Origin of the sequence: Stenotrophomonas sp. S39, assembly GCF_016624665.1 — a bacterium.
Taxonomy (GTDB): Bacteria; Pseudomonadota; Gammaproteobacteria; order Xanthomonadales; family Xanthomonadaceae; genus Stenotrophomonas.
The window spans coordinates 57672-112075 of the sequence record NZ_JACVTT010000002.1; the positions used below are offsets into that span (position 1 = coordinate 57672).

General features: G+C 51.5%; 73 protein-coding genes (2 of these 73 cut by a window edge). 7 read left to right on the forward strand and 66 right to left on the reverse strand.

What is annotated here, in order from left to right:
- The 8 genes from IAE41_RS01670 to IAE41_RS01705 all read right to left on the reverse strand — a co-directional run.
- Window positions 1-405: the 5' portion of a hypothetical protein gene (locus tag IAE41_RS01670; RefSeq protein ID WP_200731803.1), read on the reverse strand. Its footprint begins 21 nt before the window's first position; only the first 405 of its 426 coding nucleotides appear in the window; it begins with the start codon at window positions 403-405; its stop codon lies beyond the left edge, outside the window.
- A gap of 69 nt (window positions 406-474) precedes the next feature.
- Window positions 475-867, reverse strand: coding sequence for a hypothetical protein (locus tag IAE41_RS01675; protein ID WP_200731804.1), 393 nt, complete (start codon window positions 865-867; stop codon window positions 475-477).
- 24 nt (window positions 868-891) lie between these two features.
- Window positions 892-3909, reverse strand: coding sequence for a hypothetical protein (locus tag IAE41_RS01680; RefSeq protein ID WP_200731805.1), 3018 nt, complete (start codon window positions 3907-3909; stop codon window positions 892-894).
- Between the two features lie 10 nt (window positions 3910-3919).
- Window positions 3920-4255 carry a hypothetical protein gene (locus tag IAE41_RS01685; protein ID WP_200731806.1) on the reverse strand — a complete coding sequence of 112 codons (336 nt, stop codon included), beginning with the start codon at window positions 4253-4255 and terminating at the stop codon, window positions 3920-3922.
- A gap of 68 nt (window positions 4256-4323) precedes the next feature.
- Window positions 4324-5649 carry a hypothetical protein gene (locus tag IAE41_RS01690; protein WP_200731807.1) on the reverse strand — a complete coding sequence of 442 codons (1326 nt, stop codon included), beginning with the start codon at window positions 5647-5649 and terminating at the stop codon, window positions 4324-4326.
- 73 nt (window positions 5650-5722) lie between these two features.
- Window positions 5723-6367 (reverse strand): glycine zipper 2TM domain-containing protein, encoded by a 645-nt coding sequence (locus IAE41_RS01695; RefSeq protein ID WP_200731808.1) that lies wholly within the window; start codon window positions 6365-6367, stop codon window positions 5723-5725.
- Between the two features lie 101 nt (window positions 6368-6468).
- Entirely contained in the window at window positions 6469-6915 is a 447-nt protein-coding gene (locus IAE41_RS01700) for a hypothetical protein (protein WP_200731809.1), read from the reverse strand.
- Between the two features lie 829 nt (window positions 6916-7744).
- Window positions 7745-8332, reverse strand: a complete 588-nt coding sequence (locus tag IAE41_RS01705; RefSeq protein WP_200731810.1) for an ankyrin repeat domain-containing protein — start codon at window positions 8330-8332, stop codon at window positions 7745-7747.
- Window positions 8333-8453: 121 nt separating this feature from the next.
- On the opposite strand from IAE41_RS01705, the gene IAE41_RS01710 reads away from it, so the two are divergent.
- Window positions 8454-9473 carry an HNH endonuclease gene (locus tag IAE41_RS01710; RefSeq protein ID WP_200731811.1) on the forward strand — a complete coding sequence of 340 codons (1020 nt, stop codon included), beginning with the start codon at window positions 8454-8456 and terminating at the stop codon, window positions 9471-9473.
- A gap of 175 nt (window positions 9474-9648) precedes the next feature.
- Here the strand turns inward: IAE41_RS01710 and IAE41_RS01715 are convergent, their stop codons facing one another.
- The 15 genes from IAE41_RS01715 to IAE41_RS01785 all read right to left on the reverse strand — a co-directional run bounded on the left by IAE41_RS01715 (window position 9649) and on the right by IAE41_RS01785 (window position 17846).
- Window positions 9649-9828, reverse strand: coding sequence for a hypothetical protein (locus tag IAE41_RS01715; RefSeq protein WP_088430328.1), 180 nt, complete (start codon window positions 9826-9828; stop codon window positions 9649-9651).
- Window positions 9829-9858: 30 nt separating this feature from the next.
- Window positions 9859-10302, reverse strand: coding sequence for a hypothetical protein (locus IAE41_RS01720; RefSeq protein ID WP_200731812.1), 444 nt, complete (start codon window positions 10300-10302; stop codon window positions 9859-9861).
- Between the two features lie 133 nt (window positions 10303-10435).
- Window positions 10436-10612, reverse strand: coding sequence for a hypothetical protein (locus tag IAE41_RS01725; RefSeq protein ID WP_200731813.1), 177 nt, complete (start codon window positions 10610-10612; stop codon window positions 10436-10438).
- A gap of 298 nt (window positions 10613-10910) precedes the next feature.
- Window positions 10911-11111: a hypothetical protein gene (locus IAE41_RS01730; RefSeq protein ID WP_200731814.1), complete on the reverse strand. Its 201-nt coding sequence runs from the start codon at window positions 11109-11111 to the stop codon at window positions 10911-10913.
- Window positions 11108-11386: a hypothetical protein gene (locus IAE41_RS01735; RefSeq protein WP_200731815.1), complete on the reverse strand. Its 279-nt coding sequence runs from the start codon at window positions 11384-11386 to the stop codon at window positions 11108-11110. The genes IAE41_RS01730 and IAE41_RS01735 overlap by 4 nt, the downstream gene beginning before the upstream one ends.
- Window positions 11387-11630: 244 nt before the next feature.
- Window positions 11631-12035 (reverse strand): ankyrin repeat domain-containing protein, encoded by a 405-nt coding sequence (locus tag IAE41_RS01740; RefSeq protein ID WP_200731816.1) that lies wholly within the window; start codon window positions 12033-12035, stop codon window positions 11631-11633.
- Between the two features lie 11 nt (window positions 12036-12046).
- Window positions 12047-12376, reverse strand: a complete 330-nt coding sequence (locus IAE41_RS01745) for a hypothetical protein (protein WP_200731817.1) — start codon at window positions 12374-12376, stop codon at window positions 12047-12049.
- 152 nt (window positions 12377-12528) lie between these two features.
- Entirely contained in the window at window positions 12529-13188 is a 660-nt protein-coding gene (locus tag IAE41_RS01750; RefSeq protein WP_200731818.1) for a hypothetical protein, read from the reverse strand.
- Complete coding sequence (locus tag IAE41_RS01755; protein ID WP_200731819.1) at window positions 13175-13573, reverse strand: hypothetical protein; 399 nt, start codon at window positions 13571-13573, stop codon at window positions 13175-13177. The genes IAE41_RS01750 and IAE41_RS01755 overlap by 14 nt, the downstream gene beginning before the upstream one ends.
- Window positions 13574-13642: 69 nt before the next feature.
- Complete coding sequence (locus tag IAE41_RS01760; protein ID WP_200731820.1) at window positions 13643-15055, reverse strand: ankyrin repeat domain-containing protein; 1413 nt, start codon at window positions 15053-15055, stop codon at window positions 13643-13645.
- Window positions 15056-15188: 133 nt separating this feature from the next.
- Complete coding sequence (locus IAE41_RS01765) at window positions 15189-16022, reverse strand: RNA ligase family protein (RefSeq protein ID WP_200731821.1); 834 nt, start codon at window positions 16020-16022, stop codon at window positions 15189-15191.
- A gap of 108 nt (window positions 16023-16130) precedes the next feature.
- The gene (locus IAE41_RS01770) at window positions 16131-16388 is read right to left on the reverse strand and encodes a hypothetical protein (RefSeq protein ID WP_200731822.1); all 258 of its coding nucleotides are present in this window, start codon (window positions 16386-16388) and stop codon (window positions 16131-16133) included.
- A 10-nt stretch (window positions 16389-16398) separates the two neighbouring features.
- A complete protein-coding gene (locus tag IAE41_RS01775) occupies window positions 16399-16629 on the reverse strand; it encodes a hypothetical protein (protein ID WP_200731823.1) in 231 nt (76 codons plus the stop codon).
- Window positions 16630-16735: 106 nt separating this feature from the next.
- A complete protein-coding gene (locus IAE41_RS01780; RefSeq protein WP_200731824.1) occupies window positions 16736-17176 on the reverse strand; it encodes a hypothetical protein in 441 nt (146 codons plus the stop codon).
- A 118-nt stretch (window positions 17177-17294) separates the two neighbouring features.
- Entirely contained in the window at window positions 17295-17846 is a 552-nt protein-coding gene (locus IAE41_RS01785; RefSeq protein WP_200731825.1) for an ankyrin repeat domain-containing protein, read from the reverse strand.
- Between the two features lie 75 nt (window positions 17847-17921).
- Here IAE41_RS01785 and IAE41_RS22620 point away from each other — a divergent pair, with 75 nt between their 5' ends.
- Window positions 17922-18050 (forward strand): hypothetical protein, encoded by a 129-nt coding sequence (locus IAE41_RS22620; RefSeq protein ID WP_267911367.1) that lies wholly within the window; start codon window positions 17922-17924, stop codon window positions 18048-18050.
- Window positions 18051-18275: 225 nt separating this feature from the next.
- Here IAE41_RS22620 and IAE41_RS01790 read toward each other — a convergent pair whose 3' ends face one another.
- The 10 genes from IAE41_RS01790 to IAE41_RS01835 all read right to left on the reverse strand — a co-directional run bounded on the left by IAE41_RS01790 (window position 18276) and on the right by IAE41_RS01835 (window position 28516).
- Window positions 18276-18815, reverse strand: coding sequence for a hypothetical protein (locus IAE41_RS01790; protein ID WP_200731826.1), 540 nt, complete (start codon window positions 18813-18815; stop codon window positions 18276-18278).
- A gap of 93 nt (window positions 18816-18908) precedes the next feature.
- Window positions 18909-20378: a hypothetical protein gene (locus IAE41_RS01795; RefSeq protein ID WP_200731827.1), complete on the reverse strand. Its 1470-nt coding sequence runs from the start codon at window positions 20376-20378 to the stop codon at window positions 18909-18911.
- A gap of 163 nt (window positions 20379-20541) precedes the next feature.
- Entirely contained in the window at window positions 20542-21192 is a 651-nt protein-coding gene (locus tag IAE41_RS01800; RefSeq protein ID WP_200731828.1) for an ankyrin repeat domain-containing protein, read from the reverse strand.
- A gap of 74 nt (window positions 21193-21266) precedes the next feature.
- Complete coding sequence (locus IAE41_RS01805; protein WP_200731829.1) at window positions 21267-22955, reverse strand: hypothetical protein; 1689 nt, start codon at window positions 22953-22955, stop codon at window positions 21267-21269.
- Between the two features lie 118 nt (window positions 22956-23073).
- On the reverse strand, window positions 23074-23526 hold the full coding sequence (locus IAE41_RS01810; RefSeq protein WP_200731830.1) for a hypothetical protein: 453 nt from the start codon (window positions 23524-23526) through the stop codon (window positions 23074-23076).
- Between the two features lie 167 nt (window positions 23527-23693).
- Window positions 23694-25067, reverse strand: coding sequence for an ankyrin repeat domain-containing protein (locus IAE41_RS01815; RefSeq protein ID WP_200731831.1), 1374 nt, complete (start codon window positions 25065-25067; stop codon window positions 23694-23696).
- Between the two features lie 196 nt (window positions 25068-25263).
- Window positions 25264-25713 (reverse strand): hypothetical protein, encoded by a 450-nt coding sequence (locus IAE41_RS01820; protein ID WP_200731832.1) that lies wholly within the window; start codon window positions 25711-25713, stop codon window positions 25264-25266.
- Between the two features lie 161 nt (window positions 25714-25874).
- Window positions 25875-26393: a hypothetical protein gene (locus IAE41_RS01825; RefSeq protein ID WP_200731833.1), complete on the reverse strand. Its 519-nt coding sequence runs from the start codon at window positions 26391-26393 to the stop codon at window positions 25875-25877.
- A 516-nt stretch (window positions 26394-26909) separates the two neighbouring features.
- A complete protein-coding gene (locus IAE41_RS01830; RefSeq protein ID WP_200731834.1) occupies window positions 26910-27713 on the reverse strand; it encodes a hypothetical protein in 804 nt (267 codons plus the stop codon).
- Complete coding sequence (locus tag IAE41_RS01835; protein ID WP_234458230.1) at window positions 27710-28516, reverse strand: hypothetical protein; 807 nt, start codon at window positions 28514-28516, stop codon at window positions 27710-27712. The genes IAE41_RS01830 and IAE41_RS01835 overlap by 4 nt, the downstream gene beginning before the upstream one ends.
- Window positions 28517-28685: 169 nt before the next feature.
- Between IAE41_RS01835 and IAE41_RS01840 the strand changes: the two genes are divergently transcribed.
- Window positions 28686-29090, forward strand: a complete 405-nt coding sequence (locus IAE41_RS01840) for a hypothetical protein (protein WP_200731835.1) — start codon at window positions 28686-28688, stop codon at window positions 29088-29090.
- Between the two features lie 170 nt (window positions 29091-29260).
- Entirely contained in the window at window positions 29261-29569 is a 309-nt protein-coding gene (locus tag IAE41_RS01845) for a hypothetical protein (RefSeq protein ID WP_200731836.1), read from the forward strand.
- A gap of 62 nt (window positions 29570-29631) precedes the next feature.
- Here IAE41_RS01845 and IAE41_RS01850 read toward each other — a convergent pair whose 3' ends face one another.
- The 10 genes from IAE41_RS01850 to IAE41_RS01895 all read right to left on the reverse strand — a co-directional run bounded on the left by IAE41_RS01850 (window position 29632) and on the right by IAE41_RS01895 (window position 38091).
- Window positions 29632-30165 carry a hypothetical protein gene (locus IAE41_RS01850; protein WP_200731837.1) on the reverse strand — a complete coding sequence of 178 codons (534 nt, stop codon included), beginning with the start codon at window positions 30163-30165 and terminating at the stop codon, window positions 29632-29634.
- A gap of 22 nt (window positions 30166-30187) precedes the next feature.
- Window positions 30188-31282 carry a hypothetical protein gene (locus tag IAE41_RS01855; RefSeq protein ID WP_200731838.1) on the reverse strand — a complete coding sequence of 365 codons (1095 nt, stop codon included), beginning with the start codon at window positions 31280-31282 and terminating at the stop codon, window positions 30188-30190.
- 102 nt (window positions 31283-31384) lie between these two features.
- Window positions 31385-32191: a hypothetical protein gene (locus IAE41_RS01860; RefSeq protein ID WP_200731839.1), complete on the reverse strand. Its 807-nt coding sequence runs from the start codon at window positions 32189-32191 to the stop codon at window positions 31385-31387.
- A gap of 70 nt (window positions 32192-32261) precedes the next feature.
- The gene (locus IAE41_RS01865; protein ID WP_200731840.1) at window positions 32262-33524 is read right to left on the reverse strand and encodes a Y-family DNA polymerase; all 1263 of its coding nucleotides are present in this window, start codon (window positions 33522-33524) and stop codon (window positions 32262-32264) included.
- Window positions 33524-34366, reverse strand: coding sequence for a hypothetical protein (locus tag IAE41_RS01870; protein WP_200731841.1), 843 nt, complete (start codon window positions 34364-34366; stop codon window positions 33524-33526). Before IAE41_RS01870 ends, IAE41_RS01865 begins: the two co-directional genes overlap by 1 nt.
- A 32-nt stretch (window positions 34367-34398) precedes the next feature.
- A complete protein-coding gene (locus tag IAE41_RS01875; protein ID WP_200731842.1) occupies window positions 34399-34761 on the reverse strand; it encodes a hypothetical protein in 363 nt (120 codons plus the stop codon).
- 22 nt (window positions 34762-34783) lie between these two features.
- Window positions 34784-35224: a translesion error-prone DNA polymerase V autoproteolytic subunit gene (umuD, locus tag IAE41_RS01880; RefSeq protein ID WP_200731843.1), complete on the reverse strand. Its 441-nt coding sequence runs from the start codon at window positions 35222-35224 to the stop codon at window positions 34784-34786.
- Between the two features lie 82 nt (window positions 35225-35306).
- Window positions 35307-36101 carry a hypothetical protein gene (locus tag IAE41_RS01885; RefSeq protein ID WP_200731844.1) on the reverse strand — a complete coding sequence of 265 codons (795 nt, stop codon included), beginning with the start codon at window positions 36099-36101 and terminating at the stop codon, window positions 35307-35309.
- Between the two features lie 91 nt (window positions 36102-36192).
- Window positions 36193-37548: a hypothetical protein gene (locus IAE41_RS01890; protein ID WP_200731845.1), complete on the reverse strand. Its 1356-nt coding sequence runs from the start codon at window positions 37546-37548 to the stop codon at window positions 36193-36195.
- Between the two features lie 24 nt (window positions 37549-37572).
- Window positions 37573-38091: a hypothetical protein gene (locus tag IAE41_RS01895; RefSeq protein WP_200731846.1), complete on the reverse strand. Its 519-nt coding sequence runs from the start codon at window positions 38089-38091 to the stop codon at window positions 37573-37575.
- Between the two features lie 111 nt (window positions 38092-38202).
- Here IAE41_RS01895 and IAE41_RS01900 point away from each other — a divergent pair, with 111 nt between their 5' ends.
- Both IAE41_RS01900 and IAE41_RS01905 read left to right on the forward strand, forming a co-directional pair.
- Window positions 38203-38691 (forward strand): hypothetical protein, encoded by a 489-nt coding sequence (locus tag IAE41_RS01900; RefSeq protein ID WP_200731847.1) that lies wholly within the window; start codon window positions 38203-38205, stop codon window positions 38689-38691.
- A gap of 62 nt (window positions 38692-38753) precedes the next feature.
- The gene (locus tag IAE41_RS01905) at window positions 38754-39239 is read left to right on the forward strand and encodes a hypothetical protein (RefSeq protein ID WP_200731848.1); all 486 of its coding nucleotides are present in this window, start codon (window positions 38754-38756) and stop codon (window positions 39237-39239) included.
- Between the two features lie 138 nt (window positions 39240-39377).
- On the opposite strand, the gene IAE41_RS01910 is transcribed toward IAE41_RS01905, so the two are convergent.
- Window positions 39378-40037 (reverse strand): hypothetical protein, encoded by a 660-nt coding sequence (locus IAE41_RS01910; RefSeq protein ID WP_200731849.1) that lies wholly within the window; start codon window positions 40035-40037, stop codon window positions 39378-39380.
- Between the two features lie 99 nt (window positions 40038-40136).
- Window positions 40137-40805, reverse strand: coding sequence for a hypothetical protein (locus IAE41_RS01915; RefSeq protein WP_200731850.1), 669 nt, complete (start codon window positions 40803-40805; stop codon window positions 40137-40139).
- Window positions 40806-41093: 288 nt separating this feature from the next.
- Between IAE41_RS01915 and IAE41_RS01920 the strand changes: the two genes are divergently transcribed.
- Entirely contained in the window at window positions 41094-41717 is a 624-nt protein-coding gene (locus IAE41_RS01920) for a hypothetical protein (protein ID WP_200731851.1), read from the forward strand.
- A gap of 30 nt (window positions 41718-41747) precedes the next feature.
- On the opposite strand, the gene IAE41_RS01925 is transcribed toward IAE41_RS01920, so the two are convergent.
- The 21 genes from IAE41_RS01925 to IAE41_RS02025 form a co-directional block, all read right to left on the reverse strand.
- On the reverse strand, window positions 41748-42536 hold the full coding sequence (locus tag IAE41_RS01925) for a DUF4942 domain-containing protein (protein ID WP_200731852.1): 789 nt from the start codon (window positions 42534-42536) through the stop codon (window positions 41748-41750).
- A gap of 72 nt (window positions 42537-42608) precedes the next feature.
- Window positions 42609-42995, reverse strand: a complete 387-nt coding sequence (locus tag IAE41_RS01930; protein WP_200731853.1) for a DUF4431 domain-containing protein — start codon at window positions 42993-42995, stop codon at window positions 42609-42611.
- Window positions 42996-43039: 44 nt separating this feature from the next.
- Window positions 43040-43354, reverse strand: coding sequence for a hypothetical protein (locus IAE41_RS01935; RefSeq protein ID WP_200731854.1), 315 nt, complete (start codon window positions 43352-43354; stop codon window positions 43040-43042).
- The gene (locus IAE41_RS01940; RefSeq protein ID WP_200731855.1) at window positions 43351-43938 is read right to left on the reverse strand and encodes a hypothetical protein; all 588 of its coding nucleotides are present in this window, start codon (window positions 43936-43938) and stop codon (window positions 43351-43353) included. Before IAE41_RS01940 ends, IAE41_RS01935 begins: the two co-directional genes overlap by 4 nt.
- Window positions 43939-43941: 3 nt before the next feature.
- Window positions 43942-44472: a hypothetical protein gene (locus IAE41_RS01945; RefSeq protein ID WP_200731856.1), complete on the reverse strand. Its 531-nt coding sequence runs from the start codon at window positions 44470-44472 to the stop codon at window positions 43942-43944.
- Window positions 44473-44599: 127 nt separating this feature from the next.
- Window positions 44600-45112, reverse strand: coding sequence for a hypothetical protein (locus tag IAE41_RS01950; protein ID WP_200731857.1), 513 nt, complete (start codon window positions 45110-45112; stop codon window positions 44600-44602).
- A 41-nt stretch (window positions 45113-45153) separates the two neighbouring features.
- Complete coding sequence (locus tag IAE41_RS01955; RefSeq protein ID WP_200731858.1) at window positions 45154-45645, reverse strand: hypothetical protein; 492 nt, start codon at window positions 45643-45645, stop codon at window positions 45154-45156.
- A gap of 77 nt (window positions 45646-45722) precedes the next feature.
- Window positions 45723-46100: a hypothetical protein gene (locus IAE41_RS01960; protein ID WP_200731859.1), complete on the reverse strand. Its 378-nt coding sequence runs from the start codon at window positions 46098-46100 to the stop codon at window positions 45723-45725.
- A complete protein-coding gene (locus IAE41_RS01965) occupies window positions 46097-48274 on the reverse strand; it encodes a fimbria/pilus outer membrane usher protein (protein WP_200731860.1) in 2178 nt (725 codons plus the stop codon). Before IAE41_RS01965 ends, IAE41_RS01960 begins: the two co-directional genes overlap by 4 nt.
- A complete protein-coding gene (locus IAE41_RS01970) occupies window positions 48271-48894 on the reverse strand; it encodes a fimbria/pilus periplasmic chaperone (protein WP_200731861.1) in 624 nt (207 codons plus the stop codon). The genes IAE41_RS01965 and IAE41_RS01970 overlap by 4 nt, the downstream gene beginning before the upstream one ends.
- A gap of 273 nt (window positions 48895-49167) precedes the next feature.
- The gene (locus tag IAE41_RS01975; protein ID WP_200731862.1) at window positions 49168-49527 is read right to left on the reverse strand and encodes a hypothetical protein; all 360 of its coding nucleotides are present in this window, start codon (window positions 49525-49527) and stop codon (window positions 49168-49170) included.
- Window positions 49528-49549: 22 nt separating this feature from the next.
- Window positions 49550-50437 carry an ankyrin repeat domain-containing protein gene (locus IAE41_RS01980; protein ID WP_200731863.1) on the reverse strand — a complete coding sequence of 296 codons (888 nt, stop codon included), beginning with the start codon at window positions 50435-50437 and terminating at the stop codon, window positions 49550-49552.
- An 8-nt stretch (window positions 50438-50445) separates the two neighbouring features.
- Window positions 50446-50679: a hypothetical protein gene (locus tag IAE41_RS01985; RefSeq protein ID WP_200731864.1), complete on the reverse strand. Its 234-nt coding sequence runs from the start codon at window positions 50677-50679 to the stop codon at window positions 50446-50448.
- 207 nt (window positions 50680-50886) lie between these two features.
- Window positions 50887-51288 carry a hypothetical protein gene (locus tag IAE41_RS01990; RefSeq protein WP_200731865.1) on the reverse strand — a complete coding sequence of 134 codons (402 nt, stop codon included), beginning with the start codon at window positions 51286-51288 and terminating at the stop codon, window positions 50887-50889.
- Window positions 51289-51540: 252 nt separating this feature from the next.
- On the reverse strand, window positions 51541-52044 hold the full coding sequence (locus IAE41_RS01995; RefSeq protein WP_200731866.1) for a hypothetical protein: 504 nt from the start codon (window positions 52042-52044) through the stop codon (window positions 51541-51543).
- A gap of 8 nt (window positions 52045-52052) precedes the next feature.
- Window positions 52053-52412 carry a hypothetical protein gene (locus IAE41_RS02000; protein WP_200731867.1) on the reverse strand — a complete coding sequence of 120 codons (360 nt, stop codon included), beginning with the start codon at window positions 52410-52412 and terminating at the stop codon, window positions 52053-52055.
- A gap of 27 nt (window positions 52413-52439) precedes the next feature.
- Window positions 52440-52586, reverse strand: a complete 147-nt coding sequence (locus IAE41_RS02005) for a hypothetical protein (protein ID WP_200731868.1) — start codon at window positions 52584-52586, stop codon at window positions 52440-52442.
- A 117-nt stretch (window positions 52587-52703) separates the two neighbouring features.
- Window positions 52704-53099 carry a hypothetical protein gene (locus tag IAE41_RS02010; RefSeq protein WP_200731869.1) on the reverse strand — a complete coding sequence of 132 codons (396 nt, stop codon included), beginning with the start codon at window positions 53097-53099 and terminating at the stop codon, window positions 52704-52706.
- Window positions 53100-53249: 150 nt separating this feature from the next.
- The gene (locus tag IAE41_RS02015; RefSeq protein ID WP_200731870.1) at window positions 53250-53795 is read right to left on the reverse strand and encodes a hypothetical protein; all 546 of its coding nucleotides are present in this window, start codon (window positions 53793-53795) and stop codon (window positions 53250-53252) included.
- Between the two features lie 20 nt (window positions 53796-53815).
- Window positions 53816-54199 (reverse strand): ankyrin repeat domain-containing protein, encoded by a 384-nt coding sequence (locus tag IAE41_RS02020; RefSeq protein ID WP_200731871.1) that lies wholly within the window; start codon window positions 54197-54199, stop codon window positions 53816-53818.
- Window positions 54200-54258: 59 nt separating this feature from the next.
- Window positions 54259-54404, reverse strand: partial view of a hypothetical protein gene (locus tag IAE41_RS02025; RefSeq protein ID WP_200731872.1) — the end only. The gene runs 481 nt beyond the window's last position; only the last 146 of its 627 coding nucleotides appear in the window; the start codon falls outside the window, past its right edge; the stop codon is at window positions 54259-54261.

A 54404-nucleotide genomic window follows, 5' to 3' on the forward strand; every position in this document is an offset into this window, starting at 1 on the left:
CCGTTGTGTTTGCTCTTGAACCTGCACTTGCTCTTGAACCTGCACCTGTCCTTCTGGCTTCTGATTTTGCTTAGCAAGCAACGCATCAACTTCTTTCTCCTTGGGCCAACGATTGTTTTCAATCACAAAGCGGTGTTGAACTTCGGCAAGCATCTTTTCTTCGTCGCTTGGTTTTGCCAGTGTTTCTGCCGCCCACGCCATCCCACCTACGCGTTGTCCGGATTGGGACTGGCTTCCCTCTCCTTGTTCGTCTTGCTTCGCGCGTCGTTCGGCAATGCGTTGGGAAAATGAAAACGAATGACTGTCCTGTTGGAGATCGTACGCATCCGATTGCGCTTGCGCGTGCATCAATTGTTCTGAGGGCAACTCTCCGAGCTTTTGACGTTGGCCGGTTGCGTCCAGCATCTCTTCAAACTTTGCGGTCCTCCGTGCGGTCAGTTCACCCAAAACCTCGGGCGAGGACTTTTGTTCCCATTAGGCCATCGCTTCACGGCTCTCACTGATCTTGTTTTCGTAAACATTGAACTGCTCTTGCCATTGGTCTTTTCCGTACATTATAGGCTTAGGGTTGTTCTCCAAAAAATCGGTACGAGCTTGCAAGATCCGTTGGTAACCCTCTTCCAAGCGCAACACATGGGTAGGATCATTCCGACGTTCAATCTCACTGTCGTACTGCCCAATACGTCGCTCTAGGTTGTCCACCTTCTGGTCTTGCTCCACCCAGGCTTTCGCCTGAGTGTCGCCCTGTTCTGCAGCTTGCTGCTTTCCCTCACGGTACGTGTCATCGGGGGCTGCAAAGATGCTGTTCAGATCGGTGCTGAACATCGAGTCGTTGTATGTTTTTTGGTCTTGAATATCTTTGTTCATGATTAGTCTCCTTTATTGGTTGTATTAAGCAGCTTCGGTTTCAAACAATTCTTGCTCAAGTTGGTCTTCTTTGAACTTGCGCATGTATTCATCAACCTTGCCAGGTGTGACGGGGATGGTTTTGGCAAAATCAACACGGCGGATGTTTCCTCGGTTAAGGTAAACCAAGGCACGCGCACCACCACTTGTGTTCAGCTCACGCCCCAATTCAACCAACGTGACAATGGGACCATCCTGCATTTCGCCTGAGCCGTGAACCATCATGGCCGAACGAATTGACGACGAACTTTCTTGAACATTTGTGCCGCGCAAAGCGCTCCATTTTTGATCCCAGCGATGTCCAATGTCGTTGCGGAACATGTCTTGCGACACCACTTTCGCAAAGCCCCAACGCTTTAGCTTCCGCATAAATGCGCGTTGTGGGTGATCGTCAACATTGAGAGTCGAACGCTTGTAGGTAGACGTACTCGCCTTGAAGTCCAAGCCGCGTCCAGATGGGCTGTATTGAATCAATGTCCCATGTCCAACCTTGCGCATCACAAACTCATATGTTGCTTCTGATGCTTGGGAACATGTGATCGATTGGAATTGATCCAAGAACCCTTCCATACCTGCCTCAGTCTCAAAGCACGTCATCAAGCCCTCGACGTTTTGTGTCAGATACACAGCACCCATACCAAACGATCGAGCGATCGGAAGCAACTTGATTTCTTGCTGGCTAACCAACAATTGGCATTCATCGATGATTTGGATGAAGACTGTTTCTTCGGGCATTTCCTTGCGCCAATCGGTCACCTTCACCCGCTGCTTGAGTTTGGCGTACACACGTTGCTTCAACAGAATTTGGATTGCGGTGCCGGCCTCTTCGTGCAGCGACTCAGGCAGATCGATACCGATGCGCGCACCACGCATGACTGCGGTGATGTCCACACCCGTGGTCAAGGCGGTCCATGGGGTTCCGTTCTCATCCACAAGCCCAGTTGATTGGATCAGTGGGTCAATGCGTTGGTTGACGTTTATGCGGTACGACTGACGTTGCTCAAAGGGCATGCCCACCCAAGTTTTGGCCACATAGGTCACGGCTTTTTGAAGCGACGACCCATGGCGTGTAAGTTCCGGGTGGATGGCAATTGGCGATCGATCCACACCTGCCACGTTCACGCCCAAGAAGTTGAACCATTTTTGCAATTCCGGACCCATCGTGCCCTGGGCGCTGGCTTGGGTAACAATAATGTCGTCAAGCAAAGTCAGAACTGCGACAGCATCATCGAAGCACCAGCGCCATTGTCGAGGACGCTGCACTTCTGTTTTATAGAACGCAAGACGGTCGCGCGTTTTCTGCAATTCTTTAACAGCAGTCAAGTGCTTTTCGGAACCTTTGGTTGCCGGATTGCTGTTCAAGTGTTTGACGTTGAATTCCAAGTTCGGGATCATCATGTCGATCTTAGTTAATTCTTGGACAGCTTTTTTGTAAACACTTTCCTCGTGCTGGCACAGCGCTTCAAAGATGATGCACGCATTGAGAACGTGGTTATCCGCACCATGCGACCATATTTTGTTCTTATCGTCAGAACTGGCGACCATGGAGTTGATGGCCTTCGCAAGTTCTTTAGCGTTTAAACCTTCGATCAAACCCACTGCCATCCCCGGTTTAATATTCCACTCAAGAACGTTTTCCAATTCACCGGGCAATGTCCCCTTACCGCACAGGACAAACAACCCAACACGATAGCCGTTCATGCTGCACAGAGCGATCTGCAACGCCACCAAACGTGCGAAGTTTGTTGTTTTACCAATACCAGTACGTCCCAAGCACAACATGTGAGTGCACAGGTCGTTGATCGAAACAACCATTTTCTTACCGGGATCGGGGCTGAAGTCGTAGCGCTTGGACGCCAAGTAGCCACTGGAAATGGCAATCACGATTGTTGGTGACTTGTCCTTCTCAACGTTGACCGCTTGCATGTGACGGTCTTCTCTCGTGGTTTTGAAAGAGTGGTCTTGCATCACCCCACCAACCACTTTGTTCTGTTGATCCAGCGCCCAACCCCGAGCGTGGAAGTTCAATTCCGTGTAGCGCATGGCGTAGGCAGAAGCAAACAACAAGATCACCCAAGGCGCCATGACAGGCGGCAAGCACATGACGATACCAAAGCCTGTGCAAAGCTTTGCCCATCCCCAAACCCATGCTTTACCCCCTTGGATCGCTCCACCCAATGTCGAGTCATCGCCCCAATTGAAAAAAGTGCCCACAATAAACACGGCCCAAGCGGTCGAAAGGAACAAACCGGTTGCGGCTACAATATTCAGAATGAAACCCAGCGGACTTGCAGAGAAATTGGTCAGCGCTCTCATCACATTTAGAGAGTCTCCATCCGACACTGGATCCAATGCCGCAACACTGGTGCCCGTCTTGACCACAAAGAGTGCGTACAGCGAGAACAGAACGGGAGCGAGGAAACCAATGAAGCCCATCTTGATGGCTTCATTCACGTCCTCCCCTTGATACAACGCGATGATGTGAGGGACAACGAGCGCCGCTGGTATGACAGCCAACAATGCCCAAAAGCTTGGCAAGGCTGCAAGCACAATGGTGAGGGCGGCCAACACGGGGATCATGCCGTACACAATTGATGTTGCTGTTGAGTCCGCGCCTTGCGTGAGGTCGTTGGGCGTAACAAAGTTTTCCCAGGGCAACCCGTCCGCTGTGACTTTGTAGCTGGAATGCTCGTCGTCCAGGTCTTCGGCAATCATGGGCGAGTAGATGCGAAATGGCTCCAAATCAACGCCTTCGGGAACATGCAACGTTCCATCGGTCCGACGCTGCGCGCCCATCTTTAATACTTTCTCAACGTCGCTGCTGCGAACGTTCGGAAGCTCACCATTGAGTACATAGCGATCACCACGTCCAATTAAGCGCAAGAAACGCTTGTTGGCGTTGCGCACTGTTTTTTGTTCGCTCGTAAGGACCGCCCCTTTGTTTTGGATTTTACCGAGCAATTTGTCGATAAAATCCGGAATTGTGAAAATATTTAACCCCATACCACCTCCTTTAGATTTTAATGATTAACCAAAAAATGAATCCCAAAATTGAAATTACGGCCAGCGAAGTCATGAATACCCCGCGCGACACGCGCGGCGCCTCTTCATCGCGCACCTGAGCCAGCAACAAACTCTGATCCCGCCAATTGCTTTCCGACTCCGAAATGTCGGACGTGCTTCCGCGATCACCTGTGTTGTAGTAATACTCACGCTGCAAGTGGGGGTTCATCTTTGAAAACTTATCCAGCGGGGTCCGGATCAGCGTGCGGCCGTAAAAGTCATACAGCCGACTCCCCCAGGAAAGCCCAAACTTTGTTTTGTATTGATCGTAAATTTTATGAAGCATTTTTACTCCTTATATATATGAGTGATTGTTACTCAAACACGGAAGCCAATATTGTCAAGAGTCAACAATTACAATTTCTTGGCCCATGCATCCAGATCCGAATTGGCCTTGTCCTGCCAGTCGTCTTTTTTATCCTTTACTTTTGCATCATCATTTTTTGCCTTACGCTTCTCCACCGGCTTCGGTGCAGTAGCAGTTGGCTTCGGTTCCACCGACTCTTTGGACGGCTGCTTCACGCTGACAGTTTTCTGCTCGGGCTCAGTTTTTGGTTGAGTTGCAGGCTCAGGCGCCGATTTGAGTTGGGCAAGAGGTGAATTTCTTGCAACGGGTTTGAGTTCGTCTTGATATCCTGCATCCAATGGCATTTGTTCTTTCGCATGCTTTTGACCTTCAGCTTCCGCTTGTGCCGCTTTTTCTTTTTCCAACGCTTGGGCTCGCTCCGCGTCAACAACTGCCTTCTCGCGGAAAATAACTGAGACACCATCAACCTCATCGAAGTCTATGCTTTGAGGAATACTGTTCATTGGGCTTCCGTAGTTCACAGTTGCATTAACATACCCATTACCAGCATCAATCAATATTCGAGGATTGGTTTGCCCCGGTTTGTATTGGCTTGATGGTTCAATCGTGAATTCTTCACGGACGTTGCCTACCAAGTTGGTAAACACCACGTCACCGCTATTTGAAATCACAATCGACTTCTCACCGTCGATCCAGCTCTTCCCGAAGATCGCGGTAACACGCGAGTCCAACACCGCACCACGGGGTGTTACGAATTCCTGAATCACTGGCAGGTCTTTTTTGACGGGCGCAACTGTTGCCGATGGAGCTTCATTGGATCCATCGAAGTGGAAATACGCGGCCAACGATCCGGCTGCAACGATGCAAGCAACGACTGCAATCACGACCAGTTTTCGTTTTGGGCGTGATGAAACTTGCGCACGATCAGCTGACTCGATGTCCTGGGCGTGAGACGTTGCGGCGACGTGTGTGGGAGACACTTTTGGTTTTGCTTCGTCCACATGTACCGGACCTTGCTCCACCTCTTGAACCACATGCTCTGGTTCAACCGGCTGCTGTTCTGAAACTGCGGCCACAGACGTTGCGTCGCTGACCAATGGCTGAGCCTGGACATCCACAACGGCCTCCACGGGCGCGGGCGATCGATCTTCTTTCTTTTTGGTCGCGGCGGACACACCGCTTTTCAGTCCAGACCAAATTCCGGCGCCCACTTTTTTTGCACCGTCCTTCATCTTGTGTGCTGTCTCGATGGTCTTATCCACGGCCCGGTCCAATTCTTGGCTGGACTTGTCGTTTAATAAATCATCCTCGTCGTCCGCCATTTGCATCTGCAATGCGCGCGGATCAATTTTAGGTTTGTGTTCTTCTGTCATATTTTCTCCTTGCATTCTCATGATGGTCTTGAAGAAGAGGGCGCCGCATTGACGCCCTCTCCTCCTGCTTCGGTTACCGCTGAGCAATCTCAGGCAGTGGGGTGATGACGAACCTGTTGTCGCCCTGGCCGCAACTCACTTTCACTGCGTGTTGGACTCCGGCTCCGTTGAATGCGCCGCGCTTGCCCAGTTCGGCCAAGGGAAGTTCACAACCGGCCTTGCCAGAAAACTCAAACGTCAATTGGTTTTTGGATTGGGAACTGATAGCGGCCACCTTGTCGAACACCGTGGCGGTCTTATCTGAAACCGGTGACATATCTTTGGGGTCGTACGCAATCACCATTGCGCCCAGTTCTTTGGTGGGCTTGCCCTTGTCGTCCACACCGTCGCGCTCATCGACGGTTGCTTTCAAGCCGACTTGTTGGGCGTAGGCACTCGCCTCTTGGAACTCTTTGAGTTGTTTTGCTTTGCTCCACTTCTTCCCAAAGAAGTTGCCACCCGCGCATCCCAGCGCTCCACCACCAATTGCACCTGCGGCCTTGTCGTCTTTCAATACCTTCGCGCCAACCACACCGCCCAAAATTCCGCCAACCACGCAACCGATCTTTCCGGCCTTTTGTGTTCGCGCTTGATCTTCGGCCGGAGCCTGGGCGTGTGCGCCGATCGATCCGGTCACCAATGCAACCATTACTGCTGTCGTTAAAATCATTTGTTTCATTTTTATCTCCTTGTTTTTTTGTTGATGAATAATTTGCACCTGGGGAAGTTGTTGGGATCTTGTGCAATGTTCCCCGTGACATTGCATCCAAGATTTTTTTCTTACGAGTTGTCCGTCGGGAACGACACACCACCGGAATTTATCGGGGCAGTCTGCTGCCGATTTCCCTGGCCATTATTTATTTGCAAACCACCACCCTCAATGAGTCGGCTCGCCAACGTGTTCAATCCGCTAATGTGTTGCTTGCAAATTTCGATATGCCGTTCGGACATTGCGTCATTGATGCTCCGCACGGCTTCGACAAACGTTTTTTGATCCGCCATCAGGTTCAATCTGAGATTTGCCACCTCCTTACGCAGATCCTCTTGGGTGCGGAGCAAATCGGATTTTGCTTCTTCGATTGCGGCCACTGTTTCGACGCGACCGAGCTTGACTTCTATTGCATTGCGCACCCAGTCGGTAAATGTCATACCATTTTGAGCCATTTGCTGTTCAACCCGCTGCAATTGCCGCTCTGAAATTTTGATGTGCTTGTTAATTGTTTTCATTTTCCCTCCCTTTTGTTACCATTACTCAAACAAAAATTTGGATATTGTCAAGCTCACACCCAAAAGCGTTGGCATTATTGAGTTTTTGGCATTTAATTTGCACCGCAAAAATACACGAGCGTGTATATCCCGAAAGCCTTGGCGTTAAAGGCTTTGCTATTGTTTTTGATGCTTTTTAGATACACAGCGTTAGAACACCATAGGTGCGACATGTGCATACGTTCTGTACAGTCCCAAACAGACGGCTGTAGACTTTCGGCCACCGCGAGCTTTTGATTTTTCTTTTTGCTTTTCGGTTTTTTTGCTCTGGCTTTTTGCTTCTGCCTTGCTCCGGCTGTCCCGCTGTTGCTCTTTGCGGGCGCTCGGGCTTTTTGTTCTTCGCTTTTCCCACTGGCGCGCTCGTTCGCCAGTCAGTGCCCCGCCCTGGCCGTCTCATGCTGTTCCTCTGTATGTTTTCAGCGCGGCCCCAACGCTTGTGCCTGCAGCTCGTATCGCCCGCTGTGCGCCTGTCTGTGTGTCATCCGTCTGTACCCGTTGGCTGGGCACTCGCCTGCGGCTCTTGGTTCGCCGTCTGGTGGCTTGCACGACACCTGGGCACCTTCAACTCGGACGGCCGGCACGAGTCGTCTGGTCCGATCAGAGGGGCCGTGCGTGCAGCAGTCTGGTTCTGCCGTTTGGTCCCGGCACCCCAATCACTCGTCAGGTTGGGTCACGTCACTTGCCGTCTGCTTCCTAGACGCAACCTGTTTTCCATTTCCAAGTTGATCGTTAAAGAACCGCACCAGATTGTCTATCGCAGAAAAAACCCGCCGAAGCGGGTTCTAAATGTTTACATTTTGCGGCGGATCCTAACCGGCTCCGTGTCCTGGCAAGCCTTTACTTCGCTCATGATTTTAATGTTTGTTTGCACAGCAAGAGCATCATTGAGACTTTTTTTAATTTCAGGGCTTTCGGTCATATCAGCAGGGACTTCGCCATAAATGTTTTTTGCGGTCGCTTCTGCCCCAGCAGCCAAGATTATTTCAGCAACCTGCGGAACATTGTACGCTGCGGCAATGTGCAATGCATTGTGCCCCTCCATGTCCTGGGCGTTTACATCCGCCTCCATTTCAACAAGTGCATTGACGCAGCCAAAGGAATTGTTGTAGATCGCAAAGTGCAGGGGCCGGCCACCATTCTGCTCATTCCGCGCATTGATGTCTGCACCCGCATTAACAAGCTCCCTTATGACAAGTTCTTGTCCGCGAAAAGCCGCTATATGCATCAATGAATTGCCCTTCTCATTGAGAGCATTCAAGTCTTCAATTTTTCCAAGTGCACCCAGAAATTCTTGAAGCTCCTGCGCCGCACCTTCGCTCTTCTCCAGCTTAGCAGCAGCCTTCTTAAACGCCATGTAATTCTCGCTGTCAAAGTTCATATATCTCCTTCATTTGTAAATCGGTTCACTCACATCATCATGTTTTCTCTTTTTGTCAAGATCAAATTGACAAAACCCGCATCTGTGATTGGATGAAGTCAATCAACATAAGGGAGACCCAATGACCAATCCAAAAGATGAAATGATTTCGATCATGCTGTCGTTCAACAAGCGCCAGCGCACGAACATACCCAAATATCAGAAGCCAACCATTTTTGATAAGTTCGGCGGAGTGTGCGCGTACTGTAGCGATGCACTCAACGGCTCGAAGAAGAACGCATGGGGCGTGACCCATGCCATACCGTTGCACCTGGGTGGGGAGTCCTCAGCCGACAACCGGATCCCCTCGTGCATTCCGTGCATCCAAAAATATGGAACGTCCGACTGTCTGTCGGCGCTGACCGACAACCAAATGGTGCTGACCCCAACGTGGCATGCGAAATTGACGGCCATGCGCGATGCAGCGCTGCTGCGATCGAAGAACCACCTCACCCCGCTGTCCCCCAAATCGGACATCGAGCTTGTGCGCAGGAACGTACAAGGGCGGTGGATCCACGAACGCTCAACGGTGTTTGCCACCGTACTGCCAACACACGTTGTCTTCGGGCTGACCGATCGCAGTGGATCCAAGAAGCGCGTTGCTGAGATGGCTTCGCTGTTGGTGTTCGGCTTCAAAGCCCAGCGACTTGGCAACGATGGCGCCTATGAAGTCCCGGCGACGAAAGCCGGCTTGAACCTGTTCGTCGTGCCGCGCGATCGACTGCTTTCAGCAACGATGGCGCTGACAGAAGAGAACTGCTGGCTCCGCGAGGTGCGCGTATCGATCACCCCTGAGCATTCAAACAGTGAGTGGCGTTCCTACTGGTTCCGCTCCTACGCGGCACTGAAAGACAATCTCAAACGCCGCGTGTACGGTGAAGCACAGGCGCCCTGGCACATCAAGAACACACTGTCGATGAGCGCGGGCGCGGTACGCGCGCGGCGCCACTACAACTCAAAGAAAGCCAAGACCCTGGAACGGATGGAACAACACGCCCAGGTGATGGACTTGCGCGTGGCGGCGGGCCAACCACTGGAAGATTGGGACGAACGGGTCAAACGGGTGGAACGACAACTGCAGCTGCAACTCAAGTTGTCGTAGTCCAAAAGAAAAAGGACCGAATGATCGGTCCTTTTTTATGGGCTGTGCATGTGTGCGCCTCAGAAGTTGAAACCGGCAGCGAAAGAGAGGACGGCGATGGACACCATCAGTGCTGCGTGCATTTGGAAACGGGTTTGACGTTCAAAGCATTTCAAGCGTTGGCGTGCGGATGTCTTCATTTCATTTGCTCCTGTATGGAAACGGGGGCTTCGTAGATCATGGGGTCATTCTCTTCGACACAGAAGACGTAAAACACACCATAGACGTTGAATGCGATGGCTGCGAACAACGCAGCACGCAATGTGTAGTACGTCATTGCACTGCGACCGTATTTTTTTTCATAGCGTAATTTCATAGTTGAACTCCTTAGCGTTTGGATTGGGTATCAGCCGATTGTGGCTGTGTGCTTTTCATAGGTGGTCATGTCCACCGATTTGATATACATCTGCACGAATGGAGGCAAGCAACCACGGAACATTTGAAAAATCGTTGTGCCCGTGGAGTCATCATGGTGCCCGGTGCGGCGGTTGATGCTGCGGTTCATCATGGTGGTTAAAGAGGCATAGCCATCGCACACCAATACTTCAATGATTGCGTTGTACACGGCAGCGAGCTTGGTGTCGTTGTTCAGTGTGGCTTTGCGGTACAAGCAGCAAGCCAGGTGGATGGGTGTGGCGTCACAAGTGGTAGCGCGGCTGTTTGTCAGTGCGGTCAGTTGTGCAGCGTCAACGCGGCCATCCTTCTCGCGGAAGTTGGTTATAACGATCGAACGTACTTTTTTTAAGTTTGCTTTTTCAATGGCGTTGAAGAGTTTGGTTGATGTGTTCATGCAATGCTCCGAAAGGTGGTGGGATGGATAATTAGCGGCGCTTGGATTTATCTTTCATTTTTTTGAGAAAGCGCAACTCACGTTTGACTTTGGTGGTGATGCGGATGTCGTTTTTTTTCATGCTCCGCTCCTGTTAGTTGATCTTTCCGGCTGTTGGGAAAGCAGCATCGGCGCGGTCGTACATGCTTGTGGAGCTTGCCGCTGAGTTGAATACTCCGCTGACGACGGTGACAAGCAACCACCCAGCCAGGACAACAACAAATGCAGCAGCGGCGATCTTCAAAGTTGTTTGGTTAAAGATGTTTTCCATAAATCCCCCTAATGTTAAATGTAAAGTTAGATTGTTTCGCAAACACGATTGATGAAATTGCAAATTGAAACGTGAAAAATGGCGGCGGCTACTAAAGTTGCGATAATCATTTTGCTTCCCCTTATTTGCTGTCTGTACATTCAATGTAAAAGAAATTACTTAGGTGTCAATACCTTTTATTGAGACATTATTAAAAAACTGTGAGATAACCGACAGTTTTGAATATTAGTTAAAATATCTCAATCCATAAAAAAGGGGCCGACGTATCGACCCCTTAGATTCAATTGATAATTTTTCATCACACGATCTTTGTCGGCGCTGGACTTTCAAAATCCATAAACAGAACGGGCACGCAAACAAGAAATGACGTGAAAATCGGATAGAACATATCCAATGAAACGCCCAGTCCTGGGAACGCTGCGGCGACAGAGAACAATGCCACTCCCATCAAGAGTGCAACAACGATGACGGCGATGAGGTATGCAAAGAGTTTGTTCATTGGGCCACCCACCCGCTTTCTTTGTTCATCCGTTGCACGTTACTCAGAAGCTCGACAAGTTCGCCCTCGGCAATCTCCGACGCGTCCATCCAATTGAATGTGTAGTAAAACGACGCGGACAAATCGCCTTCCCATCCACGAAACAACTCATCATCAGAGCGTGATTTGGCGCGCACGATCGCCTCGCGAACGATGCCCTCACGGCTCCACAGTTGAGCAACCTCGTTCAACTCTACAAAACCGTTCTCGATAACTTTGTTAATGATGTCCTGCATAACTACCCCCGCGCTTTGTTTATCTTGATTTCACTTAAACACAAGGTCCAACATTGTCAATACCTTTTATTGAGAAGCGACATTTTTAAAGTCAACGGCGCCTTGGGAGCGGGATAAAATCCCAATAAAAAAGCCCGCTTTCGCGGGCTTCACGCATTTGACTTTGATCCTTACAGATCGCCGTACATCGGACTCCTTAAATAACACAAGAATTTCCGCCTTGAATCTGGCACTTGTCTATTTTTCATAACTTGCGCATTTTACCCCTAGCGCCGCTCCAAACAATCGCCTTACTAATACGTGCACGCTGCGCTTCCACTCGGATGTATTCGACAAGATCCAGCCGCGCAGTGAAGGCCGCCAGATCATACGCGTCCATTCCGTAGTGGGTTCGCCGCTCAGGATCGGCGCCCAACGACAGCACAGTACGGATGGCATGTCGTTCGGCCTCAAACAGTTCGGGCACGGACTTTTTCAACATCGTGGTACGCCACAGTATCGTGTGCAGAGGGGTTTCACCTCGCAGGTTTTTGATGTTGATATCTGCGCCTGCGTCCACCAGCCGCTGCAGCTCATCGTAGTCGCCAGCAATCACCGCAATGTGCACAGGTGTGTGCCCGAACGGATCGGGGGAGTTGTCCTCCCCCATGTCGCACTCCATTACCATTTGACGGCATCCGCAGACCAGTGAGGAGCGCTCAGTTCATACAACTGCCAAATGTTTAGATAGGCGTCATCATCAGAGCAGTCCAACACCTTTTCATCAGCGTCCAATAAACGCTCTTCCAGTTCTTCCCACGCTTCGATCGCAGCTTCCACTGAACAGTCGGCGGCCAGCAACTTAAACGGATCATCCGACCAGCGTCCATCCACCCAGGGCGCGGCATTGAAGATGTGGAAACCTGCATACGTTTTGGACCAGATGAAGCGCACCGCGCCATCTTTTTCGTCGCAAACGGTGTGGGCGGGTGTGATGTAAAATTCGCGCATATTCGTTCTCCTGTGTTGGGTTGTGTGTTCACCAAAACACAGGAGCCAATATTGTCAATACCTTTTATTGAGTGAAATACGATAATTTCGCCCTGTCGATCGCCAAATAAAAATGAGCCGGTCTATGCCGGCTCACTTTCTTCCTACAACGGTCATTTACACGGCGACAAAGCCACGTTCAAAACCTCAAACCCCGCATCCTTTGCAATCTCTTTGAGGACCAGCACCAGGTCATCTTTGCGTTGCTCGTCTTGTTTACGGCTTATCAGCAGCTCCAAGTCGTTGATGGACAGGTCGTTGATATTGACAAGTTCCGTGCAGGGCAATGAATTGCACACCCCAAGGGTTTCTATAATGGTCTGCAACGCACTGGGCTTCACACCTGGACGTTCGTAGCCCTCGTGGTAATAGTCCGCCTCACCTGCTTCCGCTGCTTCAAAGAGAACGTCATTTGGTATGCGGATTGTTGCGCGTTCTGGATGGATAAACGATCGTTTTTTGATCCAAGTCGAGGGTCCAATTTTCCACCGCGATCGGACTTCCAAATTTGTTTCCATGCTGGTAATCACCGCCCACACCCCCTCCTTCTCATTGGCCCCTAAGCACAGCAGTGGGTGGGTGACACGTAAGGTGGTATCGATGTTGTTGCGGTGTAAAACATCAACGCATGCGTAAACAATTATTCCGGGGCGTAATTCGTTAGTTTTCAGCATAGGCAATTCCTCAATGAATGGAACACCCATCCAATCAGAAATTGAAAGCGAGTCAAGAAAAAGGCGCGATTTTTCGGGTCTGTTTTCAACACTGAACACTGTTGTGCAATTCGTCAAACTTCTTAACGCATCTCTTGACGACCAGTCGCAGCAAAAGACCCACCAACAAAACACCGTTCAGGCCGGTGCGCCACACACCACCGATATCCCACGCGGCGAACATCGCCAAACCAAACACAGCCAAGCCCTGTACTAAGGTAGCCAAGCCTTCCACTTTCTTTTGATCGGGCTGTGCATCATCACCAAGACAATACCTTCGATAAACAACTAACGTTTGAGCCAGTGCTAGAAAGGCAATGGCGATATCAATTCCGGTCGTGAATGCAAGAAGATTGTGGACCACGAAGACGTAACTTGCGATTTCAACGAAAAACCCCAGAACCAGTGCAAAGAAATACACACGCGCATAAAATATTTTTGACATTGACACCCCCAATTGATTGAATAATCTCAATCAAACACGGATGCCAATATTGTCAAGTGACATGCTCACTTACATTCTTCTACGCGCAACCGGCTGTTTTCTTACGGAACCAACAGCCTTGGCGATGGCGGCCTTATCCCACCGTGCCTCATGCTCCAACAGCAGTTGTTTTGCCTTCGTGCACACAGCGATGTCAGACGGCCTCAATCCCTCGTTGTTGCGGATCCGGGGATCAGCTTTGCGTTGCAACAGCCAGTTCATTCGCTTCGTGTAATCAGTGTTCGCCAAATAATGCAGTGCTGTCTCGCAATTCTCGTCCTGCGCGTTGACATCCACTCCCAGGTCAATGATCCGATGAATAAGGCGGCAACCTACGGATTGGTCGATCAACCAATGCAACAATGTTCTTGAGGAGGCAATTTTATCCATTGGGTTGTAACCACTGTCCAACAAGACCTTGACGGTGTGTGCAGAGACGTAACAGAAAGCATATGCCTCGTCGAGAATTCCAGCCCCTTTGTTATCTTTTGCATTAACGTCCGCACCAGCTTGGACAAACGTTCTGACTCGGGAAGCGTTTAACATGCGGTCATTAAAATTGAATAACGGTGTTTTCCCGTTACGATCGCGCGCATTGGGATTTGCGCCCTTACTCAGAAGCAACAGTGCCACATTGTTGTCAACAGTGTGCAGCGGGGTGCATCGCTCTCGTGTTCGGGCAGAAATGTTAGCGCCGGCATCAATAAGCACCTGGGCGACATCTGCATTGGTCGCTGTGTGCAGCGGCGTCCAGCTTTTTTTATAGGCCGTTGCGGCATTGGGATCCGCCCCACACTCAACCAACGCCTGTGCCGCTTCCCCGCTTACAACTGTATGCAACGGGGTAAGCCCCTGTTCGTCCTGGGCGTTAGGATCCACTCCCAACGACACAAGGTAGTGCACGACATCGGCATGCACACTGTTATGCAAGGATCTTGCCCCGCATCCACACTCAATCAAACCGCGTGCGTGATCGGCACTGTTGGCGTGGAACAACAAAGATGGGTTTTGAGTGGCCGTGGACACACCAAGGTACTCGGTGCTGACAACTTGGTGTACGGCCAATGAATTGCCGCACATTTTCAGCCAATCCTTATCAGTATCGATACTATCTTTTTTAAATAAATCCTCAAACAGCGAATGCGGAACATACTTGTGATACCGCCGCGTTCGCTCTTCGTGATCCAACATCGTTGTCAATGGGGCAAGAAAAGCGGCTGCGGCATCGCTTAGCACCGTATAGAACGCTGGCACGCGGAAATTTGGATCGGCACCCGCTACGATCGCCGCTTCCACAAGATTGACGCTGCGCGCGTGGGACAGAACGAATTGCCGCGAAATGGTGTCACTCAAGGTGACCTCATTAACGGCCACCAGTGGTAAGTTTGTGAGTATTTCATTTACATCTGAATTTGCTTCAACCATTTTTTCCAACTTATCCATAAACTCTTTTTCATATGTCACCATTCAAAGCCCCCCCCCATGCAAATTGAGATAATTCAATCAATCATGGAAGCCAACATTGTCAAGCTCAAACAAAAGCCCGCCGAAGCGGGCTTGTATCATCTTGCGCATCTCAACGTCCCAAACCCACTGCCGCAATCACCCGCGATATCAGCTGCTTTTCTTTGCCGTCGAAGTCAACAACAATGCCGTCCGCCTTCATTTCGTGCTCGATATCACTTTTAACCAGGTCAATGTAGTCATTGAACCGCTGGCGCTCAAACGCACCCTCTTTTGAAAGAACAGCGCGTACACGGTTTTCGGTCACGTACAGCGGATATTGATGCTCCAATCCCGACCCGACAACCTTCTCAACAAACAAGTCATTTTTGAACTTATAGACCTCGCCGGATGCGTCGCAGCGAAGTATATAGCCCTCGCACGTGCATGAGCCATCCACCAAAGTGGGAAATTTGTTCCCGTGCTGGATAACATCCGCGAAGGTGCCAGACGCAACTATGGGAGCCTTCTTTAGTCCGACTGCATCAAGGACATGTTGATATGGAAGACGCCGGCCATCAACAACGATATCGAACAGGTAGAAGTCCAATGCGCCGTAATCGGCGTTCTGCTGCACCTTAAGTCCTCCCGCTTCACCAGCAAGCTCGCCGAAGAAGCGGACGGTTTGCCCTTCGTTGATCACGCCAGCAACTGCCAACGAACGGTGGTTGTCGCGTACAACGTCGGCATAGCGCTCAAAAACCTCCCTGTGATTGAAGAACACTTCATCTGTGAGGATCCGGTTGCGGGAAGCCGATTGAACCTTGTCGCCATTGGTGATGAATTGATAGTTTGCGCCGTGAATCTTTTCAACAGCGCGCCAATTCTCCACACTTCGCAAACAGCGCATTTTTATCTTTTCTGAGAATGTATCTATTGTTGGATAACGCTCAAATGTCAACGCCATTGAAACCCCCTTTTTATTTAACCGATAATTTCAGCTAAACAGGGGATCCGACATTGTCAAGCTCAAAAAAAACCCGCCGAAGCGGGTTTGATCTTCATAACTTATATCTCAATTCCTTTCCCGCGCCAGCGCCCAATTTTTGTGAATATCCTCAGAAGTGAGTTTGATCCGATCCAACGCGTCAAGTGACTTCTGTGAAAAGCCGTGTTCTTGGATTTTTTGCTTAAAACTATTATTCCATTGACAATCGACATTGATACTTTGGACATCCTGGAAGACTTTGGGATCTGGCGTTAAAGGGGCACCCAATAAAGCGCCTACATCGTCACCGCGTGCTGGCTCTTTGGTGAGCAACAACTTTGTCATTGCCAGCACGTCAATAGTAGGTTCTCAAGCGCTGCTCTGCTTGGTACTTAGCGATGTTGCGTAGCATGTTGCGCATAAGGAAGAAGAATGGAATGCCAGCACCGATGAGGAAGCCCGGAATACCCGCAGCCGGACCAAGATCCATGCTCCCCCACAACACACCACCAACAAAGAACCCGACAACAGCAGACCAAAAGGTGATCCAAACAGTCCCAATCAAAGCGTTAATTACAATTTTCATATGCGCACCTCCGTTGATTGACATCTTACACAAACAGAAGATCGGTTTTTGTCAACCCCACTGCATCTCTAGCTAGCTCCAAATGTTTGCGGGAGTCAAGCTCGCGTTACATCTTCCGCATGGGTTTTACTGAGCCGTTAAGCTGATCAGCAATAGCGCAATGAATTCTCTGGTGCTGTTTGTGATGTAAGAAGTCAGCGAGGTGCTGAGTCAACTCGTCTTCTGAGGGGCTGTCAGGTTCCATCCAATGAGGTTTAGGAAGATCCTTAAATCGCACATGGATGTTGTAAGCGCACATGATTTTGGCGGCAGCGCGTGGCGTGACCATGAGCCCTTCGTGCAATCGCATCGCCAGGTCTTCGATGGCCGAACGCCAGAACGTTAAATCCTCCGGCAAGTCCACAGCATTGAAGTCCAATGCATCGCACAGCAATGGCCCTAATATGATGGGCTCTGGGTGATCAAACATTCGACTCATACCCTGTGTAGAGCGCCAATCGCTTTGCCAATCGGTGGCCGGCGCGCTATCGTAAAACGAAACAGGCATATCAACACCTCGTGTGATTAAGATTTCTTACTCAATCACGGCCAGACTTTTGTCAAGCTCTTATCTTTATATTGCGCAAAACAATTAAGCCCGCGAAAGCGGGCTTAATCATTGGCGGTTACATTCGCCGACGTGTTCGTATTGGAGTGTCCTCCGCTGCCACCGCCTGGGCCAATCGATCGCGTTGCTGTTGTTCCTGGGCGTGTTCAAGGTATGCGCTGATTGACGCGTACATGCTCGACTCTGAGGGGGTCATATCGTCAGCGTTTCGTGCGCTTGCGTCCGCCCCCGCCTCAACAAGCAAGACAACCGTCCTTAGATCTCCCCACATGGCCGCTGCGTGCAATGGATTGTTGCCAATGCAGTCGCGCAATGTCAGATCCGCGCCTGCCGCTACCAGAACTTCAACCGTTTCGTGCGCGCCCACACTCAACGCCAAGTGCAACGGTGTCGCGTAGGACCAATCGGATCGCTTGTTGATATCGATGCCCGCGTTTATGCACCGCTGGACGGCCTTAAATTGGTTGTGCTGGGCAAGAACATGCAGAAGATGGTTACCCTCCCCGTCCACCGCTGAGGCGAGCCCTGTGGCGATGTAGTGGTAGCAAATGCGGTCCCACTCCTGCTCAATTTCGTCCTTGCCGATCACACCAGTGAAAATGTGATTCACCAATATATCCACAAGCGTAATTGTTGTTGGTCTGGTCATATGCCCTCCAAAATGCGGATATGCATTCACTCAATCATGGAAGTCAACATTGTCAAGCTTAAAGAAAAACCCGCCGAAGCGGGTTTGTTATTTGAATTCCTTGCATTAAACGCTGGCAATAAAACATCCCAGCGCAAGGCCAAAACTGAAAGCAGTCACAACTGACAAACAGACTGCCCTAATCCACATTGTGCGTTCGACCTTCAACCTCGATTTTGACGCTCCGATGTAGCCATTGATCGAACATTGAAGATCATCAAAACAGTGTTGCAAAGCTGCAAAATAAAGTCTATCCATAAAGCCCCCTTTTATTGTTTTTGTGAATCCAGGGAACCACATATATCAATATTGTCAAGCTCAAAGAAAAGCCCGCTTATGCGGGCTTTTGTCTTACATCTTCCGCTTCACTGTTGAAGTCATTTCCGACTGTACATCAGATACAGCGGCCATCAGATTTTTCTGCTGCCGTCGCCGCAGATCCTCAATCAAGTGATCACGCTGCTCCTCATATGTGGGCCATCTGTTGCTCGCAACCCAGTCGGGAATGTCACCTGATCCATCACCAAAAAACCGAGCTTGATTGTGCATCTGTAGGAGCGTTGCAGTGTCGTGCGGATTGATCTGAGCTCCTCTCTCAAGCTTCGTAAGCAAATCATATCGGTGTAGAGAGAACACTGAGCGTGCGATGGAAGGGTGTGCGGTTAAGCATTCTAAGCCCAGCGCACTCTCATCCAACCTACTGCAAGCCAGATCCAAAAACACATCGACATCAAAACCTTTTGTAATCTTGTGATTGTTGTCCGTTACTTCTACAGTTCCATTGTGAAAATGTATAGCCTCTTCTACCCATCGACTCAGCCAGGTGTAAAATACTGCGCTTGCAACACAGCCGACACCCATTGCCAACCACCCTATATAACTTGCATCCATACTGACCCCCTAATTATTTAACCGATAGTTTTAGCTAAACAGGGGCTTCAACATTGTCAAGCTCAAAAAAACCCGCCGAAGCGGGCTTTAGTCTTACATCTTTCGTCTCATTGTTGGTGGCGTGTACACCTCACCAACTTCTGCCAGGATCACATCCCGCTGTTGACGGTTCAATGCTTGTTGGACCTTTTCTTTCTCATCTCCAACGGCATACGTTTCGGGGGACATATACTTTCGCTGTGCTTCGTCACTCATTACAGCGCCACGATCAATCAACTGAGCGACTTCGTGAGCATCAGGGAACCTTCCAATTTTTAAGTAGGAGGCCAAGTCTGCGGTCGGATCTTCGGAATTTTGTACCAGGTGCGCGATCGCGCGTTCGCATCTTTGCCAGTCTTCAAAGTCACCTGAGCAAGGAACATGAGCCTCACGCACACAATCAAAATGCTTCACAACCAAATCCATGGGGCGTTCGCCTTCTGCGCCACTCTCAACTCCAAACCGCTGCAAGACATCAAAGATCTCAAACTTTCCGTTTAAAAGCGAACTTAGCATCAGACTTTGCCCGTCTTCGTTCACCACGCCAGGATCGTGGCCCATCAACAGCATCTCAGTGACAGCCTGTGGGTTTGCCATTCCATGCATATGGTGGGCTTCAAAGATTTCGGGATGATCCGTCACAAGTTTCAATTCAAGCGGCAGGACCAGTCTCAGATTATTAGACGCCTCAGAGTGTCGGTGTAAGTCTTCCCTTAGTTGTTCTGGTGAAATCTGTACTTCACTCCTGAAAACCTGCGCTATATCGCGCAATTCATTGACAGGCCTGTCCTTTATTCCATAAAGAACGTCTCCCAAAAGGTGCTGCGTGGGAATCCCACCATACTCTAATGCACGGCTGATTTTATCGACCGATTGGCACAGCTCTGTGACGGTCAATACGTCAATGTTTTCTGGGTTGTCGATATTTTCCACGCGGCACAACACATTGGGATCACCGCCCTTGTCTAAAATTTGGACAAATCCCAAATACACATTCACCTTTTCATCAAACGCCGCCAACCCGCATATAGAGCCAACGTACCTCAAGTTCTTTTCGGGATACTCCCAGGTAATTTCTTCGTTCGGATCATGGCGTCCGAAATAGTCGCTAATGCTTGATGAATTGTCACTTGTGATCAGATCGTAGATCTCAGCGTCACTGTATTTGCGATTGATCCATTGATCGCGCTCTGCAACGGCGCGAGTGATCACCTCTACTTTATCCGCTGAGGCTTCCTCAAATGGATTGTAAGAGACTTGAGTGTGATCATCCATATCTGGACCATAATATTCAAGCAGCTGAGGCTCCAGGTCGTCCAGCTTCGCTCCACAATCAATGAGCGCTTGAACATGGCTGGCACTGGTCTTATCTGAAAATAACGCGTAAGCAAGGGGGCTACCGAGAAAGCTAAGTCCGCCGTCCAGGTTTACACTCATCTCTTTATTGACATTGTGAAAGATATTGTCTTCCTTGAAATAGTCTTTCAGATCATCGGCTGTTGAAGAGTTGATAAATTCAACCATTTCCTTGTCGTTATATATGGGTCTTACGGGCATGACACCCCCTACTTGATTGAGATGCATTCAATCAAGCAGAAAGACACGATTTGTCAATACGAAAACAATTAAACTTCAGACCACAATAAAAAGCCCGCCGAGGCGGGCCTTAAATGTACGCGCCGAACCATCACATGCGACGGGCAATGGTTTGTCTGCCGGGCCCACTCTCTTCAATGGCTTGCTGAATAACGTCGCGCTGCTCAGACGCACGCTGATCTGTTTCCAGATAGATATTCATTGTTCCAACAGCCTGGTTGTAATCAAGACCGCTGAATATCCGTTGTTCTACGCGTAATGCGTTCATATCATCCACAGACAGACCCATGTCATTTTTTATTGTTGGGTCCGCACCATTGCTGACAAGAAGATTCTGACAGTTACCGCAATCGGTTAGATGCAAGGGTGTTGATCCTCCTTCCCCGCACCGATTGATATCTGCCCCTGCGTCTATCAACAAACGAACGGTATCCAGATCATTCAACTGTGCCGCGAAGTGCAAAGCAGTGTCGCCGTATTCATCGCTCATATTTATGTTCGCACCAGCTGCGATGAGTTCACTTACAACAGATGAACAATAATTGGCGACTGCCTGGATCAGCATAGGGCAACCCGTATTCTTCATCACCCTGTTGACATCAAGTCCGTCCTTAATATAGCCATGGATATCCTCCGCCTTGTCGAGCTTCAAGGCCATTTCCAGCTCAAATTCAAAAATATCGAAGCCATCATTAGCATTTACTTCGCCGCTATTCATCGAACACCCCCAATTGATTGACATACATTCAATCAAACACAACCGTCAAGTTTGTCAAGAACCAAACAAAAGCCCCCAAATTGGGGGCTTTTGGTCTCTCACATCCGGCGCACTTGCGATCGTCGCACATTCAATGCATCCCCGTCCTCACTGAGTATTGCTCGTTTTAATGTGTAGTTCTCCAAGAGAGACTTGGATTCAATATGATCCTCACGATTGATACCGAACGGTACTTCCATGTTGGCAGGAGTCTGGCCTTTACTGTTGCGCACCAATGGATCTGCACCCGCCTCCAACAAGTTGTGGATCAATTCAGGATTGGAGCCTTTCTGCATTAGCCGGTGTAGTGCAGTGTTGCCGGAATATTGATCAGCGGCGTTTAAATCGACACCCAGTTCTTTCATCAACTGAACCCCAGCCTGGCTCGCGTTGCGTTCAACAAACGCAGCGTTACAACGATCCGCGAACCGCTCTCCTTTCTTATTTACGATATCCGTGGACGCGCCTGCATCCACCAAAAACTTTGCATCCTCGATGTTCTGAATGTGGTGGAGTGCGGTATCGCCCCTTTCCCCCTGTGCATTCACATCAAGTCCGGAGAGTACAAGTTGCTCCATCAATTGCGAGCCTTCACGATGGGCATGTATTGATGCGAAATGGTGAGGCTGGATCATTTCAGCGTATTTTTCGACCAGCAAGTGTATATCAGCGCTTGATTTCATCAACCACTCAATATGATCTTCCTTCGCCGGCGCTCCATTTTTTACAAGCAACGCCACCCGCTCCAGACTATTTGCCAAATCGACCAAATCAACAAGACTGCGACTATCTAAATCACCATCTCCATCGCTGTACGAATGAACTTTGACTTTAGAGTTAACATTCGCGCCCATTTCAATCATGTCGTTCATCACATCCAGAACGTGCCTATTGCTTTCTTCGCCCATGATTTTGGCTGCAACAAAAGCCAACGGCGTTAATTCTTTGTTATCAGTCAAACTGAGAACTTTGATTGGCGCGTTGATATCGTGCATTTCAAAGAACTTCTTAACAGCGTCACGATCCAAGACAGCGCTTGTATTACTTGTTTTGAGAACAGTGTGTACGTCCGGTTCTTGAATATTTTGAATCTTGGGTGTGGCCTCCATCAATCGCTCGCGCAACTCCTGTGCTTGAGTCGTCAGCGACGCGGCAAGACCCATTTGCAATTGATCCACAAGGCTCTTCCACGCCTCAGCCTTACTGATATGGCCTGGCACATCATCTATCGTCCAGGATTTGTTGGCGCTGTCCCATTTTGCAGTTGGGAATGTGCCTTTAAGCGCGTCTTTCAGATCGAACGGCGCCGCAATGGCAACCTTTCCATTGCGTTGAACAATGCCCACTTCCATCGTGTTTGGAGGCTGGATGGTCTCAAGGCTCAGCGTACCGCCCATTTGATTGAACGCTTCAACCTGAGCCCGCGCTTCATCATAGAACTGCTGAGCGGCTTCATAAGGCAATTGGTATTTCGCCACCTCTGCTATACGTGCTTTAGCTCGTTCCAGTTCAGGTCCTTCTAGTGCAGGTTCACTCCCAGCATCGATCAAATTCATTTTTTCAGCGACTTGGCCGCTGGCCCACTCCTCAAGCTTATTGAGATTTCGCTTGTTGTCGCCAACCAACCAACCTTTTTCTCGGGAGCTCCATTTTGCCGTCTTAAACTCGGAACGGAAATCGTCTTTAATCCCGTACGGAACCTTTACCACGAGACTGCCACCACTTGATTGCCATGAAACTTGATTCATACATACCCCCTATTTGATTGATATTCATTCAATCAAACAGAAGGCCGGATTTTGTCAACCCACCTTACCCCCCTTACATAACAATAAAGCCGGCTTTCGCCGGCTTTCAAATCATATGTTACCTATTGTGCGGACCTTGTATGTTCCGAAATTTAACAGGCCTCTTCCACCATGCCCAAATGTTAAACGCAATTGATACGATAGCCGGGAAACCAATTAAAGCAATAACAAGTAAGTTGGTTATTGATGAAGCCTGGAAGCAATAGATCCACGCCGACAGCGACAACGCGGCAACAACACAAATAGACCTAGCACAGCCTTCAATTCTTTCAGACAACACCTGATCAAATCCACAAATCATCAACGCCGTTTTGGCGACTCCACCAACATACATGCTCAACACGGCAACAAACAACATCCAGTTGATTGAGGTTCCATTCCATGCTGATACAGCAACTAAGCAAATTGATGCGACCTGGGCCACCAAACAGGAAAGTACGGCAACAATGAAAATAGTAACCTCAAACACTGTGTCGGCGCTTGAAGGAAATGACTGCTCGTTTGGATCCATACATGCTCCCGTGTTTTGATTCATCTTGATTTAAATCAAGCACGGATGCCAATATTGTCAATACTTTGTCTTGATGATGGTGCAGATGAGTGGGTACAATATTCTCCACTCCTCTCTAACACAACAAAGCCGGCTTTCGCCGGCTTCGCTGTTTTGTCATGCATCCACTACATTCGGCGCTTCACACGAGTGGTTGCTTCCTCCAACCCCACCGCGTCGGCCAACACTGACCGCTGGTGTCTCGCCAAGATCCGTGGTGCCCGTTCGATAAGATCCGTCCAAACGAACTGGCGATTAACCGAGGGCCTTTTCATGTACTCATCAGGAGTACATCCGTAGTGGCTGGGGCATTTAACAGATGGGTCTGCCCCGTACAGAATGAGCATTTCTTGCATTTGGCGTGACTTAGCAAGATACAACAAACCGCTATCAATCTCACAATTTGATTGAGACATTCGCTCAAGCAACGGCTTAACGTACGCGCATTTGTTCCAGCGAACAGCAAGCTGGAGAATTCCGTCATTAGAAGCGGTGTATTGGTTGTTGTGGCGGGATAACCTTACAATATCTTTAAAAACTGCCAGATCATCGCACCAGTAGGCAACCATGAGAGGATGCTGATCCAGCAAATCGCCATCATTATCACGGAAGTCAAAAACATACCTGTGCTCTTTGATTAAATATTGAGCAACCGTCGACTTGCCGCTAGCGATCAACATTGACAAGATGGGGTAGCCATTATTCATTCGCAAGTTAACGTTCGCGCCGTTGTGCACAAGCAGTTGCGCCGTCGCTGGCGACTTGGCATGAAAGAGTGGACACATAATCGTGTCGTGTACGTAGTTGGGATCCGCCCCAGCCGCCAGCAACGCTTTTGTAACACCAATACTTTCTTTCTCAACAGCTTTGCACAGCGGCGAGAATCCATATCCGTCCACCACACCGGAATCTGCCCCGGCCGCAAGCAGCAACTCCACCAGGTCAACTCTCCCACTTTCGATGGCGGAATGAAGCGGAGTTATATTAAGCAATTCGAACTCGCTTAACCCGCCCACTATACATTTCAAACCAAGGCTTGGATCCGCTTTGTTTTCAATCAGAACTTGCGCGTACTCATACGATCCATCTTTAATGCACTCGTGCAACAAAGTCGCATTGGCGTCCCAATATTCACGATGCTCGCTGACCATGCCTCTATATTCATTCAAATCACCTGTGCACTCCACCATGCCCTTAAAAATTGCCATGTTTCGTTCCAGATACGCTTCGCGTGCATACTTCAATTTAATTGAGTTGGCCTCGCTCTCATGACGGCATTGTCGAGCAGCTTTGAGCGCAATTAGGTACTCTCCAACGGCCCAGGAGTACCAATCATTTTCAGACTCGGCGACCTCCACTTGATCAATCACTTCGTCGCCTTTTGCGTCCGCAACGTGATCGAGAGCCAGTTGCTTCTCCTTGAACGCTTCGTACACCAGTCGGCCGAATAGCCCGAGACAAAAACCAAACGCCAAGCTCATTATGAATGTATATAAATCCATGAAACCCCCTTTTTATTGAACTGATATTTCAGCTAAACAGGGGTTCTAATATTGTCAAGCCAATTGCAACAACAACCGCGAGATGCGCCAATAAGAAAACCGGCTTTCGCCGGCCTTCTTTTCAGCATGTCACGATGTCAAGCTCACAAAAAAGCCCGCTTGCGCGGGCTCATTTGTATTGCCGGATAACGACTTTTTACAGATCGCCGTACGTAGGCTTATTGTCCTTAAGCAACTTCACACCAGCATCGCTGCCTTCAAACTGCTTAAGGATGTCCGGCTTCGGACCTTTGCCACCGTAGTAGAACGGGGTCTTCTTGCCATCGTGGAGGAAACGGTTGTTGACCCTATCCTCCTTCGGCGTACGCGGCTTGCGTTCCTTCTTCGGCGTGTCCGAAACTGATTCGTCGCTCTCCGTCTCTTTGAAGAATTCACTCACCCGCGCTTTCTGCGACTTGGTGAGGTACTTGGAATTCTTGGAAAGCATGTTGAACACATCAGTCAGCACATCACGGGCGGAAGCACGGCGAGCTTCTTCAATGCGCTGACGATCCGGGGCCTGCTTTTCTGCCAGGGCTGCAATTTCCTTGTCCAGCTTCTTTTCAAGCTCATCGGCTTCCTTCCAAGTGAAGGTCTTCTCGTTCATTTGTCTATTCGTCCGCAGGCCGTCATTGGCAGATGGATCATATCCCATCAAATTTCAATTGCCAAGCTGCCAGCACTTTCATCAAAGCAGAGCCCAAAGAAGCAAAAGAACATCAAAAAAGCCCCCTGCTGGTGGCTTCATACACACAACACCCAACAGCTTTACGGCTTAAGACCGGGTGGACGGCGGCGGCGGGTGGACGAAGGTTTGGACCAGCTATTAACAACATCATCTACCAGTTGGTAAGCTTTATTTTGCCGACCCTCATCTTCTTCAATTTGTTGCTTTTCATTCTGTCGAAGTGTATTGAAGTCAGCCTCAAACTCTTCAGCTTGAGACGGGGCTGCCCATTTGCTCTTTAAGAATGACACTGTGTTGCGAATACTGGAACGGTCCAAAATGACATCCGCCGCCAAATCCCGCAATACTTCATTTTTGTATTCTGCGCGGCTTAGCTTGCTTTTAAGCTCTTCAACCTCCCGCGCCTTTTCCTGCCCGTATTGGATCGCCTCCAACTCGCTGCGCATCCGATGGCGCTCACGCTTTTCTTCTAGCTGATCCTGCTCGATCTGCCTTGACTCAGCTTGCCCTTCGGCAAATTGAATATTTTTTTTCAGCAAATTGGTCGTGTTCAGATCAGTGTCGCGGCTGACCTGCCCTGCAATGTCAATCAGATTCATAAGACCTCCCTGGCATGGATACAGAAATCCAACAAAACATGGATCCGATGATTGTCAAGCTCAATGCAGTCCATGAGAACATCCTTATGGACCCTCAAACACCTCCTGGCGGGCCAGTGGGGCGCAACAAGCAGGCCGTACCGCCATCAAGCACCCATTGCCCCACGGAGTCAAGCTGCATCGGCAGTGGTTCAACCTACCCCATGGCAACGGCGGATTGCTGCACTGAATTCCGTGAAGCCCCAAGGCAATTGTTAATTATAAGTCGGCTGGTAAAATATGCCCCGCACTCAACAACCTTATCAGGAAATTGCATGCACCCATAAATTACAAGGATAAAACATTATGGATTTTTACAGCACAATCTTCGGACTTGCAACACTTTTAGCCTTCACATCCGACAGCAAACTTATAATAATTGAACGAATACTTGAGAAGGTGCGTCAAATCATCAAGCGCAAGTGACAATTGGACATTGCGTAATGTTTTTCTAGTCGAAGCTACGATCCAATATGTTCACGTCTGGTCAAGCCAACCTGGGCGGCGGAAGAAGCGGCCTCGCTCCACGAGCTTATCGAGCCGTGTAATCCTGTCGTGACCGTTGTGCCGGGGGGCGCGGCGTTTGAACTCCGCCAACGCTTCCCGTGCAGCTTCCAAGTCGTCCTGCCCTAAGTGCCACTCGACAATGAACGTAATGAAGGACGTGTTGATGGGCTGGTACGCGTCCATATCCCGCAGCACCTCACCAAAACGTCCGGTCTCGGTCCGGTAGGGGTTGAGGGCGTACTGCATCTTCTGGGCCGTGAGCGCAGCCTGGAAGATCTCTGAAGCTGGCTTCTTGCTGCGCACGATTGGGTAATACGGACGGATGGCGTCTTTTTTGTCGTTCTCTTCCTTGAGAGCCGCGTAGTCCATACCCCGGTGGAAGCTTGTTTGGTTGAGCAGCCGTTTGTTGTAGGTCTCCAACATCTGTTCAAAAATGCTTTGGGCGTTGGCCTCCGACATGCCGACGGCCAACACCACCACGCGGTACTCACCGCCCAGCCGCTCACGCACAAACCATTCCCAGGCAACGCCACCGTTCTTCTGCCAGGCGAACGCCCCACGCCCGTAGCCGGCGTAGAACGGCACGCCCTCCGCGTCCACATGCAGCCATGCGTAGTCCTTGTTGAACTGCGGGCCGGCCATCCACTGCGTTTGCGTCACGCACGCGTCTTGGGAGTAGGACGCAAGCAATGGGACATCCACGCTGATCTTGCTCACGCCGGACATCTTGGCCTGTGCAACCAATTCTTCCACGTCCACGAGCTTGAATGTCACTGATCGTTCCCCATTTCGTACACCTTGAGGATGGTGCCGGTCTTGACATCAACCACGGCAATTTTGATCAAGCGCCCTTCAATGAAGTGCTGCTCGTTCTCGTAATGCGTCGGAAGATCAAAGGTCGGGTATTCCAGCTCGGTGTCCTGCGAAATGAGGGGCGGAACAACTTCATACTGGTAGATCTCCGTAAGGCGGCCTTTATGCGCGCGCGCATCGGCAGGATCCATAGGAAGAATGACCACAATCGACTCTTTGTCCACTGTCAAGCCAGGAACGTCAGACGCGGCATCGGTGAGCGCGTTGCGTGGCAGTGCAACTTGGTAGGTTGTTCGCTCAACCTTTGGGACGCGCGCGGTCACACCATAGGCGTTGGTTCCCATATACGAGCTTTCGCGTCGCCTTGTCTCTTTGCCGTAGATCGGTGCGTAGTAGCCACTGACACGATGCATCTTGGTGTACAGAGCCGTTCCTTCGTACTGGCGTTTTTCAGCGTTGTACTTCCACCTGTCAACCAATGGGTTGATCACCATGCTTCCCGCGCACAGATGTCCCGTGGCAATTGCCGCTGGGAGTGCAGCGACAGCGCTTTTGACACGTGTGGCGTGGTCCGCAGCAGTCTCAAACTCGTCTTTGGCCGGTATCGACTTCAAGGCGTTGTAGACCGCCACCATGTCGTGACCTGCAAAGTTGGTTGGGAGGGTTGCGCCCTCTTCCAGTGTGCACGGAGTGGTGAGCGGCAACGGCGCTGCCGACAGACTGCCACACCCCACAAGCGCGGCGATCGCGAAGATCCTTTTCATGTTGTCCCCTGTATGTACTGCTTGACCGTGAAACGTGGATGATAAACCGACCCTGGCCAGATCTTGCACCAATCGCCCGGTCGTGTCCCCGCCCCCTTTGCCGGATACACCCCAGCCGGCCAGGGAAGTATCCATTAGGGTGTCAAAGGAACGACAGGCTGCGTGTAGCATGGCTTCTGAGCCTCCATTACACACCGACATGAGCCTGATATCGACCGTTTTTATGCTGGCCGTTGCTGGAACCAACCCGCCGCCTGTCACCGTTGAGGCGAAGGCTCTGGTCGTGGCCTACGGACGCGACGCTGACGCTGCCGACAAGCGCTACAAGGGCGTAGGGCTTCGGGTCACTGGGGTGGTTGCCGAGGAACCCGCTTTGTACCGCCGCTCCCCGTTTGTGGCCCTTGAAGGCACGGACCTCACGAACAGGCCCGTGGCTGTGCTGGACCCGGCACGAAAGGATCAGCTTTCCGGTTTGCGCAGTGGGCAGTTGGTGACCCTCGATTGCCTGGGCAACGGGCACGTCTCCGGTACGCCGATGCTGAAAAATTGCACATTGGTTCAGCAACGCCCTTAACCCCGCCGCTTGGGTTCACAGCGCGCACTCACCACCAAACTTAGTAGTTGTTCGCCATGCGCGCGTGGCACAAGTCTCCGGGCCGTTCATCTAACGGCACGCCGAGGCTTGTCATCCGCAAATTTTTTTGCCTATATCTTTCCCCGCCGCTCCGGCAAGAGACTACTGATATGGCCAGAAAGTTCCACGATATCGACGTACGCATGATGCATTCCACAAATCGCATCGTCGAGAACGTCAATGAGGGCGCCAGCCCTGACGCAATTGCGCTGCTGCTTGACGATGAAGAGCTTGATGGGACCTTTGTCAGAAAGCTCGTCAAGTATCACGCAGCCAACAAGAGCAAGTCCGCTTACACCAAGCGGAACTACAAGAACACGAGTCGCATCACCAAGGAAGTTCGGGCGGAGAAGAAAGCCGAACTGGCTGAGGAACTGCCCCCGGTTGACCTGGACACCTTCAACGTTACCTTTAAATAATGAGGTGCAAAAGAATGTGTCACCCACGCCCGCTTATAGCGGGCTTTTTTATGTCTTCTTAATTACTTTGCACTCAGTTTAGCAAATGCAATCAACGCCGTTTCGGTGCCCCGCAATCGGCTGCGGTACTGGCTTCGCACCTGGGCAATTTGCTGCGGCGTGATGTTGGCAGTTGTCTTCTCTATCTTGACATTGATCAGCGCCATTTTTCGCTCAAACTCATCCGCCCCAATGCGGCCATTGATGACTTCAAGATACACCTTGGATCGCTCTTCAAATATTGCACGCAATGCCTCACTGCGCGTTGCCAGCCCTGCCAGCATGACGTTGGACGTGCCAGCAACCTTCAACACCCATTGCATGTCGCTCTTACTTTTCACGGCGGGGATCAACTTCGTATCGACGTGTGTTGACATGCCCAGACCCAGCGACACCAGGACAATTTGCTGATCAAGCGCAGGCAACTCCTTTACCCACGCCGAACTCACCGGCCAGTTCTCAGAGTCCTCGGGTGGAGCGTCGGACGCCACGGCTGTCTGCATGAGCGCAAACATCACGATGAAAACAACCACACAGTTGCGATGAAAGGCACTCAAGAACAATTCCCCTTAATCTCTATCAATTAGGCTTAGAACAGCCACGCTGGACCCAGGTGATAATTCGCGCATCACACAACTCATCCTCCTGCCCTTCAACCATCGTCATACCAGACGGCGGCGAACTCCACATCCGCTTGAGAACATATGCTGGATCAACGCCCATCTCTGACGTGTAGTCGAATATTGCCTGGTATATCGGATGTCCCGCAGGCACGGCCGTTCCGTTTTCATCGGCGACTTGATGAAAGCCCAAGTCTCCGTAGGGTGACCAGTTGACTCGACCCACGCCGCCCATAAAGACCAATGGGCATGCGGAATAGCAGTTGTTCCACAACGATGTATCCAATCCCTTGCTGCGGATGTACCGCCCGGCCGCAATTGCTTCGAGCACATACCCACCTCCGCTCCCCAAAGCAACTTGCTCAACATCTGGGTTGGCCTCAACCGCGTCAACTACTTTTTGTGCGAAGCCTTTTTCGATATCGCCCAAGACTTGCAGAACTCGGCCCTCGGCTTTAATCACATAGAACGACGACTGTCCTACTTGCGCGATTGATGCCTCTCTCGGTATGCCAAATTTACCTACGCAGTCCAAGTTCCATTCGATCACTCGCTCATCGTGAGACTCTCCGATGATGGCGTTTGCCACACTGCTAAAGTTGCTCAACGAGACAGCCATAACGCGCAGCTCCTGGGCGTTCTCAGTCGTGGCAGTGACGTAATCTGGATCGTACGTCATCACGGTTCCAGCAATATATTTATCCTGCTTGAGCAACCGCCCAAGCACATAACATGAATGCTCGGGCATATGGTACTCGTTGTAGTACGTTCCCACATGGTTGTAGTCGTTGATTGCGACTGCGGCCGCCCACAACTTATCTTGCAGCACCTTCTTCTCTTTCATCTGCCGGTACAGATCTTGGACCACTTCGGAGAGGTCGGACACGTCAACAGAAGCTGACGCCTCGGGCGCAGGCTCTTCTGCTGGTTCCTCTTCTACCACAGGGGCAGACTCTGTGACGGCAGGCGGTGGAACGGGAGACGTAGACGGCGGGGCCGACTGATCGCATGCTCCCAAAATTGAAATGCTGACAAGCGCGAAGATCCGTTTCATCGTATTCCTTTTAGTCTAGTGATTCAGCCCCGCACCCCCACTGGATCTCACCTCAATGAGTCGGGAAATAATTGACTTCATAATTGCGGACAGCCAGTTATCTCAGTTCACCGTCATTTCTTTTACCGCCAACACCGAACCATCCCGAAGATCTATCACGCCAACAGCCACAAGTTCGGCCATGACCACAACCTTTTCAACCGCATAACTCACGGGTGAATCAATTGTTGCTGCACGGACATCCGAGCCACGCGCAACATAAGGATCCCTCAGCCGATACTGAAACACGATTGCCGCGTGCGACTTCACATCACGGGCCACATCGGGCGACATGGAAATCGACAGAGCGCGGGATGGAAATGAACCTTTAAAACGGTGGTACGCCAGGGTCTTGTGGAAATCACTCATTTGGTCTGATGTAAAGCCGACCGAAGCGGACTTGCTTATGGAGTTGATACCGTCAACGCTGACACCCAATGCGTTCGTCATGACACGATCGGTCACAACCTGATCCCACTCATCTGATACCACATCCCGCACAGTGACCCGTCCAACGTTGGACCAAAATATCCGCGTTCCGGAGGCGTCCTCGACATTGGCCCACAGAATTTGTGCATCGGCGTCATAGTCGAAGAGCTTCGGGTTCGCAATCGGAGACACACACAACTGACCAGCCTGGAGCGGCTCGGGGAGAGTCTTAAGAAATGCTACGCCGCTCGCAGCATGCTGGGCCGACGTTTGAAATTCGTCTTTGACGGGTGCCAGCGTGAGCACTGATGCGACATCACGAGTTAGATGTATTGCTACCCTCTCCCCCAACGTCAGCACACATGGCGCGGACAATTGGGGCGTGCTCGCCCACAGATTGGCACATACGGCAATTGATGCCATAGCGAACATCCATTTCATTACAGCCCCCTTATTGAAACCCGCCATTGCATCTGTGAGCCGGCCATCCCAAGCCACGCAGGGTGCGGCCCTACCTGACCACCAGTATCTCATCCCAGCGGGTGGTGTAGGCCGCTGATAGATGCTCTTGACGCATGGCCCAAGCTGGGCTGGTGTCCGGCGCAGCGCTTGACGATGCGAATGACATGCTGCCCCGCCCAAATTTGAGATTGGCCGCGTCCAGCACCTTCATCAAGGCCTCGGACTTTGGGTTGCGCACTGGGGCAAACAGGTCCGCTTGCTGGATGTGTTGGGCGCTCAGATCCACCAGCCCCACCCCGGCCTTCTTCCACGCGACATTGGGACGGTACATCGCTGCGGTGGCGGCCTGCACCGCTTCCAAAATTACGCGCGTGTCGGATGCCGGCGCAACCAAACGCACCGTGCGCGAGGGGTGGTACTTCGGTGCGTTCCCAAACGGGTTGGTGTGGAAGAACACCCACACGCCATGGGCACTGAGTTGGCGGGCGCGCAACTTCTCTGCTGCTCGTTGGGCGAAGGTTGCCACCGCTTGGGCCAGGTCGTCGTGCGTGTGGATCTCCGTGCCAAACGAACGCGATACAACGATCTGTTGGCGCTCGGGCTCCGTGTCCTGCAGCTCGGCGCACCGCTCGCCGTTGAGTTCGGTTTGAGTGCGGACCAGCACCACCCCGTAACGGTCTTGGATGGTCCGTGGATCGGCGGCAACAAGATCCGCAGCCGTGTGGATCCCCTCGGCCGTCAGGCGCGCGGCAAACTTCCTCCCAACGCCCCACACATCACCGATGGGGAAGTCGCCCAGGTCTCTGCGCCGAACGTTCCAGACACCCTGCGGCGTGCGCTTGGCTATCTTGTTCGCCATTTTTGCCAGCGTCTTCGTGGGTCCAATCCCCACACAACAGGGCACCCCCACCCATTGCAGGATCCTGGCACGCGCTTCAATGGCAACCCTGCGCCGCTCCTGGGCGCGGATCCCGTCAAAGGACACGAAGCTCTCATCGATCGAGTACACCTCAACCTGTGGAAACAGGTCGGTCAGGATCGTGGCGATGCGTCCGGAGATGTCGCCGTACAGTGCAAAATTGGGTGAGCGAAACGCGATTTGCTTGCGGATGTGCGCGGGGATTTGATGGATGGGTTGCCCCATGGTCACGCCCAGCGCTTTAGCTTCCTCACTGCGGGCAATGGCGCACCCATCGTTGTTGGACATCACAACGACAGGAACGCCGCGCAACTTTGGATCGAACACGCGTTCGACGGAACAGTAAAAGTTGTTCCCATCCACCAAGCCAATCAATGGTTGAGCAACAGACATCACATCCTTCTTTTGCGCTGGGGTGCGTCTTCGCTTGGCACAAGACTTTCGTTCATAAGGGCCTGGGCGATGTTGGCTGCGGTGCGCTCGATAATCATCCGCTCTGCCCTAGATTTTTCTTGGAGAATTTTCCATTTGATTACTTGGTGGCTTTCCAGCGGATTGTCAAAGTGCGGATGCTCAAAATCAATTTCCTGTCCCCACGTCATCAGATCGCACAGTTCGCCTTCGTATAAGCTCAAGATGCAACGATGCAGAAAATACACCACTGAGATAGAGCCTGTTTTGGTGAAGTCGTATCCAAACTCATGCAACATGGCGCTCACATCACGCAGTCCGCAATTGCTTTGGAACTCAGCGACAAGTCGTTCGTAGTCAATGCTGTTCACGTCATGACGGTCAAATATGGCCTTCAACAGTCTGCATTGAAGGTCTGAACGTGATGTTCTACCGCACACATCTGCTATCAGGCCCTCAAGTTTGTCCGGGATCGGCGAACCGCATTCCGCCAAAGCAATTGCGGTTTCAATATCACCATGCTGCATCGCGCGACAGAGCAAAGATGGACTGTCGATCACAGCACCATGTTTTGAGGCGATATAAATCAAAGACCAACGGTCATGCAAAATTGCGCAGTCCAATACCTCGTTGGCCCATTGAGGATGCTGTGACAGCATCGACTCAACATGACCCAGCGTCCCACTTCGGGCAATGTTGTAAACGGCGTTTTCCGTTAGCGCCACCTGTGCGGCTGGCTTAGAAACACCATTACCAAAAACCTGTGATTTGATCCATCCAAACACCCCCATATCGAACCCCCTATTTGCATTGAATACATTCAATCAAACACGGACCCAAACATTGTCAAGCTCAGTCACATCCTTCTTTTGGGCTTAGGGGCGTCTTCGCTTGGCACAAGACCTTCGTTCATAAGGGCCTGGGCGATGTTGGCGGCGGTCCGTTCGGCGATCAACTGTTCGATCTGTTCGGTTGTGTTTACCAGTACGTCCCGCACCAATCGCATTTGCTTAGAGATTGGGCATTGCACGAACACACTTTTCTCGTCGCGCACAACCACAACATGCACGTCCTCCTCAGCAGCCGTGGTGCTGCGGATGTACTCCCGCACCAAAGCAGGTATCGGAGCAACCTTTAAGTCATCCTTGCAATTTGCTGCTGATATTTTTTGTAAATCTAAGCCCACGTTGAACCTCCTATTTGCATTGAATACATTCAAGCAAACACAGAAGCCAACATTGTCAAGCGTGTCGAGTGAACGACCACGTGACCACGCCCCACACATCCAATTCGATTTCGGGCGGGACAATGATGGGTGGGATGTCGTCTGCGGACGAATGCAATTCAAATTGGCCCCGCCGCTGAACCAACTTTTTCACCGTGAACCCGCCTTCCCAGTTCACCATCACGATGTCCCCGCTCCTGGGCGTGCGGGAGCGATCGACAATCAGGGTGTCCCCAGGCTGGATCCCAAAGCCCACCATTGAGGTGCCGGTGTCCGCTTGCGCGAAGAAGGTGGCCACGGGGTTGGAGATGCAGTGCTGGTTGAGGTCCAAGCCGTCGCCGGCACCGTAGAAGTCCTCTGCGGGGCTTGGGAAGCCACAGGTGACGTTAACCGGCAGCAGTGGAGACCGAGCCTCAGAGGGCTGAGGATGGGCTTGGATGGCGTTGGCGAGGGCCATGGGCGTAGCCGGTAGAGACGGGGGGCTATCCTACACCCCCTGTTAGTAGGAATACTAACTCGCTCGGCTGAACGCCTTCACCTCAGTCGGACTGGACACCCGCCTCCCCCGCATTGAACAGATCCACGCTGTAGGGGGTCTGTGCGCACAGTGCGGCAAAGGACTTGACCATGATGTTGCCCAGTGACGGCTGTGACACCGCCCGCTCGTATGCGGCGTAGACGCCCTGGTCGAACTTCAACAGCAGATCCGCATCCCCATTCGCTACGGCTTTGATGGCGCGGCTGTACACCGCTTGATCGAACCACAACGCCTTGGCGTAGGCCACCAGTGTTTCGCGGTTGCGCGTGGCTTGGGCTTCCAGCTGGTAATTCGTACTCATGTAGTCGCTGGCATCTTCAAACGACAACTCGTTGTTCAAGATGCTCGTGACACGCTTTTTGCCTTGATTGAGTTGATCAGTGACTTGCAGCAAAAGCGGCGGATAACGACCACCGGCAGAATCAAATTGCGTTGTGCGCAGCATGTCGTGAAATGCAGCACCCGAGACCCATTCGTCAATCTGAGTCATCAGCTTCTCGTTCGCGCGCATCTCCTGAACTTTTTGTTCCACCACAGTCTGATCGCCGGAAAGCTCGTCAAATGCACTCTGCTTGGCCTGCAATACACACCAAAGCTGGATGATCTCCTCGGCATGGCGTGGACCCTCACGCAGCAAACAACGCCGCCACATCTGCGCACCTTGTTGGTGGAGAAGATCCTGTTCCAAGTCCAGCGTTTGATTCATCATGGAACGACGCTGGATTTCGGCGGTTCGCGCGCGCGACCGCAACAAGAATAGCGACACGTGCGTATCCATATCGGGTGTGTGCGGCACTGCCATCTCCTTTTGAATTATTCAAAGCGTGATCCGACGCATCCATCGTACACGTATGCGGCTTCCGTACACCTGGTCAACCCCAAAAGTCTCAAGCAGCCGGTGCGCCCGTCATTGTTTGGAACGCTCTTGAATCATCCGCACGGTCGTAAGAACCCAAGCGTTCCAGCGAAATCCGAAGCGTGATCCCGCACAACTGCTGAGCAACTTGGCGCATTTCCGCAAAGGACTTAAGCCGGTCCACGTGGTTGCCGTGGAGGATCTGAGAGCGTCCCTTTTCGTAGATGTCATCGACCCACTGTCTCAATGTCTTTGGCTCGGGCCACTTCGTGACAATCGCGTCGCTGTCCAAATCCAGAAGACAGCACACGGTCCGCCGGATGCCGGCCGCTTTGTCGCCATCAGACAGAATGTCAAATGATGTACCGATCTTTGCGACGGCAACAGCATCATCAGGCTCGCGGCAACCTTCGGCAAACCAGTGCAGTGCCATCGACCAACGCGCGCACAGTTGGGGATGGGTGACATCGGGGGCAGTCAAAACGGCCCCAACAACTTGTGAAATGGACGCGCTTAGTTCACTGACGCGCTCCATAACAGCGCCAAATCGAGAGCCCCCAAGCATCGGCCTGAGCCTGGTGTTCCCGGATATATTGAGAAATCCATCCATCTCGCTGAGCGTGCGCGTATCAAGCGGCTGCAACCGGTCTTCCATAAGCCCCTGCGTGACAAACGTATCCGGGGTTTCATGAAGCAGCGAGAGGATGTCCAGACAATTCTTCGCCGCGATGTGGGCGAGCTTTCTTGAGAACTCCTGCTCAAAGCCCTCGATCGTCACTGCAACAACCGCGTTGCATGTGCCTAGCGACTCTTCGACGGCACCGAGCAAAAGACTGGTCCGCGCATCAGTCGGCCTCGCTGCATCCCCCTGCACGGCCTGCTTCCACGAAGGGTCGATCGAGTCATCATCCGGGCCCGAATAGATTTCGACGGTCTTCAACCAGTCGGATACAGACAGCACGCGGACCGGCCCAAGGAAGACAGGCCCTTTCCGCTCAAGTCCGGTGGTCCAAGCCGGGAAGAAGTGTGTGATGGGATCGGCGGCCTCTTTAATCTTTGCTTCCAGCAGCTCAAGCATCACGCGTTTACACGCGCGTATGGCCGCTATGCCCCCACGCTTCAACAACCCTTCCGCGTAAGCCTGGGCCGCAACCGTTCGAAGCTTGCCGATTAACTCATGTTCTTCGATCCGTGAAGCAGTCGCTGGTCTGTTGCTGTGGATGAGCCGTCCAATCCTAGCCAGGCACAGTTGGGCCTGTGAGGAGAAGTAGCACGCACCGCCCGTGACGGCTACAAAAGCAGGGAAGCCATCCTCAGTGCTCCATTTAAAACCCTCAGAGTTCACACGCTCCAAATGAGCGATCAATTGTTCGATCTCAGCGTCCATAAGTTCATCCTCCACCCCGTCTTCTCACTCCGGCAAGCGTGCGTGGTACGGAGCAAGCTTCACGAAACCGTCCTGATCCAATCCCACTATTTTGGACGTGAGCGCGTACTGATTAAAATAGATCTTGACTGGCCGATCCTCGATCGTGGCCCACGGGCGGGCAACACCGTACGCAACCGCGTCTTTTTCACCGTCACTACGGAACTCAAGCCGGTCGTGTCGGTAGCGCAGGCCCAGGACCTCCGCGTCGTCGCTGCTACCACAAGCCATGATCAACTCGCGCTCAGATCCAGCGCTAAGAGACTTGAAGTCGTCCAGAGCGAACGGTGGAAGTTCGTCAAACCACTTGACGCGCCGTTGTTCGCGGCTCAGAAGCACGCGATCGGCAACCGCGTCCAACACCTGCCTCAACGCGGCAATGTCCCTGCCCTGCTGCCCCGATTGCTCACGCAGTTCACGGATCACCCGATCCCTGGACGCCACAACGTTGAACAGGACCAGGAGCAAAAGCACCAGAACCACGAACCCCACGAAACCAGCCATAGAACCCCCTTCCTTGACAGGCCCAGTTTAGCGGCTTCGTGGGCAAGCGCCACGCAACCAAGGGATATGATGGCGGTTGGCACACTGAGCCTTTTGGACAAGGACTGTGGAATGAGCATGGAAGACCTAACGGACCGACAGTTGCTGGAACTCCATTGCACGGTCATGGAAACGCTGCGGGAACGAGGGGTGGTGCGTTCTTCCAACAACCCCGTAGCGGACTACACAGAGACGCTGGTGGCCCGCGCCCTCAACGCCACTCTGGCTGTTGGCTCCCAGGCTGGTTTTGATGCGGTTGGACAAGACGGCACGCGCTATCAAATCAAGGGACGACGACTTACCGCAGCCAACAAAAGCACGCAGTTGAGCGCACTGCGGAACATGGCTTCTAACCCTTTCGATCAACTTGCCGCCGTGGTCTACAACAGCACTCTGAATGTTGAGTACGCCGCACTCATTCCGCTGGAAGTGGTGGTGCAATTTGGTCGCTACCGCACCCACACAAATGCGCACATTCTGAATTTTCGATGCAGCTTATTGGATGAGGACGGCGTTACCGATATAACCAAACTCATCGCTCAAACGGCTGCCGATGAATAGAAATGATCACCAGCCACCCATCCAGTAAAGGTACGCAACGCAAATAGGACTTCGCACAGATCATGAAACACAGATTCACAAAGATCATAGAAAATAAAGCGCGATCGAATCAGCCTGAACTGCACGACTACAGGCCTGTCTACACTATCCACATTACGTACAAAGACAGCAACACCCCGACGCCAGCATATTTCGTCTTCGTGTGTTTTTTAAATGCCGCAACGATGAGCGACGCCGCAGCAGAAGCAAGCGAACGCAACCTATCTGTACTCCAAGTATTGCTGCCCGTGTTCAATGCGATGTACCAAGACACCACATACCGCCCGGCAACCATGGTCAAGGCCATCTTGTACAACATGGAAACGGGGATGGATCTGTATAAGGACTCAATTGAATTTGAGACTGTCCCGAGCGATGCGCGCCGCACTGGCTTCATGGGCGCTTGCTATGGCCGCGAGTACATTCACATCATCTACAAATTGTTGCACACAGAGATCGAACGCATTCCCTCCACAGTCGTGGTGAGAGAGCTTCAAGGGCTAAGTTAGACCCGTATCGAGAGCCATGTTCGATCGGACATCGCGAAGCAGCCCAGGTTGACTGATGACTGGCAACATACCTTCCCCAGAACCCAACGAAGCAAAAAAGCCCTGCAATGCAGGGCTTTTCCCATCGGGTGTACCCGACTACATGCGGCGAACCTGAACCGAACGCTGCACCTCAATTAGCTCCTCTTGACCCACATTGATGTGGTTCTGTATGCGGGCACGTTGGAACTCTTCGTCCAATTGCAAGAAATCCGCAGGGGAATGGAGGGGAATAAAGAGGTCCGTATTTCTCTCAATAGCGTAGTACGGGGCCGGCGTGTTCAAGTGACGCCCACCCAGGTCATTTGGGTCCAAGTATCGGTCGCAGCACACATAGTGGGCATCATCAATCTCGTGAACGAACTGGCTGTCCACCATTTCAAAGATCAACTCGGCGTCACGTGAAGTGACCGGAATGTGCATATGGTCAACCGCGTCACCCAAATCGTACACGCATGAGTCAATGGCTTCCGAAAACGCATCGGAGACACACTCATACATATTGTCGGTTGTCGTGCCTCCGCATTTAAGAGACTCCGGCTCGTCAAAATTCAACCCGCGATGATCAAGTACGGCATCAAACCACGCAATGCATTCGTCGCCGTCTGCATCAATGTATTCAGCCCTGCAAACCACACTCAATTGCTCAATGACCAACTCGTCTTCAATATCCTCATCAAAAGACATCGCCGGGCTGAACGCAATCACGCTCAACAACTCACCTTCACTTTCATCGTAATTGATTTCATCATCGTACATAGAGCCCCCTGTTTGCGTGATATAGATTCACTCAAACAGATATCCGAACATTGTCAAGCCCTCAAATATAAACCCTGCCGAAGCAGGGTTTTTCACGTCTCACATGCGCCGCAGCGGCCTGCCCTCAAGCTCATCCGAAGCAACGTCCAGCTCACGCAACAGAGTATTTTTTTGCGTTTTGGACTCAAACGTTGCCAATCCGTCAATGATGTCCTGCAATTCTGCTCCTTCAACCTTTAGAGGGCCACCGTTGTACCTTTGAAATACCGAAACAATGTTTGCATAGGTCAACGTATTCACCCTCCAACCCTTGACGGGGCGCGCTCCGTGCTCAATGAGAAATGGGATCAATCTAAAGCTGTAGGAGTAGATCGCGATTTCCAGCGGGGTCAAACCACGCCAAAATTCCTCTCGAGCGTCTTCCTCCCGAGCGTTGATATCGGCCCCACATTCAAGCGCGAACAGGATCATCTCTTTACACGCATTGAGAAGCTCTTCTTGACTCCCGCACTCAACAATGTATCTGAGAGTATTTATGACTGCCCCCGGAGCAATCGAGGTTGGGCGTCTGTGAAATGTGTACTGCTTTGCAAGACTTGGATCATCCCCTACCAAAGACTTGAAAGCCTCTGCGTCACCGATGCTAATGGCATGAGAAAGACGATTTCCAGGAGACAATAAAAAATCCAACTCAGGTTCGCAACTTGCACCAGCAGAGTGGGCCGTACCGCACATCAATCTTTTCGCCATAACCAATATTTTTTTCATCATAATATCCACCCCCTTTCTTGTTGTTGTGGCCTCAGCTAAACAGAGATATATACATTGTCAAGATCTTTTCTTGACATCCACTTCCCGAAATCCAGGTGATAGAATGCAATCTTCAATAGTGGAAGCGGGGGCACTATGCATCTGACTGAGGATTTGTCGAGAGTGCGTGCGCGGCACATCCAGCTGGATCGATTGTGTCGATTTCTTTTTCACAGCCGTCACTCAGATGACCGGCCGTACTTTGATGTGCGAGAAGTGTACGACCTGCGTTTAAATGACCGCCCCATGGAACTGTCCAACGACACAAATGGGATCTTCGCCAGTGCCTCCAACTATTACGAAAGCTCGTACACCCTGGCTTTGGGCGGGCACCATGAAGCGATATCTAAACTCGCGAACCCTGCATCGGACGCAGGCAATGAAATTGCGGCATTGGTGTTGCTTAGGCTGAGCGCACGATTCAACTACGCTCTTGCTGTAGCGAGTGCACGCAAAGCGCAAGATGTGGCGCACTTCGCAAATAGCAGAGATCAAAATTACATTTTGTTGCGCGTGGACAGTCACGTGGTCAACTTGTACAACACACTGGAAGACGGCTCCGGTGAGGCTGCAATCCCTTTCTTGGCCTTCTCGATGAACCCCACGTCGATTTTTGAAAGCGACGTTATTACTGGTGAACTCACCACGGACAGCATTGAATTCGTGATGTCGAAAGCCGGCGTGGATGCAACACTTGCGCGCCTGAACGATGTCGTACGTACCATCACAACCACAGTCAACGACAGGCACCGCACGGTTTGGAACGAATTTTTCGCGCTGTACGATGAGAAGAACGGCAAGTCGCTGTTCTTTGAAAGCATGAGCAAACAGATCGGCGGAGGAAAATCGCTGCTTGAACTTTGCTACTAATCAGCAAGCACGCATGTATCCTGGCAACTGTCAGGCTCTCGGAGCAGGAAGCGCGCTGGGGTAGTGCCGCGCGATAACTGCGTTGAGCTTGTCTACCAAATCGGGGCGCTTGAAAATGATGTGTGCGTTGCCGTTTTTGAACAACTTCACGTCAATGTATTCTGCAAAGCGTTCGACGGAGCATTGATCGCGAAAATCCGGATGCGGCTTGCCATCGTATCGATAGAAGGCCCGCAAGAGATCGTGCAGGGCGTGATCTTTCAACACCGTACTCATTCCGTAAGTGTTGTGTGTGGTGATGATCTTCTTGCCCAGGCGTGTGGGCAAATGGGATTTGAAGTCCCAGGATAGCCGACGGTACGCCTCAACAACGCCCTCCTCCATCAACGCCGCGCGTTCGGAAATCAACGTGTCGAACGTTGCAACAACCGTGTCAAGGGAGAATGCTGCTACATCGGAATGCTTTGAGTTGAGTGTGTCGGACCACTGCGCGCGGCGTGTGCTGGACATGCAGTCGTACAGGCCTGTTCCTTTGAGAACATGCCACCACCCAGCGCGTGTCATTGAGCGGTCGAACTCGGCACGAACAGACGCCATCGGCTCTAGCGAACAATAGTCGATCTTCTGCAACGCCGATTGAACTGGCACATGCAATTCCATGGCCTTTGCTTCTTCAACAAAGGACTCAATGGATTGGATCATCTCTTCAAAGCGCTGACGCACCACATCGTGGCGCATAAGAACGGCTTCAATGGATACGGACTTGATCAGTTCAGACATTTTGGACCCCATAAATTGTTCGATCAGCCAATCAAACATGGATCCCAATTTTGTCAAGGCCAAAGAAAAGGGCGCTAAAGAGCGCCCTAATCATTCCAGCATAAGCCAGGATTACTTTGACTCTGCAATGTCACTAACGGTGATCAACACGGGCGTTTGATGCCACCCTGTGTGTGAATGAAACAGAGTTCCGGTCATATTGACCTGTTTGCCCTTGAGACGCTGAAAAACCCGCATCAAGTCATTGTTCAAGTTCAGCTGAATCAAGAGAACGCCACCGACGTACGGCGAATACTCATCTTCCGCCTGCACCGAGATGGGCGTGAACAACTGAATGGCCGGGTACATATACTTTTTACCATCGGCAGTCTCTCCAGGCATGGACACCAACGTACCATACAAGCTGACTTGCTCTGGCTCGTACCGGTACGTCTGCGCGTGGAGGCCCGACACGAACAGCAGCCCGATCAAAAGGAACAGCAACGTGATCTTCTTCATATAAATGCTTATCTCGCGTCATCAATTAAAAGTATGGATGAACGTCAATCGAAGAAGTTATCGAGGTCGGCCGAAACATCGTTTGCATTAGCGACGACCGCATCATATATTCTGACCATCTGCTGGTAGTCCGCATCTGCGTCACTAACACTGAATGGCGTATTCTTCTCGCCGCTAATAAAACGAAAGACCACATAGTCTCTGTCACGCTCTTCGTCGAAATTCCGACGAATGATCAAAGTGCTATTTTTGTGATCACAGACAAATGACTCGTAGTCCCCCTCACTCCATACCAAAGCGCCGTCTTCGGTCTCCTGAAGGAGCTTTTTCATAAACTCTTGAAATACTTTAGGGATCACTGGGCATTCTCCTTTCCGCGTTTTGTATGGCCTTGCATCTCTGCCAAGTGGCCGGATATTGACATCAAAGCTTTTTGTGTCTGAACCGGGCCCTTGCTTTTGTCTGACACGCGTTTCACGTACCGATATGTTTCAAGTATCGACCGATTGGACCTGTGCGGCGATTGTTCATCCAACATCGCATCAGGAAATACTTGACTGTACAGCCGGATAATCTTCACCACATAGCGCGCCGAAATATCCTCATTACGCGAAATCCCATCTAGAGCAGACTCCACTGCGATTTGGCATTCGGTAATTTCACGCGCGGTTATAAGATCCTCGACCACTTGCACAACCTCTGTGACCCTCTGCTCAGCAAGCTCAGCCGCAGTGCGCGTGCGAACAAGCTCAATCAATGCAAAAATCACACCGTACACGGTGAGGAAAGCACTGACAGAGCCGACCGTCTTTGGAAGGCTGCCGAAGAGATCCTTGTCGTAAAAATAGCATGCGATAGCGATGACCAGGATCACCAAAAAACTATAGATGTGGCACGCAAACTTACTTGAAAACCAGTTGCGAACTGACTGTGGCATGCTCATTGTTCAGCCCCAGATGAGGTAAGCCATGCCAACAGTGACGGCACCAATAACGAAGTAGCGCCAGAACGTAGCGCGCTGTGCTTGCCGACCTTCGCTCACAAATTGATTGAAAATCGACACACGATATGAGTGCATCGACTGCGCAATCATCAGGATGGCCGACAGGTACGACTCATCGCTTTCAAAGCTGGATTTGTACTTCATGTCTCTGAGAAGCAAGTTGATAACACCGCCTGAAATCGCCTTGGATTTCGGGTCATTGACTTGCTGCATCGACAACATGGTGAACGCGTGGGCTGCGTCTGCCGCGTCCTTGAACGAATAGTTGAACTCGCCACGGTTGAAGGTGAGCGCAACACCATTCAAACGTCCGGCGAAATACTCGGCAAACTGCTGGTTGTGGGCGCGCACCACCACCTGGCCCGCCGCAAACGCCGCCGCCACTGTCTGAGCGTCGGCACCTGGCTCATTGGCCTTGTCCATCAACGGTTGCAGCCGCACAAGATCCTGCGCAAGCTCCGGTGTCATCTTCATAGCGTCGTCCATGTCCCCTGTTCAGCCAATGATAGCCCAAGCGGTCCAAACGCCCAACCGAGAACCCTGGACATCAAAAAGGGCGCATACCTGCGCCCCTTGATTGATCACCATGGCAATGCCTCGGTTAGTACGTCACTGTGAAGGTTACGGACGCGGTGTAAGTACCTTCCGCCAACGACTTGTAATAGCCGTAGTAGGCGTCGCGCTGACCAAAGTCATAGGACAATGGGATTGCTTGGTGCGCACCGGTTCCCACACCAGCCAACGCCAAGCCGTTGGCGTCCGTACCGAACTTCGGAGCCGAGCGGATATCCAGCCCGCGATACAACGTCACGGGGTACTGGCGCGACGATGTGGCGGACGTAGCCAATACCTGACCGTTGGCATCGGTGGACGCCTCAACGATGTACGGCAAGTCCTCACTGCATAAAACCCCCAGGTTGTCGGACCAACCTTCGCCGGCACTGTCAATTACATCGGTTTGATTGATGCTGTCGGTTACGGTCAGATAGATGTCGCATGTTGCGGCAACAGAGAACGAAAAATTCATGGTGGCGGATTTCGTTGCGGCGAATGAGGAACCCGATGCCAGCAAGGCGACGGCGGCGGTTGATGCAAGAATTAGTGTTTTTTTCATAAGTAAGCACTCCTTAAATTGATGAGATTGTTGTGTTGTAATTAGTACGTCACCGTAAAGGTCACCGCTGCGCTGTAGGTGCCAGGGGCCAGTACCTTATCGAGATAGCCAAAAGACCAACCGAATGGAATTGCTTGATACGCCCCTGTTCCCACGGCGGCGTGCGCCAACCCATTGGCGTCCGTACCAAAATAGTTGCTGCTCGATGGATCCGTTCCACGTGTGAACGTCACTGGGTATTGGCGTGCGGACGTGGCCGATGTCGCAATGACCTGTCCATTGGCGTCGGTGGAAGCTTCAACGATGTACGGAAGATCTTCGCTGCACAACACGCCAAGATTGTCTTCAAAGCGTCCACCTGTGTAATAGCCGCCCACGGCTGCTGTTTCCAATGAATCCTGTTCAAGTGAGATTTCGCATACTGCCGCGACAGAAATTGAGAAGTTCATGGTTGTGGACTTTGATGCGGCAAAAGTTGATCCCGATGCCAGCAAGGCGGCGGCTGTTGCTGCGGTTAATAGTGCTGTTTTCATTTACTCTCCTTTTTTAGTGATTGAAGTGTTTCATCATGGTCAGAAAAACATAAAACATCATATTGTCAATGCCCAAACTAATAGTTCAGATCCAGACGCACAGAACTGCTGTAAACACCAGCGGCTTTGTAGCGAACCGAAGTGGACAACACACTTCGGAATTCAATCGTGACCAGCAGTGGCGCGTCGCCAACATCGATGGACACTTCATCAATCAACGGCTCTCCGGATAGCGCCGCCGACAATGGGATTTCGTGGTTGCTCGCCGATCGCAAGACCATTTGACTTGAGTCAATTTGCAATGTGGCGGCGGTGGGCTCGTCGCATTCGATGAGGTATTGCACGTTCACGCCTCCGTCCTGATCCAAGACCGCAAAGTCTTGGTTGGGGGTGATCGAACAGTCCGCCCAGGCGGTGCCTGAGAACAAAAGCAACGCGATGAGAAGCGCTTTCATAAAACCTCCTTGCATTCCAAAATTGGTTTGTCCAGTTCGCCCGACTGCGGGATGGTGACGGCGCATGTGGAACCGTCTTTTTCAATGGTGAGTACGTCACCAGCGATAGGTGCTTCCAGCACCAATGCCCCTCGCATCCCAACAACGGTTTGCTTGCCCAGCACATTGGCCATATCGATCGGAACCCCGTTGCGAACAACGACGTACTCACGTGTGGTGTTGCTCAGAACATCGAACTGCAGCTTTGTCCCGCCCCCACGCGGAGCAACGGCTTTTTTGCTTAAGCTGTCCAGCTGCACGCCAAACGGCAGACTCAGGGCGTCCACGGTCACTGTCTGGTCGAACAGTGCTGAGACGTTGGGAACCACGGCCACGCCCAGGGCGTTTGTGGTGACACTCTTGCCGGTGAGTTGAACGCGTGTGTTGGGCATGTTGGGAACACGGATGAGTGCGTACGATCCAAACGGACGTGAGGTTGGCAGTACACCGCCCTCACCAATCCACAGCCCGCCGTTGGCTCCAAACACAGTGTTGGTTGTGCTGTTTTGCAGTATCAACGTTGACATCGGCAGATCCCAACGCCCCGCCACATAGTGATTGCCGGCGCTGGCGCTCCCGTTCCATGTCAAACGGCGGTTCTTGAGTGTGGTGGAACCATTGGCTTGACCAAACCATTCGCCATCGTTGAGATTGACGCTGGCCGAGCCGGCTCCAAATTGGTAGCGGAACCCCACGTTCAACGTCGTGTCACGCAGCGATAAGTCGTGCTGAGCAAAAGCGGACAGTTCGGCGCGCGAGTTCATTTTCCAGCGCGACTGTGCCGTAAGCAACTTGGTCGAGCGGTTGGAATAGCGCACATCGCTGTAGTTGAGCGCGGCACTAAAATTATTTTGACGATAAGCAATGCCCAGGGTGGTTTGCGACTCAAGCGCGAAGCGCGACCGTTCGCGGTTGAAGTTCCAATAGTCGTCGGTGACGTGAGTGTGCGAAGCGGACCATGACAAGCCGTTGGTGCGCCGCTCGTAACCGACCGTGGCGGCCATGCCGTCGCCGCTTGTTGCGATGTCGAACGTTGCTGCCCCCCAGCGCCCGAAGGTCCACAGATTGCCCCACATGGCCGACTGACCCTTGGCCGTGCCTTGGAACGCAGCGGTGGTGGTCCAGCGATCGGACATGCCGCGTGCGTACACCGCGTTCCACGCCAGGTCTGCGTAGTCGTTGCCCAAGCCTCCGTTGCGCATCAAACCGGCCGAGGCTTCCCATTCGCTGCGGCCTTTGGCAAGAGCTTTGGGTGTGCTGTAGAACTGACGTGTTGTCCAAAATTCACGGCCCAGTTCGTCGCGAACCACCATGGAGACTGTGCTTAACCCAACCGGGACATTGAGACTTGCGAACTGGTACGGCCCCGGCTGGAATTGCTGTTGGGACGCACGCACGCTGTTAACAAAGACCTCTGCTGTGGAGCGTGTGTCTGCCACGCCGTTGAACGTGGGCACAGGATAAAATGCGTCGTTGCTCAACGATCGATCGGTGCCCACCCGAACACCCAGCATGTTGCGCGAGCCAAGAAGAGCACCGTTGGGTGTGGCGTTGATGACATCGCCGATCTGCACGCGAGTCTGTGAGGCATACAGATCCTTGCTCCACGTCGTTAAAGAGCGCTCGTGGCTGAGCCCATTGCTTTCGTCGTTGAGTTGTCCGGCTCCATAGAATGTCCCGCCCAAAACGTTGGATCTAATGTCGTACGACAACGACTGTGTGAAGCCGTACGTATCGCTGTCCTGCGCGCGGTAGTCGTAACCCAGCATCACCCCTTTGGGCGAAGGGCCAACGTCCGTACGCATGCGGGAAACAGGGTTGTAGTCGCGCGCCGGTAGATACTTTGCGGGCACAAGAATGTCGTAGCTTTGAGTGGCTGCGTCGTAATGAACATCTGCGTTCAAATCGGACGGCGACACCACGTCGCGCTCGGCCAACGATGCGGGCAATTGAATTCCCCATTGCGCCCACCGCTCTCTGGCAATCAGCAACTGCCCATCGTCGCGAACGTGCAGTTCTTCAACGTCGCTTTTGAGCGACCCATTGATGGATACAGCGGCGATGGTTGCGTCTGAGGCCCAAGAGGTTTGTGCAAAGCAGACAGCCATCGCCAAGGCGATGACCGATCTTTTCATTTGATGTCCTGGCGCTGTCCATTCACTTCAACCGACACCACGCCGTGCGGGAAATCGGGAAGTGCAAACGAACGGGTTTCACCGGGCAAGACATAGCCCAACAGGCCACTGCGTGTTGCGGATCCCGATGAAGGGGACACCAACCGTGCCGAGGCGTCACCCGTGTTGGTCACTTCAAAGCGATCGCCAATCCAACGACCTGTGAGGGTGGCCTTGGCCGATGGAGAACGCCAAATCCACGCCAGGTCTTGCTTGACCAATTTAATTAGCCCAACCTCCCCAGGTGTGGGAAGTTCGGCCACGCTCACGCGGAAAAATTCTTCACGTCCAACTTGGTCGGACTTGATGTAACGAATGGATTGGGTGGCGCCCTTTTTCACCGTGACAATCGACGGCGCAAAACGAATTTTCTCCGATGGCCCTCTGCGGGACACACCGCCTTCAACGGTCAGTTCGTCAACAGTGATCTGATACGAACGATCAGGACCGTCATTGGAAATTGTCAGCACACCGCTCTTCTCCCCTGCGGTGTTGACTTTGAAAACCGGGCCAACCGAAGCGGCCGAGGCCACCAAAGGAACCAGCGCCAAAGAAACGGCCAAAACAATGCTTTTAATCATTAAAACCCCCTGTTAATTTAATAAATTCAGCTAAACATAAGAACCAATATTGTCAATAGGTTTTATTTAGATCCAACGCCACGCTGTATAAATTGGTGGCCGGACGATATGGAATGACTGGCAAAACGACAACACACACTTCATTACGAATTTGACATCTGACCTTGCTCGTCAATAAGCGACCTACTCGATACACATCCGCCGCAATTGGTCGTTTGAAAATAGACATTCCGTCACATTGAAGCAGATTGACAACCCCCCCCCACCATTCTCCTAATAACTGTCACGCATTCCTTGATTGCGCAAATTTCCGTAGTCCAATGTGACCCTGAATGGCCCTGTGTTGGCGTAACAATGCTGGCGATCACACCACAACGGCATCTCTTCGGGGTCAAACTGTTCGGTGTTGCGCTCGACGGAAACTGATATGGGTAAGCCACCCAAACCGTCGCAGAATGCGCTGCCGCAATCGGGCTGCTCGTATGTGTCACAGCGCAGGAATTCGGCGGCTGAGCCTGAGACGAATGCGCAGGTTTGTTTCACCGATAGGACCGTGCCCAGGTCGGCGTTTTGAGATTGGGCGCCAAGAGCCAACAGTGGGACTGCGGTCAATCCAAAGAATAGATTTTTCATATGTGTCTCCTTTACGAGTTGATTAGTGTTCGTTGTCCAAAGGGCTGGTCCGCCCCAGGAGAACGTTGAAGAACATCGCCAAGCGGCTGGGTGGTTTGCTGGCTGGCGCAGTGAGCGGGGCAGCAGATGGGCTGGGGGGCGTGGATATGAAGTCGTTGCAGGGCTCCAGCTCGCTCCAATCGATCTTTTCCAGATCGTCTTTGGTTGGAGCGGTTGCAAGGTTGCCGTCTTTTTTTTCTTGCTCGCGAACATTCAAACCGGCAAACGAGTTGAGATGGCCGTATTGCGCGGCAACGTCAATTGATGTGTACCCATCCTTATCTTTGATCGTTGGCGTGCCACCCACAGCCACCAGTCGTTCGACAAGCTCTTTGTCGTCGTACAAGGCACAGCACCAATGCAAGACGGTCATGCCTCTGGCGTCGGACCCGGCCAGGTTGCACTTGTGGATCAAACATAGATCAATGATTTCTTTGGCACGTGCCAGTGCAGCGATTTGCTCTTCTGAGTCCACCTCGGGGCGATCCCCAATGATGGAAGTGAACATGTCGAACACCGCCGCCAACACCGCATTGGAAAACGAGCTTGGACCCATACGCACTTCATTGGCGTCCGCCGATGCAATCGGCACGTGTCCGGCCAAACCCAGCCACTTCACGGATTGCATGTTGTCCAGTGGCAGAACGTCTGTGAGTAGTGCGGCGCTTTTGTCCAAAGCAGTGCACTTGTTGTGCGGATCCACCTCGTTTGCTGGCACCCGCAATTGGGCGTGCCAAACGTTCAAATCAGTCTTCAAAACCGGTGTCGGGTCCGCGTTGTTTTTTAAAGCGCTGCGCACACCTTGCGGATCCACCGCCTGTATTGACGTGATGAATTTTTGCGTCTCGTGCTTGTTGAATTTTTTATCCATACGACCCCCTAGTAAGTGACTACAGTGACGATCCGCTCATCGGATCCCTCGGAGGTTTTGATTGCCAATTTTTCCTGGACAACCGTCGGCTCGCGCATTCCTGTCGTGCATTTTTGAAAGCCTTGATCAGTTAACACGCACGACTCAACGATGGTCATTGACACCACAAAACGTCCACGCGCCTCTTCGGCGACCGACAACAGCGGAGCTATTAAAATGAATGTTGCAATGAGTGGTTTCATAATTTATCCCCTGTTTTAATCAATCAAACACATATCCGAATATTGTCAATACCTTTTATTGAGACATTGACAAAATGGGCAAGCGATTGAAGCCCGCAGGGGCGCGACAGTGGCGCGCGTCGTAGACCATAAGCGCGGTCCGCAAGGCGGATGACCCAATAAAAAGCCCCGAAACGGGGCTTATTCACGAAACACTGTCCACGAAATCTATTGCAAATTTTTCCGCAGGATGTAGCGCACAAGCGAAGCTTTGCTGATACCAAAATCGCTAGCCAATTGTTCAATCTGACTGACAACCGGCTTGGCGTCGGAAATAAAACCTATACCTGCACCACGCACATCATCCACATGATTAGGATTTGAAGGCTTCGGCTTTTGTGGCTCACAGCCCAGGTTCAAAAACTCATCCCGGTCAAAATCAGGGTTCTCTACAAATTCCCAAATAAATTCTCGCAACGTTCCCGCCATCGTTTTATCAAGCTTTGTCGCACGCGCATCCAGACGCGCGTAATACTTAGCTGTCTCATAAAACATTGCATACCCGCAGGTCTTTGGCACCCAATTGCCCGACGGCTTAACCCGATGACTTCTCTCATTCGATTTACGCATTGACCCTCCCAACCTTAGTTTCAATCAATTCTGACTTGGTGAAGAGCTTCCGCCTCCCCGTCCATCCAACCATCTTCATATAGCGCCGGTTTAATTCTCCTTTGAGCAAGTAATCATGAACTCCCTTCGATTGCCAAAACAGTTCTCCCGAAGCATGCTCCCATTGATAATATGTCTTTCGCGCCATAGATACCCCCATTTATCCATTCATACAAACACAATCGCAAACAAAGTCAAGACGTTTTATTGAAATCAAATTTTGCGCCCAATGCTGGACTTAAACTGTGCGCCCGAAAGAGCACTGCAAATGTTTTCCTTTTGCCTTTCCCGTTGTGTCTCTATGTAGTTGCTCAACAATTCAACAACATCATTGCACCCAACAATTTGGGCAACATGCAATGTGGATTCAACTTCATACAGCGACACCGGCTTGTCACTCTTTAAAATACAACCCATAAGATCCACTACTTGCGGAGCAACCTCACCAATCAAAAAGCCTTCTTTGCACATCAACCACAACACGTTTGGCGGCATCTCCTCGCCGGCATCAATAAGCGCTCCAACCAATACGTGTAAGTTGTCTGGCCCAAAATGGATCATCGACCCTATCGCATGTTCGCAAATGCGGGGTGCACGGCCAGGGAAGTCCTCACAGGCAACGCGCACATACCAGCGCAATGCATCGGGGTTATCCGAGTGAGTTGAAATGGCTTTTGACAACAGTATTTCGTTTTTCTCTAAATGTGAGTAGTTCATAGACCCTCCTACAAATCAATCCGTGCAAATAATTCAATGATTGAGAACGCCGTGCCAACGGCTGCAACGCCCACCCCAACAAAAAGCGATGGAAGAGTTACACCGCGAATGGGCAGGAATTGAACACAAGCAATACACGCTCCACACGTCCAGCAAAACGCTATTTTCATCGCGCCCAGGGTGATCCATACGCCCCACATATCCATGCAGAAGTACAAACAAATTCGGGTCAAACAAAGCAGCACAATCCACGGAACCGTAGAAAACGCCACCATTGCCAAAGACGATTTCCAGTTGCGCTTCAAGCCGTAACGAATGGCTGCGGCAAAGTAGAACGCAAAGGCCGCAAGCGACAGAGCGTTAACCACAACCAGATCCGTCCACCCGAACATTGTTTACCGCCCTGCTGCGTGTTGAAGGTTGCCCATCGCCGTTTCAATGGTGTCGATTTTCTCAAACGCCGCTCCGGCGAAATGGAGAACGAACAAAGGCAATCCAACATACAAAATGTATTTCGCCAATTGTTTCTTCATGTAGTTCATAGATGACTCCTTACGTTCACTTGTATTTTCACTAAATCACAAGGCCCAACATTGTCAATACCTTTTGTTGAGACAAAAAAAAAACCCCCACATCGTGGGGGCTGTTGGATCCAGTCCTTACAGTGCAATGTGTGTGGGCTTACCTGCTTTCAACAATTCCTGCCCCTCCGGACTTGCCTCAAAATCTACCAGAACCTGCGGTTTGCGCCCGCGACCACGGTAGTGGAACTGGCTTGCCTGTGTGTTTGCCAGTTTGTGTGTTGGAGCGCCCCCACGCGCATTGCGGTTTCCATGTGCCTTGTTCTTGGTGTGGACAAACCCAACCATACGGGCGATTTGCGAGCGCTGATCGTTGGTCAATACGTCGAGGTATTTTGTCAGCCCACCCGTGAGGATTTCAAAGAACTTGCCAGCCTCCTTCGTGCGTTCCTTGAGCAACTTTTCTTGAAGCGCCTCTTGATGCTTGATGGCGTCGGCAAGCTGCTTTTCAATCTCGGAAACGACATTGCTCATTGGTTATCCTTTTAACCCCTGCCCGATGCAGTGAATTGGATCTATTCAATCATCTCCAATATAGCTAGCTTCTGCCCGATCTTTTGTCATGCCGTTAAGCTTTTGGATTCATTGCAACAAAAAAGCCCCCGCAGGGGCTTGATTGACTTGTCAACGCGAGCTAGTCAATGCGTCGGGAATTGGGACAACACGAACGTCACGCCCGCTGCCGCTAATGAGAACACTTTGGCCCTGGCGCACGTTGACATCCGCGTCCTGGACAATTGAGATGACTTCGGAACGTCCACGGCGGTCGTGGGTGCGGATTACGATTTCGTAGCCTCTGTGTCCGCTTGCAGCGCGCTGTGTGGCGCCCCCAATCAACGCACCACCTGCTGCGCCAACAACACGGGCAACGTTGCGTGTGTCGCGGCTCTTGCGGCTTGCGCGGTCACCAATGGCGGTCCCCACCGCCCCACCAACAAACGTTCCGGTGTTCACCTTGGAACGGTCTTCAATCCGCACATCACGAACCATGAGAACCACGCCTTCTTGGATGTTGCGTTGGGACAACGCTTGATCGCGTCCATAATTTTGAGATGAGGTCTTAGATCCAGCCACGGCAGCGCCCGAGATTAAACTTAAAGATACCGCTAATGAAATTAAAGTTTTGCGCATACAATCTCCTGTGTGTGTGATGATGACCCAATCAATCACACATTTGATTTCTGTCAAGCTCACCGCATGCGCAATTGGACATCTTGAGCGCGGACCAATGCATGAATGGTCTGGTTGTGGCTGATGCTTAAAGCGAACGACTGCTGCAGCTCTTGTGCACGCGGGGCGTTCTTTTTCCAGAATTGAACCACGACGCTTGTCCTAATCCGCCAGTCTCGTTCCGTCAACTTCATGGGGTTGGTGTACCCCATCGGGGTCTTTCCGAACTTGTCTTTCACCAGTGGGTTGGCACCCAGGGCAAGTAAGGCGTCGGCGACATCGAAGCGTTTGTTGATGACGGCCCAGTGCAACGCTGTTCGTCCGTTCGCGTCCGTATGAGTGATGAGGTGGTGGTGTGAATGCTTGGCAAGCACACGTACATCTTGAAGAGATAAGTTGTCCATAGTTTCCCCTTATTTTTTCTTACAATTGCAAAAGGGGAGATTTTGTCAAGCAGCAAACTCTAAAAAATCAATTGCTGCTGCACCACTTGCCGTGCCTGGAACCCAACAGACATCTGCGCGAGCGCGCTGTCCATGGTGATGGCGTTACCGTTGCCTTCTAACAGAACGTCTTTGATTGGAACGTACCATCGGTTCTCATCGTCGC

What these genes read in the sequence shown, in the direction of transcription:
- IAE41_RS01900 (WP_200731847.1), top strand. Translation starts at nt 38,203, where the DNA reads ATGAGCATGGAAGACCTAACGGACCGACAGTTGCTGGAACTCCATTGC.
- IAE41_RS01845 (WP_200731836.1), top strand. Translation starts at nt 29,261, where the DNA reads ATGGCCAGAAAGTTCCACGATATCGACGTACGCATGATGCATTCCACA.
- IAE41_RS01765 (WP_200731821.1), bottom strand. Translation starts at nt 16,022, where the DNA reads ATGGCGTTGACATTTGAGCGTTATCCAACAATAGATACATTCTCAGAA.
- IAE41_RS01720 (WP_200731812.1), bottom strand. Translation starts at nt 10,302, where the DNA reads ATGAACACATCAACCAAACTCTTCAACGCCATTGAAAAAGCAAACTTA.
- IAE41_RS01800 (WP_200731828.1), bottom strand. Translation starts at nt 21,192, where the DNA reads ATGTCAATCAATTGGGGGTGTTCGATGAATAGCGGCGAAGTAAATGCT.
- IAE41_RS01945 (WP_200731856.1), bottom strand. Translation starts at nt 44,472, where the DNA reads ATGAAGATGACACCGGAGCTTGCGCAGGATCTTGTGCGGCTGCAACCG.
- IAE41_RS01960 (WP_200731859.1), bottom strand. Translation starts at nt 46,100, where the DNA reads ATGAAAGCGCTTCTCATCGCGTTGCTTTTGTTCTCAGGCACCGCCTGG.
- IAE41_RS01985 (WP_200731864.1), bottom strand. Translation starts at nt 50,679, where the DNA reads ATGAAACCACTCATTGCAACATTCATTTTAATAGCTCCGCTGTTGTCG.
- IAE41_RS01775 (WP_200731823.1), bottom strand. Translation starts at nt 16,629, where the DNA reads ATGAAAATTGTAATTAACGCTTTGATTGGGACTGTTTGGATCACCTTT.
- IAE41_RS01990 (WP_200731865.1), bottom strand. Translation starts at nt 51,288, where the DNA reads ATGCGTAAATCGAATGAGAGAAGTCATCGGGTTAAGCCGTCGGGCAAT.
- IAE41_RS22620 (WP_267911367.1), top strand. Translation starts at nt 17,922, where the DNA reads ATGGAAGTCAACATTGTCAAGCTTAAAGAAAAACCCGCCGAAGCGGGT.
- IAE41_RS01905 (WP_200731848.1), top strand. Translation starts at nt 38,754, where the DNA reads ATGAAACACAGATTCACAAAGATCATAGAAAATAAAGCGCGATCGAAT.
- IAE41_RS01685 (WP_200731806.1), bottom strand. Translation starts at nt 4,255, where the DNA reads ATGCTTCATAAAATTTACGATCAATACAAAACAAAGTTTGGGCTTTCC.
- IAE41_RS01700 (WP_200731809.1), bottom strand. Translation starts at nt 6,915, where the DNA reads ATGAAAACAATTAACAAGCACATCAAAATTTCAGAGCGGCAATTGCAG.
- umuD (WP_200731843.1), bottom strand. Translation starts at nt 35,224, where the DNA reads ATGGCCCTCGCCAACGCCATCCAAGCCCATCCTCAGCCCTCTGAGGCT.
- IAE41_RS02020 (WP_200731871.1), bottom strand. Translation starts at nt 54,199, where the DNA reads ATGGACAACTTATCTCTTCAAGATGTACGTGTGCTTGCCAAGCATTCA.
- IAE41_RS01725 (WP_200731813.1), bottom strand. Translation starts at nt 10,612, where the DNA reads ATGGAAAACATCTTTAACCAAACAACTTTGAAGATCGCCGCTGCTGCA.
- IAE41_RS01980 (WP_200731863.1), bottom strand. Translation starts at nt 50,437, where the DNA reads ATGGATAAAAAATTCAACAAGCACGAGACGCAAAAATTCATCACGTCA.
- IAE41_RS01970 (WP_200731861.1), bottom strand. Translation starts at nt 48,894, where the DNA reads ATGATTAAAAGCATTGTTTTGGCCGTTTCTTTGGCGCTGGTTCCTTTG.
- IAE41_RS01815 (WP_200731831.1), bottom strand. Translation starts at nt 25,067, where the DNA reads ATGGATTTATATACATTCATAATGAGCTTGGCGTTTGGTTTTTGTCTC.
- IAE41_RS01995 (WP_200731866.1), bottom strand. Translation starts at nt 52,044, where the DNA reads ATGAACTACTCACATTTAGAGAAAAACGAAATACTGTTGTCAAAAGCC.
- IAE41_RS01715 (WP_088430328.1), bottom strand. Translation starts at nt 9,828, where the DNA reads ATGAAATTACGCTATGAAAAAAAATACGGTCGCAGTGCAATGACGTAC.
- IAE41_RS01975 (WP_200731862.1), bottom strand. Translation starts at nt 49,527, where the DNA reads ATGAAAAATCTATTCTTTGGATTGACCGCAGTCCCACTGTTGGCTCTT.
- IAE41_RS02010 (WP_200731869.1), bottom strand. Translation starts at nt 53,099, where the DNA reads ATGAGCAATGTCGTTTCCGAGATTGAAAAGCAGCTTGCCGACGCCATC.
- IAE41_RS01910 (WP_200731849.1), bottom strand. Translation starts at nt 40,037, where the DNA reads ATGTACGATGATGAAATCAATTACGATGAAAGTGAAGGTGAGTTGTTG.
- IAE41_RS01840 (WP_200731835.1), top strand. Translation starts at nt 28,686, where the DNA reads ATGGCTTCTGAGCCTCCATTACACACCGACATGAGCCTGATATCGACC.
- IAE41_RS01745 (WP_200731817.1), bottom strand. Translation starts at nt 12,376, where the DNA reads ATGCGCGAATTTTACATCACACCCGCCCACACCGTTTGCGACGAAAAA.
- IAE41_RS01940 (WP_200731855.1), bottom strand. Translation starts at nt 43,938, where the DNA reads ATGAGCATGCCACAGTCAGTTCGCAACTGGTTTTCAAGTAAGTTTGCG.
- IAE41_RS01825 (WP_200731833.1), bottom strand. Translation starts at nt 26,393, where the DNA reads ATGAATCTGATTGACATTGCAGGGCAGGTCAGCCGCGACACTGATCTG.
- IAE41_RS01890 (WP_200731845.1), bottom strand. Translation starts at nt 37,548, where the DNA reads ATGGACGCTGAGATCGAACAATTGATCGCTCATTTGGAGCGTGTGAAC.
- IAE41_RS01695 (WP_200731808.1), bottom strand. Translation starts at nt 6,367, where the DNA reads ATGAAACAAATGATTTTAACGACAGCAGTAATGGTTGCATTGGTGACC.
- IAE41_RS01920 (WP_200731851.1), top strand. Translation starts at nt 41,094, where the DNA reads ATGGAACTGTCCAACGACACAAATGGGATCTTCGCCAGTGCCTCCAAC.
- IAE41_RS01855 (WP_200731838.1), bottom strand. Translation starts at nt 31,282, where the DNA reads ATGAAACGGATCTTCGCGCTTGTCAGCATTTCAATTTTGGGAGCATGC.
- IAE41_RS01790 (WP_200731826.1), bottom strand. Translation starts at nt 18,815, where the DNA reads ATGGATGCAAGTTATATAGGGTGGTTGGCAATGGGTGTCGGCTGTGTT.
- IAE41_RS01965 (WP_200731860.1), bottom strand. Translation starts at nt 48,274, where the DNA reads ATGAAAAGATCGGTCATCGCCTTGGCGATGGCTGTCTGCTTTGCACAA.
- IAE41_RS01955 (WP_200731858.1), bottom strand. Translation starts at nt 45,645, where the DNA reads ATGAAAACAGCACTATTAACCGCAGCAACAGCCGCCGCCTTGCTGGCA.
- IAE41_RS01780 (WP_200731824.1), bottom strand. Translation starts at nt 17,176, where the DNA reads ATGCCTGTTTCGTTTTACGATAGCGCGCCGGCCACCGATTGGCAAAGC.
- IAE41_RS01915 (WP_200731850.1), bottom strand. Translation starts at nt 40,805, where the DNA reads ATGAAAAAAATATTGGTTATGGCGAAAAGATTGATGTGCGGTACGGCC.
- IAE41_RS01810 (WP_200731830.1), bottom strand. Translation starts at nt 23,526, where the DNA reads ATGGATCCAAACGAGCAGTCATTTCCTTCAAGCGCCGACACAGTGTTT.
- IAE41_RS01860 (WP_200731839.1), bottom strand. Translation starts at nt 32,191, where the DNA reads ATGAAATGGATGTTCGCTATGGCATCAATTGCCGTATGTGCCAATCTG.
- IAE41_RS01735 (WP_200731815.1), bottom strand. Translation starts at nt 11,386, where the DNA reads ATGCAGGACATCATTAACAAAGTTATCGAGAACGGTTTTGTAGAGTTG.
- IAE41_RS01770 (WP_200731822.1), bottom strand. Translation starts at nt 16,388, where the DNA reads ATGACAAAGTTGTTGCTCACCAAAGAGCCAGCACGCGGTGACGATGTA.
- IAE41_RS01690 (WP_200731807.1), bottom strand. Translation starts at nt 5,649, where the DNA reads ATGACAGAAGAACACAAACCTAAAATTGATCCGCGCGCATTGCAGATG.
- IAE41_RS02005 (WP_200731868.1), bottom strand. Translation starts at nt 52,586, where the DNA reads ATGAACTACATGAAGAAACAATTGGCGAAATACATTTTGTATGTTGGA.
- IAE41_RS01760 (WP_200731820.1), bottom strand. Translation starts at nt 15,055, where the DNA reads ATGGATAAGTTGGAAAAAATGGTTGAAGCAAATTCAGATGTAAATGAA.
- IAE41_RS01930 (WP_200731853.1), bottom strand. Translation starts at nt 42,995, where the DNA reads ATGAAGAAGATCACGTTGCTGTTCCTTTTGATCGGGCTGCTGTTCGTG.
- IAE41_RS01740 (WP_200731816.1), bottom strand. Translation starts at nt 12,035, where the DNA reads ATGGGGGAGGACAACTCCCCCGATCCGTTCGGGCACACACCTGTGCAC.
- IAE41_RS01805 (WP_200731829.1), bottom strand. Translation starts at nt 22,955, where the DNA reads ATGAATCAAGTTTCATGGCAATCAAGTGGTGGCAGTCTCGTGGTAAAG.
- IAE41_RS01755 (WP_200731819.1), bottom strand. Translation starts at nt 13,573, where the DNA reads ATGTCAAAAATATTTTATGCGCGTGTGTATTTCTTTGCACTGGTTCTG.
- IAE41_RS01710 (WP_200731811.1), top strand. Translation starts at nt 8,454, where the DNA reads ATGACCAATCCAAAAGATGAAATGATTTCGATCATGCTGTCGTTCAAC.
- IAE41_RS01950 (WP_200731857.1), bottom strand. Translation starts at nt 45,112, where the DNA reads ATGAAAAAAACACTAATTCTTGCATCAACCGCCGCCGTCGCCTTGCTG.
- IAE41_RS01705 (WP_200731810.1), bottom strand. Translation starts at nt 8,332, where the DNA reads ATGAACTTTGACAGCGAGAATTACATGGCGTTTAAGAAGGCTGCTGCT.
- IAE41_RS01925 (WP_200731852.1), bottom strand. Translation starts at nt 42,536, where the DNA reads ATGTTTGATTGGCTGATCGAACAATTTATGGGGTCCAAAATGTCTGAA.
- IAE41_RS01730 (WP_200731814.1), bottom strand. Translation starts at nt 11,111, where the DNA reads ATGAACAAACTCTTTGCATACCTCATCGCCGTCATCGTTGTTGCACTC.
- IAE41_RS01795 (WP_200731827.1), bottom strand. Translation starts at nt 20,378, where the DNA reads ATGGTTGAATTTATCAACTCTTCAACAGCCGATGATCTGAAAGACTAT.
- IAE41_RS01680 (WP_200731805.1), bottom strand. Translation starts at nt 3,909, where the DNA reads ATGGGGTTAAATATTTTCACAATTCCGGATTTTATCGACAAATTGCTC.
- IAE41_RS01820 (WP_200731832.1), bottom strand. Translation starts at nt 25,713, where the DNA reads ATGAACGAGAAGACCTTCACTTGGAAGGAAGCCGATGAGCTTGAAAAG.
- IAE41_RS01835 (WP_234458230.1), bottom strand. Translation starts at nt 28,516, where the DNA reads ATGAAAAGGATCTTCGCGATCGCCGCGCTTGTGGGGTGTGGCAGTCTG.
- IAE41_RS01895 (WP_200731846.1), bottom strand. Translation starts at nt 38,091, where the DNA reads ATGGCTGGTTTCGTGGGGTTCGTGGTTCTGGTGCTTTTGCTCCTGGTC.
- IAE41_RS01865 (WP_200731840.1), bottom strand. Translation starts at nt 33,524, where the DNA reads ATGTCTGTTGCTCAACCATTGATTGGCTTGGTGGATGGGAACAACTTT.
- IAE41_RS01675 (WP_200731804.1), bottom strand. Translation starts at nt 867, where the DNA reads ATGAACAAAGATATTCAAGACCAAAAAACATACAACGACTCGATGTTC.